The organism is Bacillus tequilensis (assembly GCF_012225885.1).
Taxonomy (GTDB): domain Bacteria; phylum Bacillota; class Bacilli; order Bacillales; family Bacillaceae; genus Bacillus; species Bacillus tequilensis.
The window spans coordinates 2,731,862-2,789,532 of record NZ_CP048852.1 but is presented as its reverse complement, the minus strand read 5'-3'; the positions used below and the strand labels follow the sequence as shown (position 1 = coordinate 2,789,532).

At 46.1% G+C, this 57,671-nt stretch carries 57 protein-coding genes, 2 pseudogenes and 1 other annotated feature (2 of these 60 running past the window's edge); of the genes and pseudogenes, 48 read left to right on the top strand and 11 right to left on the bottom strand.

Annotation, left to right across the window (positions count from 1 at the left end):
* The 3 genes and pseudogenes from mutM to coaE all read left to right on the top strand — a co-directional run.
* Window positions 1-41, top strand: the end of a protein-coding gene (mutM, locus tag G4P54_RS14860; RefSeq protein WP_167873073.1) for a DNA-formamidopyrimidine glycosylase. The gene continues 793 nt to the left of window position 1, outside the view; 41 of the gene's 834 nt are visible here — the last part of the coding sequence; the start codon falls outside the window, past its left edge; the stop codon is at window positions 39-41.
* Window positions 42-183: 142 nt separating this feature from the next.
* Window positions 184-834, top strand: a pseudogene (gene ytaF / locus G4P54_RS14855) (sporulation membrane protein YtaF); the annotation flags it as partial.
* A 15-nt stretch (window positions 835-849) separates the two neighbouring features.
* A complete protein-coding gene (coaE, locus tag G4P54_RS14850) occupies window positions 850-1,443 on the top strand; it encodes a dephospho-CoA kinase (RefSeq protein WP_167873071.1) in 594 nt (197 codons plus the stop codon).
* Window positions 1,444-1,479: 36 nt separating this feature from the next.
* Here the strand turns inward: coaE and G4P54_RS14845 are convergent, their stop codons facing one another.
* The gene (locus tag G4P54_RS14845; protein WP_167873070.1) at window positions 1,480-2,322 is read right to left on the bottom strand and encodes an aldo/keto reductase; all 843 of its coding nucleotides are present in this window, start codon (window positions 2,320-2,322) and stop codon (window positions 1,480-1,482) included.
* Between the two features lie 23 nt (window positions 2,323-2,345).
* Complete coding sequence (locus tag G4P54_RS14840; RefSeq protein WP_024714555.1) at window positions 2,346-3,539, bottom strand: MFS transporter; 1,194 nt, start codon at window positions 3,537-3,539, stop codon at window positions 2,346-2,348.
* 179 nt (window positions 3,540-3,718) lie between these two features.
* Between G4P54_RS14840 and G4P54_RS14835 the strand changes: the two genes are divergently transcribed.
* The 9 genes from G4P54_RS14835 to thrS all read left to right on the top strand — a co-directional run bounded on the left by G4P54_RS14835 (window position 3,719) and on the right by thrS (window position 13,103).
* A complete protein-coding gene (locus G4P54_RS14835; RefSeq protein ID WP_024714554.1) occupies window positions 3,719-4,099 on the top strand; it encodes a winged helix-turn-helix transcriptional regulator in 381 nt (126 codons plus the stop codon).
* A gap of 203 nt (window positions 4,100-4,302) precedes the next feature.
* The gene (locus tag G4P54_RS14830) at window positions 4,303-5,325 is read left to right on the top strand and encodes a glyceraldehyde-3-phosphate dehydrogenase (RefSeq protein ID WP_024714553.1); all 1,023 of its coding nucleotides are present in this window, start codon (window positions 4,303-4,305) and stop codon (window positions 5,323-5,325) included.
* Window positions 5,326-5,563: 238 nt separating this feature from the next.
* Window positions 5,564-5,944, top strand: a complete 381-nt coding sequence (gene speD / locus G4P54_RS14825; protein ID WP_003223584.1) for an adenosylmethionine decarboxylase — start codon at window positions 5,564-5,566, stop codon at window positions 5,942-5,944.
* 273 nt (window positions 5,945-6,217) lie between these two features.
* Window positions 6,218-6,676, top strand: coding sequence for a transcriptional regulator NrdR (nrdR, locus tag G4P54_RS14820; RefSeq protein WP_003223586.1), 459 nt, complete (start codon window positions 6,218-6,220; stop codon window positions 6,674-6,676).
* A gap of 114 nt (window positions 6,677-6,790) precedes the next feature.
* Window positions 6,791-8,212 (top strand): replicative helicase loading/DNA remodeling protein DnaB, encoded by a 1,422-nt coding sequence (dnaB, locus tag G4P54_RS14815; protein ID WP_024714551.1) that lies wholly within the window; start codon window positions 6,791-6,793, stop codon window positions 8,210-8,212.
* Between the two features lie 27 nt (window positions 8,213-8,239).
* Window positions 8,240-9,175: a primosomal protein DnaI gene (gene dnaI / locus G4P54_RS14810; RefSeq protein ID WP_167873069.1), complete on the top strand. Its 936-nt coding sequence runs from the start codon at window positions 8,240-8,242 to the stop codon at window positions 9,173-9,175.
* 33 nt (window positions 9,176-9,208) lie between these two features.
* On the top strand, window positions 9,209-9,850 hold the full coding sequence (locus tag G4P54_RS14805; RefSeq protein ID WP_167873068.1) for a TVP38/TMEM64 family protein: 642 nt from the start codon (window positions 9,209-9,211) through the stop codon (window positions 9,848-9,850).
* 77 nt (window positions 9,851-9,927) lie between these two features.
* On the top strand, window positions 9,928-10,773 hold the full coding sequence (gene ytxC, locus G4P54_RS14800; protein ID WP_167873067.1) for a putative sporulation protein YtxC: 846 nt from the start codon (window positions 9,928-9,930) through the stop codon (window positions 10,771-10,773).
* 398 nt (window positions 10,774-11,171) lie between these two features.
* Window positions 11,172-13,103, top strand: coding sequence for a threonine--tRNA ligase (thrS, locus tag G4P54_RS14795; protein WP_024714547.1), 1,932 nt, complete (start codon window positions 11,172-11,174; stop codon window positions 13,101-13,103).
* 39 nt (window positions 13,104-13,142) lie between these two features.
* Here the strand turns inward: thrS and G4P54_RS14790 are convergent, their stop codons facing one another.
* Window positions 13,143-13,925, bottom strand: coding sequence for an HAD family hydrolase (locus tag G4P54_RS14790; protein WP_024714546.1), 783 nt, complete (start codon window positions 13,923-13,925; stop codon window positions 13,143-13,145).
* 163 nt (window positions 13,926-14,088) lie between these two features.
* On the opposite strand from G4P54_RS14790, the gene lytS reads away from it, so the two are divergent.
* The 4 genes from lytS (at window position 14,089) to lrgB (ending at window position 17,863) form a co-directional block, all read left to right on the top strand.
* Window positions 14,089-15,870, top strand: a complete 1,782-nt coding sequence (gene lytS / locus G4P54_RS14785; RefSeq protein WP_167873066.1) for a two-component system sensor histidine kinase LytS — start codon at window positions 14,089-14,091, stop codon at window positions 15,868-15,870.
* The gene (lytT, locus tag G4P54_RS14780; protein ID WP_167873065.1) at window positions 15,848-16,573 is read left to right on the top strand and encodes a two-component system response regulator LytT; all 726 of its coding nucleotides are present in this window, start codon (window positions 15,848-15,850) and stop codon (window positions 16,571-16,573) included. Before lytS ends, lytT begins: the two co-directional genes overlap by 23 nt.
* A 133-nt stretch (window positions 16,574-16,706) precedes the next feature.
* Window positions 16,707-17,147 carry an antiholin-like murein hydrolase modulator LrgA gene (gene lrgA / locus G4P54_RS14775; RefSeq protein WP_024714543.1) on the top strand — a complete coding sequence of 147 codons (441 nt, stop codon included), beginning with the start codon at window positions 16,707-16,709 and terminating at the stop codon, window positions 17,145-17,147.
* A 20-nt stretch (window positions 17,148-17,167) separates the two neighbouring features.
* On the top strand, window positions 17,168-17,863 hold the full coding sequence (lrgB, locus tag G4P54_RS14770; protein WP_167873064.1) for an antiholin-like protein LrgB: 696 nt from the start codon (window positions 17,168-17,170) through the stop codon (window positions 17,861-17,863).
* Window positions 17,864-17,896: 33 nt separating this feature from the next.
* Here lrgB and G4P54_RS14765 read toward each other — a convergent pair whose 3' ends face one another.
* Window positions 17,897-18,559 carry a hypothetical protein gene (locus G4P54_RS14765; protein ID WP_167873063.1) on the bottom strand — a complete coding sequence of 221 codons (663 nt, stop codon included), beginning with the start codon at window positions 18,557-18,559 and terminating at the stop codon, window positions 17,897-17,899.
* 447 nt (window positions 18,560-19,006) lie between these two features.
* Window positions 19,007-19,137: a sequence feature (ribosomal protein L20 leader region), on the top strand.
* 57 nt (window positions 19,138-19,194) lie between these two features.
* On the opposite strand from G4P54_RS14765, the gene infC reads away from it, so the two are divergent.
* From infC to G4P54_RS14745, 4 genes are read left to right on the top strand one after another with little or no spacing between them, the layout of a single operon-like run.
* Window positions 19,195-19,716: a translation initiation factor IF-3 gene (gene infC / locus G4P54_RS14760; RefSeq protein ID WP_071543361.1), complete on the top strand. Its 522-nt coding sequence runs from the start codon at window positions 19,195-19,197 to the stop codon at window positions 19,714-19,716.
* Between the two features lie 12 nt (window positions 19,717-19,728).
* A complete protein-coding gene (rpmI, locus tag G4P54_RS14755) occupies window positions 19,729-19,929 on the top strand; it encodes a 50S ribosomal protein L35 (RefSeq protein WP_003184267.1) in 201 nt (66 codons plus the stop codon).
* A gap of 31 nt (window positions 19,930-19,960) precedes the next feature.
* Complete coding sequence (rplT, locus tag G4P54_RS14750) at window positions 19,961-20,320, top strand: 50S ribosomal protein L20 (protein ID WP_162101060.1); 360 nt, start codon at window positions 19,961-19,963, stop codon at window positions 20,318-20,320.
* 55 nt (window positions 20,321-20,375) lie between these two features.
* Window positions 20,376-20,645 carry a DUF1294 domain-containing protein gene (locus G4P54_RS14745; RefSeq protein WP_167873062.1) on the top strand — a complete coding sequence of 90 codons (270 nt, stop codon included), beginning with the start codon at window positions 20,376-20,378 and terminating at the stop codon, window positions 20,643-20,645.
* A gap of 16 nt (window positions 20,646-20,661) precedes the next feature.
* On the opposite strand, the gene ysdB is transcribed toward G4P54_RS14745, so the two are convergent.
* Entirely contained in the window at window positions 20,662-21,054 is a 393-nt protein-coding gene (ysdB, locus tag G4P54_RS14740; RefSeq protein WP_024714779.1) for a sigma W pathway protein YsdB, read from the bottom strand.
* A gap of 183 nt (window positions 21,055-21,237) precedes the next feature.
* Between ysdB and G4P54_RS14735 the strand changes: the two genes are divergently transcribed.
* The 14 genes and pseudogenes from G4P54_RS14735 to G4P54_RS14670 all read left to right on the top strand — a co-directional run bounded on the left by G4P54_RS14735 (window position 21,238) and on the right by G4P54_RS14670 (window position 36,579).
* A complete protein-coding gene (locus G4P54_RS14735) occupies window positions 21,238-22,323 on the top strand; it encodes a M42 family metallopeptidase (protein WP_167873061.1) in 1,086 nt (361 codons plus the stop codon).
* 195 nt (window positions 22,324-22,518) lie between these two features.
* Window positions 22,519-23,490, top strand: coding sequence for an arabinan endo-1,5-alpha-L-arabinosidase AbnA (gene abnA, locus G4P54_RS14730; protein WP_167873060.1), 972 nt, complete (start codon window positions 22,519-22,521; stop codon window positions 23,488-23,490).
* Window positions 23,491-23,669: 179 nt separating this feature from the next.
* Entirely contained in the window at window positions 23,670-25,160 is a 1,491-nt protein-coding gene (gene araA / locus G4P54_RS14725) for an L-arabinose isomerase (RefSeq protein ID WP_167873059.1), read from the top strand.
* A gap of 15 nt (window positions 25,161-25,175) precedes the next feature.
* Window positions 25,176-26,855 carry a ribulokinase gene (gene araB, locus G4P54_RS14720; protein ID WP_167873058.1) on the top strand — a complete coding sequence of 560 codons (1,680 nt, stop codon included), beginning with the start codon at window positions 25,176-25,178 and terminating at the stop codon, window positions 26,853-26,855.
* 16 nt (window positions 26,856-26,871) lie between these two features.
* Entirely contained in the window at window positions 26,872-27,561 is a 690-nt protein-coding gene (gene araD / locus G4P54_RS14715; RefSeq protein ID WP_167873057.1) for an L-ribulose-5-phosphate 4-epimerase, read from the top strand.
* Window positions 27,539-28,357, top strand: coding sequence for a sugar-phosphatase AraL (gene araL, locus G4P54_RS14710; RefSeq protein WP_167873056.1), 819 nt, complete (start codon window positions 27,539-27,541; stop codon window positions 28,355-28,357). Before araD ends, araL begins: the two co-directional genes overlap by 23 nt.
* Window positions 28,354-29,538, top strand: a complete 1,185-nt coding sequence (egsA, locus tag G4P54_RS14705; protein ID WP_167873055.1) for a sn-glycerol-1-phosphate dehydrogenase — start codon at window positions 28,354-28,356, stop codon at window positions 29,536-29,538. Before araL ends, egsA begins: the two co-directional genes overlap by 4 nt.
* A gap of 30 nt (window positions 29,539-29,568) precedes the next feature.
* Window positions 29,569-30,870: an arabinooligosaccharides ABC transporter substrate-binding protein AraN gene (gene araN / locus G4P54_RS14700; RefSeq protein WP_024714787.1), complete on the top strand. Its 1,302-nt coding sequence runs from the start codon at window positions 29,569-29,571 to the stop codon at window positions 30,868-30,870.
* 35 nt (window positions 30,871-30,905) lie between these two features.
* Entirely contained in the window at window positions 30,906-31,847 is a 942-nt protein-coding gene (gene araP, locus G4P54_RS14695; RefSeq protein ID WP_024714788.1) for an arabinooligosaccharides ABC transporter permease AraP, read from the top strand.
* Window positions 31,848-32,693 (top strand): arabinooligosaccharides ABC transporter permease AraQ, encoded by an 846-nt coding sequence (gene araQ, locus G4P54_RS14690; RefSeq protein ID WP_167873054.1) that lies wholly within the window; start codon window positions 31,848-31,850, stop codon window positions 32,691-32,693.
* An 18-nt stretch (window positions 32,694-32,711) separates the two neighbouring features.
* Window positions 32,712-34,214, top strand: a complete 1,503-nt coding sequence (abfA, locus tag G4P54_RS14685) for an alpha-L-arabinofuranosidase AbfA (protein WP_167873888.1) — start codon at window positions 32,712-32,714, stop codon at window positions 34,212-34,214.
* A 154-nt stretch (window positions 34,215-34,368) separates the two neighbouring features.
* Window positions 34,369-36,165, top strand: a complete 1,797-nt coding sequence (gene cstA, locus G4P54_RS14680) for a carbon starvation protein CstA (RefSeq protein ID WP_167873053.1) — start codon at window positions 34,369-34,371, stop codon at window positions 36,163-36,165.
* A pseudogene (locus G4P54_RS14675) lies at window positions 36,108-36,269 on the top strand (hypothetical protein); the annotation flags it as partial. The gene cstA and the pseudogene G4P54_RS14675, both read left to right, overlap by 58 nt.
* The gene (locus G4P54_RS14670; RefSeq protein ID WP_167873052.1) at window positions 36,199-36,579 is read left to right on the top strand and encodes a VOC family protein; all 381 of its coding nucleotides are present in this window, start codon (window positions 36,199-36,201) and stop codon (window positions 36,577-36,579) included. The pseudogene G4P54_RS14675 and the gene G4P54_RS14670, both read left to right, overlap by 71 nt.
* A 38-nt stretch (window positions 36,580-36,617) precedes the next feature.
* Here the strand turns inward: G4P54_RS14670 and G4P54_RS14665 are convergent, their stop codons facing one another.
* The 4 genes from G4P54_RS14665 to sspI form a co-directional block, all read right to left on the bottom strand.
* Window positions 36,618-37,952, bottom strand: coding sequence for a (Fe-S)-binding protein (locus G4P54_RS14665; RefSeq protein ID WP_167873051.1), 1,335 nt, complete (start codon window positions 37,950-37,952; stop codon window positions 36,618-36,620).
* Window positions 37,949-39,361 (bottom strand): glycolate oxidase subunit GlcD, encoded by a 1,413-nt coding sequence (gene glcD, locus G4P54_RS14660; protein ID WP_167873050.1) that lies wholly within the window; start codon window positions 39,359-39,361, stop codon window positions 37,949-37,951. Before glcD ends, G4P54_RS14665 begins: the two co-directional genes overlap by 4 nt.
* 102 nt (window positions 39,362-39,463) lie before the next feature.
* On the bottom strand, window positions 39,464-40,570 hold the full coding sequence (locus tag G4P54_RS14655) for a CdaR family transcriptional regulator (protein ID WP_167873049.1): 1,107 nt from the start codon (window positions 40,568-40,570) through the stop codon (window positions 39,464-39,466).
* Window positions 40,571-40,638: 68 nt separating this feature from the next.
* Window positions 40,639-40,854, bottom strand: a complete 216-nt coding sequence (sspI, locus tag G4P54_RS14650; protein ID WP_024714796.1) for a small acid-soluble spore protein SspI — start codon at window positions 40,852-40,854, stop codon at window positions 40,639-40,641.
* Between the two features lie 118 nt (window positions 40,855-40,972).
* On the opposite strand from sspI, the gene G4P54_RS14645 reads away from it, so the two are divergent.
* The gene (locus G4P54_RS14645; RefSeq protein ID WP_167873048.1) at window positions 40,973-41,719 is read left to right on the top strand and encodes a TrmH family RNA methyltransferase; all 747 of its coding nucleotides are present in this window, start codon (window positions 40,973-40,975) and stop codon (window positions 41,717-41,719) included.
* Between the two features lie 66 nt (window positions 41,720-41,785).
* Here G4P54_RS14645 and G4P54_RS14640 read toward each other — a convergent pair whose 3' ends face one another.
* Complete coding sequence (locus G4P54_RS14640) at window positions 41,786-41,992, bottom strand: hypothetical protein (RefSeq protein ID WP_081719849.1); 207 nt, start codon at window positions 41,990-41,992, stop codon at window positions 41,786-41,788.
* 82 nt (window positions 41,993-42,074) lie between these two features.
* Between G4P54_RS14640 and pheS the strand changes: the two genes are divergently transcribed.
* On the top strand, window positions 42,075-43,109 hold the full coding sequence (gene pheS, locus G4P54_RS14635; RefSeq protein ID WP_024714798.1) for a phenylalanine--tRNA ligase subunit alpha: 1,035 nt from the start codon (window positions 42,075-42,077) through the stop codon (window positions 43,107-43,109).
* Window positions 43,110-43,124: 15 nt separating this feature from the next.
* The gene (gene pheT / locus G4P54_RS14630; protein WP_167873047.1) at window positions 43,125-45,539 is read left to right on the top strand and encodes a phenylalanine--tRNA ligase subunit beta; all 2,415 of its coding nucleotides are present in this window, start codon (window positions 43,125-43,127) and stop codon (window positions 45,537-45,539) included.
* Between the two features lie 35 nt (window positions 45,540-45,574).
* Here pheT and rnhC read toward each other — a convergent pair whose 3' ends face one another.
* Complete coding sequence (gene rnhC / locus G4P54_RS14625) at window positions 45,575-46,516, bottom strand: ribonuclease HIII (RefSeq protein ID WP_167873046.1); 942 nt, start codon at window positions 46,514-46,516, stop codon at window positions 45,575-45,577.
* A 133-nt stretch (window positions 46,517-46,649) separates the two neighbouring features.
* Between rnhC and zapA the strand changes: the two genes are divergently transcribed.
* The 11 genes from zapA to abfB form a co-directional block, all read left to right on the top strand.
* A complete protein-coding gene (gene zapA, locus G4P54_RS14620) occupies window positions 46,650-46,907 on the top strand; it encodes a cell division protein ZapA (RefSeq protein ID WP_024714801.1) in 258 nt (85 codons plus the stop codon).
* A gap of 6 nt (window positions 46,908-46,913) precedes the next feature.
* Window positions 46,914-47,447, top strand: a complete 534-nt coding sequence (locus tag G4P54_RS14615) for a CvpA family protein (RefSeq protein WP_167873045.1) — start codon at window positions 46,914-46,916, stop codon at window positions 47,445-47,447.
* A gap of 72 nt (window positions 47,448-47,519) precedes the next feature.
* Window positions 47,520-49,232, top strand: a complete 1,713-nt coding sequence (gene polX / locus G4P54_RS14610) for a DNA polymerase/3'-5' exonuclease PolX (protein WP_167873044.1) — start codon at window positions 47,520-47,522, stop codon at window positions 49,230-49,232.
* Between the two features lie 20 nt (window positions 49,233-49,252).
* Entirely contained in the window at window positions 49,253-51,610 is a 2,358-nt protein-coding gene (locus G4P54_RS14605) for an endonuclease MutS2 (protein ID WP_167873043.1), read from the top strand.
* 14 nt (window positions 51,611-51,624) lie between these two features.
* Window positions 51,625-52,029 carry a DUF350 domain-containing protein gene (locus G4P54_RS14600; RefSeq protein ID WP_003237674.1) on the top strand — a complete coding sequence of 135 codons (405 nt, stop codon included), beginning with the start codon at window positions 51,625-51,627 and terminating at the stop codon, window positions 52,027-52,029.
* Between the two features lie 188 nt (window positions 52,030-52,217).
* Window positions 52,218-53,900 carry a long-chain-fatty-acid--CoA ligase LcfA gene (gene lcfA, locus G4P54_RS14595; RefSeq protein ID WP_167873042.1) on the top strand — a complete coding sequence of 561 codons (1,683 nt, stop codon included), beginning with the start codon at window positions 52,218-52,220 and terminating at the stop codon, window positions 53,898-53,900.
* Window positions 53,901-54,017: 117 nt separating this feature from the next.
* Complete coding sequence (gene fadR, locus G4P54_RS14590) at window positions 54,018-54,602, top strand: fatty acid metabolism transcriptional regulator FadR (protein ID WP_167873041.1); 585 nt, start codon at window positions 54,018-54,020, stop codon at window positions 54,600-54,602.
* Window positions 54,603-54,616: 14 nt separating this feature from the next.
* Window positions 54,617-55,393 carry an enoyl-CoA hydratase gene (locus G4P54_RS14585; protein WP_024714807.1) on the top strand — a complete coding sequence of 259 codons (777 nt, stop codon included), beginning with the start codon at window positions 54,617-54,619 and terminating at the stop codon, window positions 55,391-55,393.
* Between the two features lie 14 nt (window positions 55,394-55,407).
* Window positions 55,408-56,181: an electron transfer flavoprotein subunit beta gene (etfB, locus tag G4P54_RS14580; RefSeq protein WP_167873040.1), complete on the top strand. Its 774-nt coding sequence runs from the start codon at window positions 55,408-55,410 to the stop codon at window positions 56,179-56,181.
* A gap of 35 nt (window positions 56,182-56,216) precedes the next feature.
* The gene (gene etfA, locus G4P54_RS14575; RefSeq protein WP_167873039.1) at window positions 56,217-57,194 is read left to right on the top strand and encodes an electron transfer flavoprotein subunit alpha; all 978 of its coding nucleotides are present in this window, start codon (window positions 56,217-56,219) and stop codon (window positions 57,192-57,194) included.
* Window positions 57,195-57,409: 215 nt separating this feature from the next.
* A protein-coding gene (gene abfB, locus G4P54_RS14570) for an alpha-L-arabinofuranosidase AbfB (RefSeq protein ID WP_167873038.1) crosses the window boundary here: on the top strand, window positions 57,410-57,671 show its start. 1,226 nt of this gene lie beyond the right edge of the window; the window shows 262 of its 1,488 coding nt (coding positions 1-262); the start codon lies at window positions 57,410-57,412; its stop codon lies beyond the right edge, outside the window.

Sequence of the window (57,671 nt, the reverse complement as noted above, 5' to 3'; positions counted from 1 at the left end):
GCACGCATTTTTGCGCCAAATGCCAGAAAAAAAGCAGCTAAAGCTTCATCGTCCAAGCTGTCGGTGCATATATCAGTAACTCTGTAATAGAGAATGCCATTTTCGAAACACGGATTTTTCACTTTTCCATATATATGATGGTGAAGAACCCGGGCATTTTACATCTGATACAAGAGCACCAACAGAAAGGAAGAAACGGATATGCAAATGGTTTCTATACTGCTGCTGGCGTTGGCTGTCAGCTTGGACAGTTTTTCAGTCGGATTTACGTACGGATTGAGAAAAATGAAAATACCGTTTAAAGCGATTTTGGTTATCGCCTGCTGTTCCGGTGCTGTCATGTTTATCTCCATGCTGATCGGAAGCTTTCTCACAAAATTTTTTCCTGTATATGTGACAGAGAAGCTTGGCGGTTTGATATTGGTCGGAATCGGAGCGTGGGTTCTGTATCAGTTTTTTAAACCGGCAAAAGACAAAGAATACTTATTACATGAAAAAACGCTGCTTAATTTGGAGGTCCGGTCATTAGGGATTGTGATTCATATTTTGAGAAAACCCATGAGTGCGGATATCGACAAATCGGGTGTGATCAACGGGATTGAGGCGGTCTTATTGGGATTTGCCTTATCAATTGACGCCTTCGGAGCAGGGATAGGCGCAGCCATTCTCGGTTTTTCACCGATTGTGATGAGCATTGCCGTGGCCGTCATGAGTTCATTATTTGTATCAATCGGAATCAATGCCGGCCATTTTCTGTCTAAGTGGAAATGGATTGATAAAATGGCGTTTTTGCCAGGGCTTCTGCTGATCACGATTGGTCTCTGGAAATTGTAAAAAGGAGTGGATCTCTTGACCTTTGTCATTGGTTTAACGGGAGGAATAGCAAGCGGCAAAAGCACTGTCGCCAATATGCTGATTGAAAAAGGAATAACAGTTATAGATGCAGATACAATAGCCAAACAAGCGGTGGAAAAAGGGATGCCGGCCTACCGGCAAATCATTGACGAATTCGGTGAAGACATTCTGCTTCCAAACGGTGATATAGATCGAAAAAAGCTTGGGGCACTGGTATTTACAAATGAACAAAAGCGTCTTGCTTTAAATGCAATTGTACATCCCGCAGTCAGGCAGGAAATGCTTAAGCGCCGTGACGAAGCCATTGCAAATCGGGAGACGCTTGTTGTATTGGATATCCCGCTATTATTCGAAAGTAAATTGGAATCTTTGGTTGATAAAATTATTGTGGTCAGTGTGACAAAGGAGCTTCAGCTGGAACGTCTGATGAAGCGCAACCAGCTGACGGAAGAAGAAGCAGTCAGCCGTATCCGCGCTCAAATGCCTTTGAAGGAAAAAACAGAAAAAGCAGATCAGGTCATCGACAATAGCGGCACGCTTGAAGAGACCAAGCAGCAGCTTGATGACATCATCAGCCGCTGGGCATAATACAAAACACCGTTCAATATGAACGGTGTTTTGTCATTAAAAATCAAAGTTGTCCGGATCAGGACCGACGCGCAGGTTTTCATTTAGCGCATCGATTCGATTCATCTCATCCTGTGTCAACTCAAAGTCAAATACGCTGGCATTTTCTTTAATGCGGTGTTCCTTCGTTGATTTAGGAATCGTAATCACGCCATGCTGCAGATCCCAGCGTAAAATAATCTGTGCTGCGGATTTGTTATAGGTTTGAGCGATCTCAGCCAGTACAGGGTGATCCAGCAGCTGACCTTGCATTAAAGGTGACCAAGCTTCCATCTGGATGCCTTGTTTTTTGCAGTATGCTCTCAGCTCTTTTTGTGTAAGGCGAGGGTGAAATTCCACTTGGTTGATCATAGGCTTCATTTCAGCCGCAGCCATCAGGTCTTCAAGATGATGGATTTGGAAGTTGCTCACGCCGATCGCTTTGACGCGGCCTTCTTTATACAGCGTTTCAAGCGCTCTCCAGGCTTCTTTATATTTTCCTTCTACAGGCCAGTGGATAAGATATAGGTCTAAATAGTCCAAACCGAGTTTTGACAGGCTTGTTTCAAATGCGGCGAGTGTTTCCTCGTAGCCTAAATCCGCATTCCACACTTTTGATGTAATAAACAGATCCTCTCTTGAGATGCCTGCTTCTTCAATGCCTTGCTGAAGCCCTTCTCCGACGCCAGCTTCATTTCCATAGATAGCGGCAGTATCGATACTGCGATATCCGTGAACAATTGCAGTTTTCACTGCGTTTACCAGTTCTGATCCTTCTTCCACCTGGAAGACGCCAAGGCCGAACCAAGGCATTTTTACTCCGTTATAAAGTGTTGATGTTGCTTGTAAATGTGTTGTCATGTTGATTTCCTCCTTTGAAATGATCAGGCTTCCTGCAGATCCCGTTTTTCCATCATGCGGCTCCAGCCTGTTAAGATAACTGCGCCGGCTACCATTAATCCGCCTATCCAAGCAGTGTGAATCAGCCCGATTGAATCGGTGATCACACCTCCAAGATATGAGCCAAGCGCAATCCCTGCATTAAAGGCAGCGATATTTATTGCGGATGCGACGTCAACTGCACTCGGGACAAAGCGCTCAGCCAGCATGACGACATACACTTGAAGGCCGGGCACATTCATAAAGGCCAGCAAGCCCATACAGAGAATGGTGATGAGTCCTGCTGTTTGATATGGAGCGGTAAATGTGAGTACAAACAGAACAATTGCCTGTATGATAAACATATAGAATAAAGCTGCAAGCTGATTTCGGTTTGACAGCTTTCCGCCAATCATATTGCCGATTGCGATAGCGATTCCGTATCCGAGCAGGATCACTGCTACAGTTCCGGATTTGAAACCTGTTACTTCCTGAAGCAGGGGAGACAGGTACGTGAATACAACGAATGTTCCTCCGTATCCAAGCGCTGTAATGACAAATAAAAGCAATAACCGGCCGTTTGTCACTAGCTTCAATTGATCCCGCATCGTTGTTTTCGTCCCTTTTCGTAATTTGGACGGGACAAGAATGCCATTTGTAATGAAAGCAATGACTCCGACTGCGACAATGACCATAAAGGCAAAACGCCAGCCGAATTGCTGGCCGATGAACGTGCCGAAAGGAACTCCAGTTACAGTTGCCACAGTGAGGCCCGTAAACATAATGGAAATCGCGCTGGCCCTTTTATCCTCAGGGACAATATCCGCTGCGATCGTCGAACCGATCGACATAAACACACCGTGTGAAAGAGCGGATATCACACGTGCTGCTAATAAAATCCCGATGCTTGAGGCGGTAGCGGCCATTGTATTCCCGGCAATAAAAATGAACATGATCCAAAGCAATAACGTCTTGCGTGACATGCTTGAGGTCAATGAAGTTAAGATAGGCGCTCCGACCGTAACGCCAAGCGCGTAAAGGGAAACGGTCAATCCCGCTGTTGTGACCGGAATATGCATGTCATCAGATATCAGCGGCAAAAGGCCAACGCTGATAAACTCTGTTGTCCCGATGGCAAATGCACTTACGGCCAAAGCCAGGAGAGCAGGAATGCTGCTTTTTTTATTGGCTGAAGTCATCATGGTCCTCCTTTTTGATGTGTTGTATGATTGAAATTCTGCCGAGTAAGCTATATAAATAAAGAGCAGATTCAAATCAGCCGGCAAATGTGATTATGAAAGATATCATCAAGAAAGAAAAGTACGTACTTTTAAGTGCTATAGTCACTTTTTAGTGCCTGTAAGGAGAATGAACTGTAATGGAGAAGAAAAAATATAACATTTCTGTTGAAGCGACTCTGGAAGTGATCGGCGGAAAATGGAAATGCGTCATTTTATGCCATCTGACGCACGGAAAAAAACGCACGAGTGAATTAAAACGCTTGATGCCCAACATTACGCAAAAAATGCTGACGCAGCAGCTTCGTGAGCTGGAAGCGGACGGTGTCATTAACCGGATCGTGTACAATCAAGTTCCTCCCAAAGTGGAATACGAGCTCAGCGAATACGGCCGCAGCTTAGAAGGGATTTTAGATATGCTGTGTGATTGGGGAGCGAATCATATTAACAGAGTGTACGGGGATACATTTTCTGTTCTTGAAGAAAGTGTGCTCAATGATAAGTTAAAACAGGAGTCATAAACATGGGGGCAGTCAGTGCGGAGCGCTGGCTGCTTTTTGGTTCTTACGCCTGATTTTGTGTGCTAGAAAACATATCATGCATCATAAATTAGCATTGTAATCGTTGTTTTTATCAATATGTACTGGCGAATTTGTTTTAATGTGTTATACTAATTTCAGATTACAACAAATTAGAATGACATAATTGATAAGGGGTGTCCAACATGAAGGTAAAAGTAGCGATAAACGGGTTTGGAAGAATCGGAAGAATGGTTTTTAGAAAAGCAATGTTAGACGAACAAATTCAAGTAGTGGCTATTAACGCCAGCTATTCCGCAGAAACGCTGGCTCATTTAATAAAGTATGACACAATTCACGGCAGGTACGACAAAGAGGTTGTGGCTGGTGAAGACAGCCTGATCGTGAACGGAAAGAAAGTGCTTTTATTAAACAGCCGTGATCCAAAACAGCTCCCATGGCGGGAATTTGATATTGACATTGTTGTTGAAGCAACAGGGAAATTTAATTCAAAAGATAAAGCGATGGGCCATATAGAAGCAGGTGCGAAAAAAGTCATTCTGACTGCCCCGGGGAAAAATGAAGACGTTACCATTGTGATGGGAGTAAACGAGGATCAATTCGACGCTGAACGCCATGCCATTATTTCAAATGCGTCGTGTACGACTAATTGCCTTGCGCCTGTTGTCAAAGTGCTGGATGAAGAATTTGGCATTGAGAGCGGGCTAATGACCACAGTCCATGCGTATACGAATGACCAGAAAAATATTGATAACCCTCACAAAGACTTGCGCCGGGCACGGGCATGCGGTGAATCGATTATTCCGACGACAACAGGAGCGGCAAAGGCGCTCTCGCTCGTGCTGCCGCATCTGAAAGGAAAGCTTCACGGCCTCGCCTTGCGTGTCCCTGTTCCGAACGTCTCATTGGTTGATCTCGTTGTCGATTTGAAGACAGATGTAACGGCTGAAGAAGTCAACGAGGCATTTAAACGGGCTGCCAAAACGTCGATGTACGGCATTCTTGATTATTCAGATGAGCCCCTCGTTTCAACTGACTACAATACGAACCCGCATTCAGCGGTCATTGACGGGCTTACGACAATGGTAATGGAAGACAAAAAAGTAAAGGTGCTCGCATGGTATGACAACGAATGGGGCTACTCGTGCAGAGTTGTTGATTTGATTCGCCATGTAGCGGCAAGAATGAAACATCCGTCTGCTGTATAAAATAAGGTCATGGACGCACTTTGAAGAAAAATCCCTTAACAGCCTATTTCTGAAAAAACGCACCTTGCAAATTAGACTTAAACACAGTATACTATTTTTCGTGAACTTCTTGCTTGAGACTGTTTCGGAATTACTTAAAGGGTTAGGACCTCTCCGGACTAACTTTCCCCCGTGGTAAATGGCCGACCCAGTTGTTGGAATTTCACTTTTTAATTCTTGTTAAGGGGGGTCCATGACTATGGAAACAATGGGGCGTCACGTTATCTCCGAGCTATGGGGATGCGATTTTGATAAGCTGAATGACATGGATTTTATTGAAAAAACGTTTGTAAATGCTGCTCTAAAATCAGGTGCTGAGGTGCGCGAGGTTGCATTTCACAAATTTGCACCGCAAGGCGTAAGCGGAGTTGTGATTATTTCTGAATCACACTTAACAATTCACAGTTTTCCTGAGCACGGATATGCGAGCATTGATGTTTATACTTGTGGAGACTTAGATCCTAATGTCGCTGCTGACTACATCGCAGAGGCATTACATGCTGATACAAGAGAAAACATTGAAATACCAAGAGGAATGGGGCCTGTGCAAATTAAACAGGCGCAAGCGAAAGTACTATAGTAAACACGAACACAAAGGGAGCTGAAGCTAGAAAGCCGTTATGCGCTTTTTAGCTTATGCTCCTTTTATTTTTATAAAGAAACAAGGGCGGCCAGCTTTTTCTTTTTTCATTTTTTTTGTAAAATAAGAAAGAGATTCTCATAAACCACCTGATGCTGTAACCACAGCCTTACACAACGGCTCTCCCGACAGATGGCTGTCACATTTATTTTGAAAAGGCGGAGGCTGCCGAACATACATTGCAGGGAACGAAATAGTTGGGAGCTGATTTTATTGAAATGTCCTTCATGCCAGCATAACGGAACGCGAGTCCTTGATTCACGGCCTGTGGATGACGGAAAATCGATTCGCCGAAGACGCGAGTGCGAATCCTGCCACTACCGGTTTACGACCTTTGAAAAAGTGGAGGAAACCCCGCTCATCGTCGTGAAAAAGGAAGGAGTACGTGAGGAATTCAGCAGAGAAAAAATGCTGCGCGGCCTCATAAAAGCATGCGAAAAAAGACCTGTTTCACTCAAAACGCTTGAAGACATGTGTTTTGATATTGAAAAAGAACTTCGCAATCAAGGCTGCTCCGAGGTAAAAAGCGAGCTCGTTGGAGAAATGGTCATGGACCGGCTGGCTAAGATTGATGAGGTCGCATATGTGCGGTTCGCGTCCGTCTATCGGCAGTTTAAAGATATAAACGTCTTTATCGACGAGTTAAAAGACTTAATAAAGAAAGAACGATAAAAGAGCTAAGAGGATTCTTCTAGCTCTTTTCTCATGTGCAAAATTGGCATTTGATAGATAGAAGAAACGGTGTAAAATGAAAGATAGAAACAAATTCGGAAGGTTTGAGAATGTATGGCTGACTATTGGAAAGATGTACTGCCTGTAGATCCGTATGTGGTCAAAAGCAGATCGATGCTGCAGGATATAGACAGACAAATTATCACACAACTGTATCAGCCCTTAATCGGCCCTGTTGCATTCTCTCTTTATATGACATTGTGGGGAGAGCTTGAACAAAACCGTCTGTGGGGCGGAGAGTCCACACATCGGCAGCTGATGGGGATGACACAGTCCAACTTAAAGACGATCCATCAGGAACAAGGAAAGCTCGAGGGCATCGGATTGCTGAAAGTATATATGAAAGAATCCGAGCGGCAGGAGCGCCTCTTTATATATGAACTCCTTCCGCCGCTCAGGCCAAATGAATTTTTTGAAGACGGAATGCTGAATGTTTTCCTGTACAATAGGGTTGGAAAAACAAAATATCAGCAATTAAAACAATTTTTCACGCACCCGGCCATTTCCGAAGATGCGAAGGACATTACGCGGCCGTTTAATCATGCGTTTGAATCGCTGCAGCCGAGTGAATGGAATCTCACATCTGATATGGCAGAAACGGTGAGGCTTGCGCAAGGCACAGAATACACTTCTGTCGGACAAGCTCCTTCTTACACCATAACGGAGGAAGTGTTTGATTTTGATTTGTTTTTAGCGGGACTTTCTGAGACGATGATTCCGAGAAAAGCGATGACCCAGCAGGTGCGCGACACGATCAAAAAGCTTTCTTATTTGTATGGAATAGACCCCTTGCAGATGCAAAGTGTCGTGATGAGCGCAATTGATGAGCGTGACGTCATTACGACGGAGGCTTTAAGAAAAGCGGCAAGCGACTGGTACCAAATCGAACGAAACGGACAGCTGCCTGACTTAGTGGAAAAAACACAGCCGGTGCACCTGCGTGAAGGCGAAAAACCGGCGGAAGAGGATTCTCTGGACGGAAAGCTGATCGCATTGCTGGAGGCGATTTCTCCGAAGAAGCTTTTGCAGGACATTGCCGACGGAACAGAGCCATCAAAAGCTGATTTGAAAATCATAGAAGAAATTATGTTTGAACAGAAGCTCGAGCCAGGCGTGACAAATGTGTTAATTTATTACGTCATGCTGAAAACCGACATGAAGCTGTCGAAAAACTATATCCAAAAAATTGCCTCACATTGGGCGCGCAAAAAGGTAAAAACGGTCAGAGAAGCGATGAAGCTCGCGATAGAAGAAAACCGCCAATACCTTGAATGGGCGGAAGGAAAAGCAAATCAGCCTTCGAAACGAAATCAAAAAGTGATTCGGGAAGAAAAGCTTCCTGACTGGATGAAAGAAAAGGAGAAAGCGTCCGATTCAGAATCCGGACAGCAGAAGCTGCAGCCGCAGGATTTGGAAGAACAGAAGAAAAAGATGATGGAAGAGATGCAAAAACTGAAAAAATACTCTGCCTATTAAAGACAGAGATGCGGGGTGAAGGAATAAATGGAACCAATCGGCCGTTCCCTGCAGGGCGTAACTGGCAGACCGGATTTCCAAAAACGTCTTGAACAAATGAAAGAAAAAGTCATGAACGATCAAGATGTTCAGGTGTTTTTGAAGGAAAACGAAGAAATCATTGACCAAAAAATGATCGAAAAGAGCTTAAATAAGCTTTATGAATATATCGGGCAAAGCAAGAATTGCTCCTATTGTTCGGAAGATGAAAATTGCAACAATCTGCTCGAGGGCTATCATCCTAAGCTTGTTGTCAATGGCCGCGCTATTGATATTGAGTATTTTGAATGTCCGGTCAAACGGAAGCTCGACCAGCAGAAAAAGCAAAAATCTCTTATGAAAAGCATGTATATCCAAAAGGACCTTCTCGGAGCGACATTTCAGCAGGTTGATATCAGTGACCCGAGCAGGCTCGCGATGTTCCAGCATGTTACAGATTTTCTGAAAAGCTATAATGAGACGGGAAAAGGGAAAGGTCTTTATTTATACGGGAAGTTCGGGGTAGGAAAAACGTTTATGCTCGCTGCGATTGCCAATGAGCTGGCGGAAAAAGAGTATTCCTCCATGATCGTCTATGTGCCCGAATTTGTGAGAGAGCTTAAGAACTCCCTGCAAGACCATTCATTGGAAGAGAAGCTCAATATGGTCAAAACAACACCTGTATTGATGCTTGATGACATCGGAGCGGAATCAATGACGAGCTGGGTAAGGGATGAAGTCATCGGGACGGTGCTTCAGCACAGAATGTCCCAGCAGCTGCCGACGTTCTTTTCTTCTAATTTCTCACCTGACGAGCTGAAGCATCATTTTACGTATTCGCAAAGGGGAGAAAAGGAAGAAGTAAAAGCGGCAAGATTAATGGAGCGGATATTATATTTGGCTGCTCCGATCCGCCTTGACGGAGAAAACCGCCGCCATTCGTAATCGCTGCGGTTCAAAGGGGAAGGAACTGAGGGTATGAAACGAAAAACCGCTCTTAAATGGCTGGCAGTGCTGGCCGTTGCAGGTTTACTCTTTTGGGGGAATAAAAGGTATTTGAATGTATCGCCGAAAGAGGTCAGGGTGTGGGTCTTGTCATTTGGGGTCTTTGCACCGCTGATATTTATCGGGATATCCATTGTCAGGCCTCTTGTGTTATTTCCGGTGTCTGTTATTTCTATAGCGGGCGGACTTGCGTTTGGCCCGCTTTTCGGCACACTTTACACGTTATTCGGTTCGATGTGCGCTTCTGCTGTATCATTTTTTGCGGCAGGTTTGTTTGCGGCGAAAAAGAACGGCCATTATGAAAAGCTGGAAGCCATTCAGAAGCAGATGGAGGATAACGGATTTTTTTATATCTTTCTTTTAAGAATCCTGCCGATCAATTTTGATTTCGTCAGCTATGCGGCAGGCCTTTCCAATGTCAAAGCGCTGCCGTATTTTGCGGCGACGGCAGCGGGAATCATCCCTGGAACCATTGCGCTTAATGTTCTGGGTGCGAGCTTTTTGGCTGGCAATCTGCCCGCTTTCTTTTTGGTCCTCGCTTTGTATATCGTGTTTATCTCGCTGCCGATTATCTTCAGAAAGAGAATGCGAAACTTGTTCCAGGAATCAAATTAGATTTGCCAATGACCTTTACGTCTATTTTAAAAACATCCCCCATATACTTGTAACAGATGCCGTAAGGGGGGACAAACATGCTTGAAATAATCTTTGAAGACGACCATGATGCAACCGCTTTTTTACATCTGATTCAGCATTCGGACGATCGGGACAATATCATTGTCTGTGAAGGCATACGAAAAATCGGGATTAAAAAAGCGAAGCCGGCTCTCTCTATTCAGCGTTTTATGGAGCCGATTCTGGTCAAATTTTTTTTAGAATGCAAAGAAGACGAGTATATGCTGTCGTTGATTGAGAGAACATACTGCTTTACCGATCATGATGAACAGCAGCAAATCCTTCAGCTCGCACATAGTATTATTGAAGGAGAAGCGGAAGATCTTCCGTTTGAGCCGCTGAAGCTTTCACGGAAACAATCTATTTTGGATGAACTCAAAACGATCTGTTTAGAGGAAGGGGTTTTTTCCATTCGCTCCTTTCAGACCTTCCGGCTTGGACAATACTACAAGCAGCTGAGAGACATTACGGAAGCGGCGGTAGATGAATATAAGATGGAACAGGAATATCAAAACTTTATCCAAACGCTCAGAGACTATGTAACAGCCAAACAGCCGCGAATCAAAAAGGTTCATATTGTCCATGATGGTTCATTTACGTTATGGGAGCTGCGCTATGTGCCGGAACGGGAAAAGATGAAATACATAGACAGGCGGTTTCTCCGGGATCATCCTATGTACATTGATTCTCATTTGCTGGCGCCGCTCATTTCCATCGCGCCTGATCAAGTGGTGCTTTATACCGACCAGCCGGAGCATATGATGGCAAGAACCATTCAAAACGTATTTCAAGAGCGAATGGAACTGCTTCCGCTGCACGCTTTTTCAGACGCGGAAATACAGGTAAAGCACTCGGAAGGATAAAGGCCGGCAGCCTCCATATGTAAGGCTGTCGGTTTGAAAAAAGGAAATGCGAGCGTGTTGATTTTTTAGATTGAACAATTTATAATACATAGGAGATTAAGAAAGACACACGTATTGATAAGGACACGAAGGAATGATACCGGCTCAAAGAGAGGGAAGCCACGGCTGCAAGCTTCCTAGCTAAGGACCATTCGCTTTACCGCCTTTGAACTTCAGCTGTGAACCCCTTTGATAAGGAGCAGTAATGGCTGACGGGAACTCCCGTTACAGAGCTTAGAGCCGCAGATGCCGGAGTATTGGCTTTGCGGAAAAAAGGGTGGAACCACGATTCCGTTTATTCAACCTCGTCCCTTTCATAGGGGGCGGGGTTTTTATATGTGAAAAAAGGAGTGACATAGATGTCAGATATGGTGAAAATCACATTCCCTGATGGAGCAGTCAAGGAGTTTGCGAAAGGAACAACAACAGAAGATATCGCGGCATCCATCAGTCCGGGATTAAAGAAGAAATCATTAGCCGGAAAACTGAACGGAAAAGAAATCGATCTGAAAACGCCGATCAATGAAGACGGTACAGTGGAAATCATTACAGAAGGCTCCGAAGAAGGTCTTCAGATTATGCGCCACAGTACGGCTCACTTGCTGGCTCAAGCGATTAAACGCATCTACAAAGATGTCAAATTCGGTGTCGGTCCGGTCATCGAAAACGGTTTTTACTACGATGTAGAAATGGAAGAAGCGATTACGCCTGAGGATCTGCCGAAGATCGAGAAAGAAATGAAAAAAATCGTCAATGCGAACCTTCCGATCGTCCGGAAAGAAGTCAGCCGTGAAGAAGCGAAAGCCCGTTTTGCCGAAATCGGCGACGACTTGAAGCTGGAGCTATTGGATGCGATACCTGAAGGAGAAACCGTTTCGATTTATGAGCAAGGCGAATTCTTTGACCTGTGCCGCGGTGTGCATGTTCCTTCAACAGGAAAAATCAAAGAGTTTAAGCTGTTAAGCCTTGCAGGTGCATACTGGCGCGGTGACAGCAAAAACCAAATGCTTCAGCGCGTATACGGCACAGCTTTCTTCAAAAAAGCTGATCTTGAAGAGCATCTGCGCATGCTTGAAGAAGCGAAAGAGCGTGACCATAGAAAGCTCGGTAAAGAATTAAAGCTGTTTGCGAATTCTCAAAAAGTCGGACAAGGCCTGCCGCTTTGGCTGCCAAAAGGCGCGACAATTCGCCGTGTCATCGAGCGCTACATTGTCGATAAAGAAATCAGCCTCGGCTATGAGCACGTGTATACACCAGTGCTTGGCAGCAAAGAGCTGTATGAAACATCTGGACACTGGGAGCATTATCAAGAAGGCATGTTCCCTCCGATGGAAATGGACAATGAAACACTTGTTTTGCGTCCGATGAACTGCCCGCACCATATGATGATTTACAAACAAGACATTCACAGCTACCGCGAGCTTCCAATCCGTATTGCGGAGCTGGGAACGATGCACCGCTATGAAATGTCAGGTGCGCTGTCAGGCCTGCAGCGCGTGCGCGGCATGACCTTAAACGATGCGCACATCTTTGTGCGTCCGGATCAAATTAAGGATGAGTTTATCCGTACGGTCCGTTTAATTCAGGACGTATATGAAGACTTCGGTTTAAGTGATTACACATTCCGCCTGTCTTACCGTGATCCTGAAGACACAGAGAAATATTTTGATGACGATGAAATGTGGAACAAAGCGCAATCCATGCTGAAAGCAGCAATGGACGAAATCGGCCATGACTACTACGAAGCAGAAGGTGAAGCGGCATTCTACGGCCCTAAACTTGATGTTCAGGTGAAAACAGCCATCGGCAAGGAAGAAACCTTGTCTACAGTTCAGCTTGACTTCTTATTGCCTGAACGTTTCGATCTGACTTATATCGGCGAAGACGGCAAACAGCACCGCCCGGTTGTCATTCACAGAGGTGTCGTATCAACAATGGAACGCTTTGTTGCCTTCTTAATCGAAGAACATAAAGGCGCGCTGCCAACATGGCTTGCACCGGTTCAATTCCAAGTCATCCCGGTTTCTCCGGCTGTGCATTTAGACTATGCGAAAAAAGTGCAGGAACGCCTGCAGCGTGAAGGATTGCGTGTTGAAGTCGACAGCCGCGATGAAAAAATCGGCTACAAAATCCGTGAAGCGCAAATGCAAAAAATCCCGTACATGCTTGTGGTCGGTGACCAAGAAGCAGAAAACGGAGCGGTAAACGTCCGTAAGTATGGAGAGCAGAATTCTGAAACCATCTCACTTGATGAGTTTGTGAAAAAGGCAGTAGCCGAAGCGAAAAAATAACATAAAAAGCATGATCTCATTAAAGAGATCATGCTTTTTTTATTTCTCTAACAAAGGAAACAAATCATGAAGGCTGCTGATGATGTAATCAGGCGTCACATCGGTTTCGTTTTTCTTATCCGTCCGGTTGATCCAAACGGTTTTGATTCCGGCTCTTGAAGCGCCTAAAATATCTGTATTCAAATTATCGCCGACCATGATCGCATCGTCTTTATCAATATTCATCAGCTTAAGGCAGTGTTCAAAAATGGAAACATCGGGTTTCCCTTTTCCGAAAGCGCCGGAGATGACGATTTCATTGAAATAAGGGGCGAGCTCAGGCACGCCGGCGAGCTTCTCCTTTTGCAGACTCGGATCGCCGTTTGTCAAAAGCAGCAATTCATACTTGCCTTTTAATTGATCGAGCACAGCAAATGTTTCATCATATACAAACGGGCGTTTTCTGCGTTCTGCCGCAAAAAACTCTCCCAAGTATTCGCCATATGCCGGATCATCGATGCCAAGCGTTTTCAGTCCGTTGGTCCATGCGTCTCTTCTGTACTCCGGCACAATTTTGTTCAGCTTCTGAAATCCTTCACTGATCGGTTCTGAGAAATTAGACCACAGTCCTTCAAACGGGTTTATGCCGATCATCACTGTATATGGATACGTCTCATATGACATGTACAATTCTCTCGCCGCTTCACGAACAGCTGCCTCGAATGCCTGCGGGTCAAGGCCATATTTTTTCTCTGCCTGTAAACAAGTTTCTGCAAATGTTGTTCTGACGCTTTTCTCGTCCCAAAGTAGTGTATCGTCTAAATCAAAAAATACGGCTTTCATGATCTTCTCCTCTGCTTCAGATTCAAATCTTTCTGCCAAAAGGCTCATGTTTTATTTTACAATAGATAAAAGTCTTGTGAAATATGTTTTCAGATGATTTTAAAAAAACAGTCATATAGATGAAAACATGCTAGAATGAAAATGGAAAGAACAGGTGACGTGCATGATCCATTTAATGATTATGATGCTTGAGAGGGTAGGGATTATCGTTATATTGGGCTTCATTCTCGCCCATACGAAGCTTTTCAGACAGGCGCTGCAAAATCAGGACGGCTATAAAGGAAAAGCGGTTTTAATTTCTATTTTTTCTCTTTTCAGCATCATCAGCAATTATACAGGCATTGAAATTCAAAAAAATATGATAGTAAACAATGACTGGGTGTTTGCAATAGATCCATCGGGCTCTATTGCGAATACCCGTATTTTGGGCGTGGAAATCGGAGGCCTTCTCGGAGGTCCGTTTGTAGGGGCTGGAATCGGCATACTAGCGGGACTGCATCGCTTTTCGCTCGGCGGCAGCACGGCCTTAAGCTGTGCGGTATCGTCCGTTTTAGCGGGTGTTCTTGCAGGCTTGATCGGCAGGTATTTTACAAAGCGCTACCGAATGCCGACACCGCGTATCGCCGCTCTTGTGGGAATCGGCATGGAGTCCCTGCAGATGGTGATCATTTTATTGATGGCAAAGCCATTCAGTAACGCTTGGGAGCTTGTCAGCATGATCGGGATACCGATGATACTCATCAACGGAACAGGCAGTTTTATTTTTCTGTCGATCATTCAGGCGATCATTCGCAAGGAAGAGCAGGCGAGGGCGCTTGAAACGCATAGAGTGCTGACGATCGCTGACCAGACGCTCCCATTTTTCCGCCAAGGACTCAATGAAAACTCCTGTAAAAGTGTGGCGGCCATTATCCATAAGCTGACGGGAACAGATGCGGTGTCTCTCACTGACAAAGAGAAGATCCTTGCGCATGTCGGCGCGGGAATGGATCACCATATCCCATCAAAAAGCTTGATCACCGGCTTGTCCAAAAAAGTAATTAAAACAGGAGAAATCATGAAGGCCATTTCTCAGGAAGAGATTGAATGTACGCATTCTGAATGTCCGTTGCATGCGGCGATTGTATTGCCGCTGACATCAAACGGCAATACAATCGGAACCTTAAAAATGTATTTTAAAAATCCAGCGGGATTAAACCAGGTTGAGGAGGAGCTTGCTGAGGGGCTCGCCATGCTGTTTTCGACACAGCTTGAGCTTGGGGAAGCAGAGCTCCAAAGCAAACTTCTCAAGGATGCTGAAATCAAAGCGCTTCAGGCACAGGTGAATCCGCATTTTTTATTTAATGCGATCAACACAATTTCTGCATTATGCCGCACGGATGTTGAAAAAACCCGTAAGCTCTTATTGCAGCTCAGTGTTTATTTTCGTTCAAACCTTCAGGGAGCCAGACAGCTCCTCATACCGCTTTCAAAGGAGCTGAACCACCTGCACGCCTATTTGTCATTAGAACAGGCGCGTTTTCCCGGGAAATATAAGATTGAGCTCAATATCGACAGCGGGCTGGAGCAAATTAAAATCCCTCCATTTGTCTTACAGGTGCTTGTGGAGAATGCGCTTCGGCATGCGTTTTCGAAAAAACAAGACATGTGTAAGGTTACGGTCTGTGTCTTATCTGATGATACATCGGTTTATATGAAAGTGACTGATAATGGACGGGGAATTCCGCCAGACGTCCTGTCGGAATTGGGACAGAGACCATTCCCATCTAAGGAGGGAACCGGTACAGCGCTTTATAACCTGAATCAGCGGCTGATCGGTTTATTCGGACAGCAGGCCGCACTGAATATCAGGAGTGAGGTTCATAAAGGGACAGAGTTTTCCTTTCAAGTGCCAATGCAACAGATGAAAGAGGGAGAAGAATATGCTCAAGGTGTTAATAGTTGATGATGAGATGCTGGCAAGGGATGAGCTGGCTTACTTGCTCAAGCGGACCAATGAGGATATGGAAATCAATGAAGCGGAAAATATTGAATCTGCTTTTGACCAAATGATGGATCAAAAACCCGATTTGCTGTTTTTAGATGTTGATTTATCTGGAGAAAATGGTTTTGATATCGCAAAGCGGTTGAAGAAAATGAAGCATCCTCCTGCTGTTGTGTTTGCGACAGCATATGATCAATATGCGCTCAAAGCGTTTGAGGTGGACGCCCTTGACTATTTAACCAAGCCTTTTGATGAGGAAAGAATTCAGCAAACGCTGAAAAAATATAAAAAAGGTAATCGGGATATTGCGGAAACAGATCTGAGCAGCCATGCCGGCCCGCACAAACTTGCGCTATCTGTAGGAGAATCGATAGTGATCGTAGATACGAAGGACATTATCTATGCCGGAACGGAAGATCGTCATGTGAATGTAAAAACCTTTGATACATCTTACAAGGTCAGCGATACACTCGTTGTCATTGAGAAAAAGCTGCCTGATCCTGATTTCATCCGCGTCCACCGGAGCTTTGTCGTCAATACTGAATATATTAAAGAAATCCAGCCATGGTTTAATTCAACGTATAACTTGATTATGAAAGACGGCTCGAAAATACCGGTCAGCCGGACATATGCGAAGGAATTGAAAAAGCTGCTCCATATTTGACGGGCGGCTTTTTGCATTTCAGCCATTTGATTCTGCAACTCAGTTCCGTTAATCGACATGTTATCTTGTAAGCGCTTCATGAGAGGCGGTTCTTATTTATAATGAGGGTACCAAAGAGAAAGAGGTGAAGAAAATGAGTGCTAAAAAAGTGTACGGGTTTTTAACACAAGCATTTATTTTTGCCGTCATTATGCTGGTCTCAAACATGATTGCAGCTATTGTCCCAATACCTATCCCCGCATCGGTTGTAGGGTTGGTCTTATTATTTCTCCTATTATGTTTGAAAGTCATTAAACTGGAACAAGTAGAAACGCTTGGAACATCTTTAACCTCATTGATCGGATTTTTATTTGTCCCGTCAGGTATATCTGTTATGAATTCGCTTGGTGTGATGCAGCAATACGGTCTGCAAATCGTTCTTGTCATTCTGCTTGCAACGATCATTTTGCTGGGAGCTACGGGATTATTTTCTCAGCTGATTCTTTCGCTGAGCGGAAAGCACAAAACGGAAGCGGACATGAAAACAAAAACAGTGCAAAACCAGCAGAACAATAAAGAGCTCGTTCACCATTAAGGAAACAGGAGGTTCATCACATGGAAAGCACAATGAGTCCTTATTTCGGAATTGTCGTATCACTTGCTGCATTCGGCATCGGCACCTTTTTATTTAAAAAAACGAAAGGATTCTTCCTTTTCACTCCTTTGTTTGTGGCCATGGTGCTTGGGATCGCATTTTTAAAAATCGGCGGTTTTTCCTACGCGGACTATAATAACGGGGGAGAAATCATTAAGTTTTTCCTTGAACCTGCGACGATCGCATTTGCCATTCCTTTGTACAAACAAAGAGACAAGCTGAAAAAATACTGGTGGCAAATCATGGCCTCCATTATTGTCGGCTCTATCTGCTCTGTCACGATTGTTTATTTGCTTGCAAAAGGCATTCACCTCGATGCGGCCGTGATGAAAAGCATGCTTCCGCAAGCGGCTACAACTGCGATTGCGCTTCCTTTATCAAAAGACATCGGAGGCATCAGCGACATCACAGCCTTTGCAGTCATCTTTAACGCTGTCATTGTCTATGCACTCGGAGCACTGTTCTTGAAGGTGTTTAAAGTGAAGAATCCGATTTCTAAAGGATTGGCTCTCGGTACGTCCGGACACGCACTCGGTGTAGCGGTCGGGATCGAGATGGGAGAAGTCGAAGCTGCGATGGCGAGTATTGCGGTTGTCGTAGTAGGAGTGGTCACGGTTCTGGTCATCCCTGTATTCGTGCAGATGATCGGAGGATAAGCCAAGCCAAGGCATTCAGCCTTCTTTTTTCTTTTATGGTGCGTCTTCGGGATCGATATACCCTTGCTTAATGCCCCATTCCACTTGATCGTCATGCCACTTTTTTCGTTCTTCATAGCCATAACCATCGTTATCAGGAAGCTCTGAAGCTGGCTGCTGAATGGTTTTATCGGACTGGCTCGAGGAAGAAGGTGGATCCTGACTTTTAGATGAGGGTGTCTTGGTCTGCTGCCGTTCTGCCTGCGATTGCCGCTTTTTTTCAGCGTTCGCTTTCTGCTCTTTTTGGATTGCTGCCTGCCGCTGTCTTTCAAGCTCAGCTTGTCTTTCCGCTTCCGCTAATCGCTGTCTCTCTGCAGCCTGCTGCTCTGCCAATCGCTGCCTCTCCGCCGCTTCCTCCTGCTGTTTCTTTCGTTTCGCCTCCCGCTCTTTTTCACGTTTTTTCTCGGCGGCGATCTGTCTTTGCTTCTCGGCTTCTTCTTTTGCCTTCAGCTTTCCTAACTTGGCAGCGAGTGGACTCTCGAAATTCCTGTCCGGTGAAACGGGTTTTAGTTTTTTCAGCTCTTTCTCTGGTTCCTTTTGATCAAATGCTGCGGCTGTCTTAACCGTTTCAGCTTTTGGTTCAGAAGATGTGCTGCTATTCGAGCAACCGGTTAATATCAATATGAAAAATAAAGCAAGCTGTATCAGTTTGTTCATGTGTCAGACTCCCTTCTGCTCCTTATATCGGTTATCAATTAACTTTACTTTACATTTTTTCCTGTCGGTGGTTTTATGAGAAGCTGTGAAATAAGGAAAAGGATGGGAGGCGACTATTGATTCTATATATAATAGAATCAGGTGTTTACTATTCTCGGCTTCATAATGGGGTGTCAGCGGCTGGATGTGGGAACAGCAAATCAGCTATTTTCAGCATTTCCGGGGATCGGTCATGAAGCACCGCAGGCTGAACCGAGCTTATTCGACAGAACACTTGATGCGTGGCTGAGCGGGGCAGAAACTTTACATTCTGGGTGCAGATGAAAGATTTTCTTTTTCGCTCTTGCACTTACAGAAAACCCATGTTACAATGAAAAAGTTGTTCCGGATAAGTCGTTCTTGACTAAAGATCCGGCATTGTGTAGAATAGTTATTGAATTGAATATAAATCACAAGCAGAAGCACCCGCTTCTCACCTGATTGACACATGCATGTAGTTGGCAGGTTGACCGTACATTTTTATTGATACAGATGTTCGTAGTGTGGGTGTTTTATAATGCCCGCACTTTTTGTTTGCCTGCAAATGCAGTCAAAATGAGTTGTGAATCAATTCGAAGAAACTATGGAGGTGGCTCATTATTAGCAAAGATCAATTGGTTAATGAGGGTATCCGTGCACGTGAAGTTCGTCTGATCGGACAAAATGGCGATCAGCTCGGCATCAAGTCCCGTCAGGAGGCACTTGAAATCGCCGGCCGCGCAAATCTTGACCTTGTGTTAGTTGCAGCGAATGCAAAACCGCCTGTATGCCGCATTATGGACTACGGTAAGTTCAGATTCGAGCAGCAGAAAAAGGACAAAGAAGCACGAAAAAATCAAAAAATCATTAACTTAAAAGAAGTTAGATTAAGTCCGACAATCGATGAGCATGACTTTAACACGAAATTGCGAAATGCGATTAAATTCCTTGAAAAAGGCGATAAAGTGAAAGCTTCTATCCGCTTTAAAGGACGCGCAATCACTCATAAAGAAATCGGCCAGCGCGTATTGGACCGTTTTTCTGAAGCATGTGCGGAAGTTGCGACTGTCGAAACAAAACCAAAAATGGACGGCCGCAGCATGTTCTTAATGCTCGCGCCGAAAAACGAAAAGCAATAAGGAGGAAATCCCATGCCAAAAATGAAAACTCACCGCGGATCTGCTAAACGTTTTAAAAAGACAGGTTCTGGGAAGTTAAAACGTTCTCACGCATATACAAGTCACTTATTCGCCAACAAATCTCAAAAGCAAAAGCGTAAGCTTCGCAAGAGTGCCGTTGTAAGCGCAGGAGACTTCAAACGCATCAAACAGCAGCTTGCTAACATCAAGTAATCGGACAAGGAACAATTAGGAGGGAAATTTTATGCCAAGAGTAAAAGGCGGAACTGTGTCGCGTCAGCGTCGTAAAAAGGTTCTTAAATTAGCAAAAGGTTATTTCGGTTCAAAACATAGATTATACAAAGTAGCAAACCAGCAGGTCATGAAATCTGGAAACTATGCTTTCCGTGACCGTCGTCAGAAAAAACGTGATTTCCGTAAGCTTTGGATCACTCGTATCAACGCGGCTGCTCGCATGAACGGTCTTTCTTACAGCCGTTTAATGCACGGTCTTAAGCTTTCTGGTATCGAAGTAAACCGTAAAATGCTTGCTGATCTTGCTGTAAATGATCTTACTGCATTCAATCAGCTTGCTGATGCTGCTAAAGCTCAATTAAACAAGTAATTAGATAGAGCCGCTCTTCTGGAGAGCGGCTTTTTTCTATAAAGGATGAGGCAACATGGTGATTGCAGTCTATTTGGTGCTGATGAATCTGTGCGGTTTTTGGGTGATGGGTGTTGACAAACGCAAAGCGCAGCAGCACAAATGGAGAATTTCTGAAGACCGGCTGTGGCTGATAGCCATCGTGTTTGGAGCGCTTGGTGTCTGGCTTGGCATGCAAACCTTCAGACATAAAACGAAACACGCTTCTTTTAAGTACGGAGTACCGCTTCTTCTTGTAATTGAAGCGATCTTGGTCAGCATTTACTACAGCCCGTTTGATTTATAAAAAGCAGAAAAGCGTTTTAACGCTCTTCTGCTTTTTTTGCGAGTTTAATGGGCTGGTCCCAGTCAATCTTACAATTTGGATATCGTTCCAGCACTTTTTCTTCAATGTTTTCAAAATCATTTGCAGAGAAATGCCTTAGCTTCTCAGGAGATTCTGTCCAGACAAAGATCGTGTGGATAAATAGCGGATGATCCTTGGAAGGAATATGCTTTTCTCCTTCAAAAAGCACGCCTTTATACGTCAGCTGAAAGTTCTTCCGAGCATTGTTCTGTTCATCGACAATATAAAAATGTTCTTTTGATTGGGCCAGCTTAAGCCTTCTCTTTGGATTCGCGACATATTTGACCACGGCATAAATACAATAAGCAAAAAGTGCAAGCAATAAAATCCTTAAAACCATGACAAACATTGTGTGAAGGCACCCCCTTATTGTGATGATCTGATGTAATACGAAGAGCATTGAAAAAGGTTTCACTTTTTCTAAAAGAAAGTTCTAAAAACATATACCCGATTTTCAAGTGATTTAGTCGTATGGTTAGCGCCAGGTTTTGTATAATAAGAATGCAGGACTGATGAAGGAGGTTTTTGGAACATGGCAAAATTAGATGAAACATTGACCATGCTGAAAGATTTAACAGATGCAAAAGGCATTCCGGGAAATGAGAGAGAAGTAAGGCAAGTGATGAAATCATACATAGAGCCATTTGCTGATGAGGTCACAACAGATCGGCTGGGCAGTTTAATCGCCAAAAAAACAGGTGCGGAAAACGGCCCGAAAATTATGATCGCCGGACATTTGGACGAAGTCGGCTTTATGGTGACACAAATCACCGATAAAGGCTTTATCCGTTTTCAAACTGTTGGCGGCTGGTGGGCTCAGGTAATGCTGGCCCAGCGTGTCACCATCGTGACAAAAAAAGGCGAAATCACAGGAGTTATCGGCTCTAAGCCGCCGCATATTTTATCTCCTGAAGCGAGAAAAAAATCAGTGGAAATCAAAGATATGTTTATTGATATCGGAGCGTCAAGTCGGGAAGAAGCCTTGGAATGGGGTGTGCTTCCGGGAGATATGATTGTTCCGCATTTTGAATTTACGGTCATGAACAATGAAAAATTCTTATTGGCGAAGGCATGGGACAACCGCATCGGCTGTGCGATTGCGATCGATGTGTTAAGAAATTTACAAAACACAGATCATCCAAATATTGTGTATGGTGTCGGAACCGTGCAGGAGGAAGTCGGTCTGAGGGGAGCGAAAACGGCTGCACACACCATTCAGCCTGATATCGCGTTCGGTGTCGATGTAGGAATAGCAGGAGACACACCTGGCATTTCGGAGAAGGAAGCGCAAAGCAAAATGGGCAAAGGCCCGCAGATTATCGTCTACGATGCATCCATGGTTTCTCACAAAGGTTTGCGCGACGCAGTTGTCGCTACCGCAGAGGAAGCGGGCATTCCATACCAATTTGATGCCATCGCCGGGGGCGGAACGGACTCGGGATCTATCCATTTGACGGCAAACGGAGTTCCTGCGCTGTCCATCACCATTGCAACCCGCTATATTCATACGCACGCGGCTATGCTGCATCGTGACGATTATGAAAACGCGGTCAAATTAATTACAGAAGTCATTAAGAAATTAGATCGGAAAACGGTTGATGAAATTACGTACCAGTAAAGATACGGAGGAATCCGCCTGTTGAGGCGGATTCTTATTTTTTATCTGTACAAATTATGACGGAGTGACTACAATAAAGAAGATACCGAAAATTTTCTGCACATGATGATATATGATATGCGGCTCATTTGTAAGGAAGGGAGGAATAAACACCATTATTGTAAGCGCTTTCTATTCTGAGGGGAGGTGGACATATTGAAAAAGAAAAAAACATGGAACCGTTTCTTTCACCTATTTAGTGCCGCTCTGGCTGCAGGTTTGCTATTCACTTCCGCAGCCCCCGCAGAAGCCGCATTTTGGGGGGCATCCAATGAGCTGCTTCACGACCCGACTATGATTAAAGAGGGGAGCTCGTGGTATGCGTTTGGAACAGGGCTTACTGAAGAACGAGGTCTCCGGGTTCTGAAATCGTCGGACGCTAAAAACTGGACCGTACAAAAATCCATTTTCAGTACACCGCTATCGTGGTGGTCGAATTATGTGCCGAATTACGGTCAAAACCAGTGGGCCCCGGACATCCAATACTATAACGGGAAGTACTGGCTGTATTATTCCGTTTCTTCCTTTGGCAGCAATACATCTGCCATCGGACTGGCATCTTCACCGAGTATCAGTTCGGGAAGCTGGAAGGACGAGGGCTTAGTGATCCGTTCGACAAGCTCTAATCATTACAACGCCATTGATCCGGAGCTGACATTTGATAAGGATGGCAGCCCGTGGCTTGCATTCGGCTCATTTTGGAGCGGCATTAAGCTGACCAAGCTTGATAAGAATACGATGAAGCCAGCAGGCTCGCTCTATTCAATTGCAGCAAGACCTAATAATGGCGGGGCGCTGGAAGCTCCTACCCTAACGTATCAGAATGGCTACTACTATTTAATGGTTTCATTTGATAAATGCTGTGACGGGGTAAACAGCACGTACAAAATTGCTTACGGAAGATCTAAAAGCATTACAGGCCCTTATCTTGATAAAAGCGGCAAAAGCATGCTGGAAGGCGGGGGCACCATTTTGGATGCCGGCAATGATCAATGGAAGGGCCCTGGCGGCCAGGATATTGTAAATGGAAATATTCTTGTTCGTCATGCCTATGACGCCAAGGACAACGGTATTCCGAAGCTTCTCATCAATGATTTGAACTGGAGCTCGGGCTGGCCGTCCTATTGAACGAAAAGCCGGGCGCTGCCCCGGCTTTTTTAAAAAGAAAAGATTGACAGTATAATAGTCAATTACTATAATGTAGTTGTTCGTACAAATTAATGTTTAAAGGTCATTTTCTCATTATTAGTACGTATCTTTATATTGTGTTTGTAAGCGTTTTATTTTATAGGGAAGGGGCAGTTTACATGCTTCAGACAAAGGATTATGAATTCTGGTTTGTAACAGGAAGCCAGCACCTATACGGGGAAGAGACGCTGGAACTGGTGGACCAGCATGCGAAAAGCATTTGTGAGGGGCTCAGCGGGATTTCTTCCAGATATAAAATCACGCATAAGCCCGTCGTTACCTCATCGGAAACCATCAGACAGCTGTTAAGAGATGCGGAGTACAGTGAGACATGCGCCGGGATCATCACATGGATGCACACATTTTCTCCCGCAAAAATGTGGATAGAAGGCCTTTCTTCTTATCAAAAACCGCTTATGCATCTGCATACTCAATATAATCGCGATATCCCGTGGGGTACGATTGACATGGATTTTATGAACAGCAACCAATCCGCACACGGAGACCGTGAGTACGGTTATATCAACTCGCGAATGGGGCTGAACCGGAAAGTCATTGCCGGTTATTGGGATGATGAAGAAGTGAAGAAAGAGATTTCTCGATGGATGGATACGGCAGCTGCATTAAATGAAAGCAGACATATTAAGGTTGCCAGATTCGGAGATAACATGCGCCACGTCGCGGTAACGGACGGAGACAAGGTAGGGGCGCATATTCAATTTGGCTGGCAGGTTGACGGATATGGCATCGGAGACCTTGTTGACGTAATGAACCGCATTACGGATGACGAGGTTGACACGCTTTATGCCGAGTATGACAGGCTATATGTGATCAGCGAGGAAACAAAACGTGACGAAGCAAAAGCAGCGTCCATTAAAGAACAGGCGAAAATTGAACTAGGCTTAACCGCTTTTCTTGAACAAGGAGGCTATACAGCTTTTACGACATCGTTTGAAGTGCTGCACGGAATGAAACAGCTGCCGGGACTTGCGGTTCAGCGCCTGATGGAGAAGGGCTACGGGTTTGCCGGTGAGGGAGATTGGAAGACAGCGGCTCTTGTACGGATGATGAAAATCATGGCTGAAGGAAAAAGAACTTCCTTCATGGAAGATTATACGTATCATTTTGAACCGGGAAATGAAATGGTTCTGGGCTCGCACATGCTGGAAGTGTGTCCGACGGTCGCTTTGGATCAGCCGAAAATCGAGGTTCATCCGCTTTCGATCGGAGGCAAGGAGGACCCTGCGCGTTTCGTATTTAACGGCATCAGCGGTTCAGCCATTCAGGCAAGCCTTGTTGATATTGGGGGACGTTTTCGCCTTGTTTTGAATGAGGTCAACGGACAGGAAATTGATAAAGACATGCCGAATCTGCCTGTGGCCCGTGTTCTCTGGAAGCCGGAGCCGTCATTGAAAACAGCGGCGGAGGCATGGATTCTAGCCGGCGGCGCACACCATACCTGCTTGTCTTATGAACTGACAGCGGAGCAAATGCTCGATTGGGCGGAAATGGCGGGGATCGAAAGTGTTCTCATTTCCCGTGATACGACAATTCACAAGCTGAAACACGAATTAAAATGGAACGAGGCGCTTTACCGGCTTCAAAAGTAGAGAGGGGGATGTCACTTGGCTTACACAATAGGAGTTGATTTCGGAACGTTATCAGGAAGAGCGGTGCTCGTTCATGTCCGAACGGGGGAGGAACTTGCGTCTGCTGTAAAAGAATACAGGCACGCTGTCATCGATACCGTCCTCCCCAAAACGGGTCAAAAGCTGCCGCGCGACTGGGCGCTGCAGCATCCTGCTGATTACCTCGAAGTCTTGGAAACAACCATTCCGTCTTTACTCGAACAGACGGGGGTTGAACCGAAAGATGTTATCGGGATCGGAATTGATTTTACGGCATGTACGATCCTGCCTGTTGACAGTACAGGACAGCCGTTATGCATGCTGCCGGAATATGAAGAGGAACCGCATAGCTACGTGAAGCTCTGGAAGCATCATGCGGCCCAAAAACATGCTGACAGGCTCAATCAAATCGCGGAAGAAGAAGGAGAAGCTTTTTTACAGCGGTACGGAGGAAAAATTTCTTCTGAGTGGATGATTCCGAAGGTCATGCAGATTGCCGAAGAAGCGCCTCATATTTATGAAGCGGCTGACCGGATCATCGAGGCCGCAGACTGGATCGTGTACCAGCTGTGCGGCTCACTCAAGCGAAGCAACTGTACCGCAGGGTATAAAGCGATTTGGAGTGAAAAATCGGGATATCCGTCAGCTGATTTCTTTGACAAATTACATCCATTAATGAAAACGATTACAAAGGATAAGTTATCAGGATCCATTCATTCAGTAGGGGAAAAAGCCGGTGGGCTGACTGAAAAAATGGCACGGCTGACAGGCCTTCTTCCGGGCACGGCTGTTGCAGTTGCCAATGTGGACGCTCATGTCTCCATGCCGGCGGTCGGCATTACAGAGCCGGGGAAAATGCTGATGATTATGGGAACCTCCACGTGCCATGTTCTTCTGGGCGAAGAGGTGCGTATCGTGCCTGGTATGTGCGGGGTCGTGAACAACGGAATTCTCCCGGGCTATGCGGGATACGAAGCCGGGCAGTCCTGTGTTGGCGATCATTTTGACTGGTTTGTAAAAACATGTGTCCCGCAAGCTTATCAAGAGGAAGCAGCGGAAAAAAACATTGGCGTTCATGAGCTGCTGAGTGAGAAGGCAAACCTTCAAGTGCCGGGTGAAAGCGGCCTGCTTGCTTTAGATTGGTGGAATGGAAACCGTTCAACCCTTGTTGATGCGGATTTAACAGGGATGCTGCTCGGCATGACACTGCTGACGAAGCCTGAAGAGATTTATAGAGCGTTAATTGAAGCGACGGCTTACGGAACCCGGATGATTATCGAAACGTTCAAAGATAGCGGAGTTCCGATTGAGGAGCTGTACGCAGCCGGCGGAATTGCTGAGAAAAACCCGTTTGTCATGCAGATTTATGCGGATGTGACAAACATGGACATTAAGATCTCTGGCTCTCCGCAAGCCCCTGCCTTAGGAGCGGCGATTTTCGGCGCGCTTGCCGCAGGTAAAGAAGACGGCGGATATGACGACATCAAAGAGGCAGCGGCGAACATGGGAAAACTGAAAGATATATCTTATACGCCAAACGCCGAAAACGCCGCAGTGTATGAAAAACTGTACGCTGAGTATAAAGAGCTTGTTCACTATTTCGGAAAAGAAAACCATGTCATGAAGCGTCTGAAAACAATTAAAAATCTTCAATTTTCATCTGCCAAAAAGAATTGATAAAGGATGATGATGCATGCTTGAAACATTAAAAAAAGAAGTGCTGGCCGCCAACCTGAAGCTGCAAGAGCATCAGCTGGTAACCTTTACGTGGGGAAACGTCAGCGGCATTGACCGTGAAAAAGAAAGAATTGTTATTAAACCAAGCGGAGTTGAATACAGCGATTTGACAGCTGATGACCTGGTTGTTTTGAACCTTGATGGAGAGGTCGTCGAAGGATCGCTCAAGCCTTCTTCAGATACACCTACCCATGTTTATTTATACAAAGCCTTTCCGAATATCGGGGGGATTGTCCATACTCATTCTCAATGGGCGACAAGCTGGGCGCAATCGGGGAGAGACATTCCGCCTTTAGGAACGACCCATGCTGATTATTTTGACAGTGCGATTCCGTGTACTAGAGAAATGTACGATGAAGAAATCATTCATGACTACGAGCTGAATACAGGTAAAGTCATTGCGGAAACCTTTCAGCAGTCTAACTACGAACAGGTCCCGGGTGTGCTCGTGAACAATCACGGCCCATTCTGCTGGGGCAAGAACGCCTTAAATGCCATTCATAACGCAGTTGTATTAGAAACGGTTGCCGAAATGGCTTATCACTCCATTATGCTGAACAAGAATGTAAACCCCATCAATACCGTCCTGCATGAAAAGCATTTTTATCGAAAACACGGGGCAAATGCGTATTATGGCCAGTCATGATTCCGTTGTGTCACCGGCCGGCATTCTGATTGACTTGGACGGTACTGTATTCAGAGGAAATGAATTGATTGAAGGGGCAAGAAAAGCGATCCATACACTTCGGGGAATGGGGAAGAAAATCGTCTTTTTGAGCAATCGGGGGAATATCTCCCGTGCCATGTGCCGAAAAAAACTGCTCGGCGCGGGGATTGAAGCGGACGTTAATGACATTGTTCTGTCGTCAAGCGTGACAGCGGCTTTTCTGAAAAACCATTATCGTTTTTCAAAGGTGTGGGTGCTTGGAGAACAAGGCTTGGCTGACGAGCTGAGACTGGCTGGCGTGCAGCATGCGAACGAACCGAAGCATGCGGATTGGCTCGTGATCTCCCTTCATGAAACGCTCACGTACGAAGATTTAAATCAAGCCTTTCAAGCGGCCGCCGGCGGCGCTCGTATCATTGCAACCAATAAAGACCGTTCTTTTCCGAATGAACACGGCAATGCCATTGATGTGGCCGGAATGATTGGGGCGATAGAGGCTTCCGCTCAAGCCAAGACGGAGCTTGTTGTCGGAAAGCCGTCATGGCTGATGGCGGAGGCTGCCTGTACGGCAATGGGTCTGTCCGCACATGAATGCATGATTATCGGAGACAGCATTGAATCAGACATTGCGATGGGAAAGCTTTATGGCATGAAAAGCGCTTTAGTGCTGACGGGTTCTGCGAAACCGGATGACAAGCGTTTGTACATGCCGGATTATGTGCTGGAGTCTATTAAGGATGTAACCAAATTGGCTGAGGAGGGGATTCTGCTATGAATCGTATCGCAGCTGACGTTCAGCGTGCTTTTGAACACGCCGGAGAAAAGACGTTGCCTATAAAAGTTGAAGAAATTGTTCTCGGTAAACAAGCAGCTGATTCGCTTTTGGATTATGTAAAACGAAAAAATAACAAACATATTGTCCTAGTCTGTGACTCGAATACACACCGCATTGCAGGCATTGATTTGGAAAACCGCTTGAATCAAGAAGGGTTTCAGGCCGAATGCCTGATCATTCCGGAAAATGAAGCCGGAGATGTAACGGCTGATGAACGGTCGCTCATTCATGTGCTGATCCATACGAAGCAAACAGCGGATGTCATGATTGCAGTCGGTTCAGGTACGATTCATGATATCGTCCGCTTTGCGGCCTTTCAGAGGGATTTGCCGTTTATTTCTTATCCGACTGCTCCATCTGTAGACGGATTTACATCAGCCGGGGCGCCGCTGATTTTATACGGGACGAAAACAACCATTCAAACGAAGGCTCCATCCGCGCTGTTCGCTGATCTGGATTTATTAAAAGCGGCACCCCAGTCAATGGTGGCGGCAGGGTTTGGCGACATGCTCGGTAAAATCACGTCTTTAGCTGATTGGGAAATTTCCCGCCATCTTGCCGGCGAGCCTTATTCGCCAACAGGGGCTAAGATCGTTCAGGAGGCGCTTGACGCCTGTATCGCACATACGGAAGACATTGCGATGAAAACGGAAACAGGCATACAGGTTTTAATGCAGTCTTTAATCGTATCAGGGCTTGTCATGCTGGCCTTAGATCATTCCCGCCCGGCATCAGGCGGAGAGCATCATATTTCACACTGGATTGAGATGGAATTAATGGAGAAAAACCGGCCTCAGATTCTTCATGGGGCAAAGGTCGGCTGTGCCGCTGTTTTATTAACTGACACATACAGAAAGCTCGCTAAGGATGACGGACTGAACGAATTTTCACCGAGCCGGCGGCAAGCCATCCAATCGGCTTATCAAACTCTCCCGGAAGGAGAAGTGCTCGCTGATTGGCTGAGATCAGCCGGAGGCCCTGCGTCTTTTGACGAAATCGGTGTCGGACAGAATTCCGTCAAGAATGCCTTCAGACACGCGCACACCTTAAGAGACCGGTGCACCGGATTAAGAATCATTAATGAAAACAAAACGCTGGTCAATCATGGTCTATATGAATAGCCCGCACCTCGAAGGGAAGGGGTAACGTAAATGAAAAGAATGACTGCCTGCTTTCTTGTGCTTCTGATGCTGTTGACATTAGTCATTGCCGGGTGTTCAGCTGATAGTTCATCAGGGAAACCGGCGGAAACCGAGCTGACCTTTTGGACATTTAACGGCCTTCATGAGCAGTTTTATGCGGAAATGGTGAAAGAATGGAACAAAACATATCCTGACCGCAAAATGAAGCTGAATACGGTTGTTTATCCGTATGGGCAAATGCACGATAACTTGTCAATCTCTTTAATCGCGGGAGAGGGCGTCCCTGATATGGCCGATGTCGAATTGGCCCGTTTTTCAAACTTTTTGAAGGGCTCCGACATACCGCTTGCCGACCTGACTCCGCTGATTGAAAAGGACCGCGATAAATTCGTTGAAGCGCGGCTCACCCTGTACAGCAAAAACGGCAAGATTTACGGACTCGATACACATGTAGGGACGACAGTCATGTTTTATAACATGGAGGTGATGAAAAAGGCCGAAGTCAATCCCGATGAGATTAAAACATGGGATGATTACCGTAAAGCCGGGCAGAAAGTGCGCAAAGTGACCGGTAAGCCGATGGGAACGGCGGAGACAAATGATTCGGGAACGTTCCTATCCATGATTTCACAGCAAAACTCAGGTTATTTTGATAAAAACGGCAAGCTAATCCTCAATAACGACACCAACATAAAAACACTCCAATATTTAAAAGACATGATCAATGACAAAACGATGATTCCAGCACCGGGCGGCGGGCATCACAGTGAAGAATACTATGGCTTTATGAACCAAGGCGGAGCCGCATCAGTTCTGATGCCGATTTGGTATATGGGAAGATTCATAGATTATATGCCTGATCTCAAAGGGAAGATTGCCATCAGGCCGCTTCCGGCATGGCAAAAGGGAGGCGACCGTTCGGCAGGTTTGGGCGGTACGGCAACTGTTGTGCCGAAGCAATCTAAGCATGTCGAATTAGCAAAAGAGTTTTTGGCCTTTGCGAAGGGCTCTACAGAAGGAAACAAAAAGCTCTGGAGCGTGCTCGGATTTGACCCGCTTCGCTGGGATGTCTGGAGCTCTAAGGAATTGAAAGAGAAAAACAAATACACGGACTACTTCCAAAACGGAACAGGCATTTTCTCAGTGCTGCTCGATATCAAGGATGAAATTAATCCGATTTATTTACATGAGGATTTTGCCAAGGCGTCAGACCTTGTCAACAGAAGCGTATTGTTCGACGCACTTAAATCTCAGCAAAAAACGCCTAAACAAGCCTTGGACAGAGCGGCAGGTGAACTGAAACAGAAATAGAATCCCATTCAAAAAGTGAAAGCGGGGAGGTTCTCATGAAACCTGTGAAAACGGGAACGGTTCATCCCGTTCCTTCAGCTGGGAAACAATCAGGCTGGCGAGATCTATTTTATTCAAAAAAAGCGGCGCCCTATTTGTTTACAGCGCCATTCGTTTTATCCTTTCTCGTATTTTTTCTATACCCTATCATTACCGTCTTCATCATGAGCTTTCAACGAATATTGCCTGGAGAGGTGACGTTTGTCGGAGTGTCCAATTATACTGCGCTAAACAATCCGACGTTCTATACCGCCCTTTGGAATACGCTGGAGTACACCTTTTGGACGCTGATCGTACTGATTCCGGTTCCATTGCTTCTGGCCATATTCTTGAATTCAAAGCTGGTCACATTCAGAAATATATTCAAATCAGCGTTATTTATCCCGGCATTGACTTCCACCATAGTTGCGGGGATTATTTTTCGGCTGATCTTCGGAGAAATGGAAACGTCTCTGGCCAATTCCATCTTACTCAAACTCGGTTTTTCCCCTCAGAATTGGATGAACAATGAACATACAGGCATGTTTTTGATGGTGCTGCTTGCTTCATGGAGATGGATGGGAATCAACATCCTTTACTTTTTGGCCGGTTTGCAAAACGTGCCGAAAGAGCTGTACGAAGCCGCTGATATTGACGGCGCCAATACGATGAAAAAATTTATGCACATCACGCTGCCGTTTCTCAAGCCTGTAACCGTATATGTGCTGACCATCAGCATTATCGGCGGTTTTAGGATGTTTGAGGAAAGCTACGTCCTTTGGCAAAATAATTCCCCGGGTAATATCGGTCTGACACTTGTCGGATATTTGTATCAGCAGGGTCTTGCTTACAATGAAATGGGATACGGAGCAGCCATAGGGATCGTGCTTTTGATTGTGATCCTTGTTGTCAGCCTGATTTCATTAAAGTTGTCAGGCTCGTTTAAGGGGGAAGGATAAATGCTGCGGCACAGTCCTCATATTAGCGTTTACAGAATCGCGCTGACCCTGTTTTTTATGATGCTGAGCCTGTTGTATATTTTTCCGATTTTTTGTTTGCTTTTAGGATCATTAAAGCCGTCAGCTGAACTTTTGCGTGCGGGTCTGAATCTTGACATTGATGCTAATGTGATGAGTCTTGATAATTATACGTTCCTGTTTAACGGCGGCAGCATTTATTTCAAATGGTTCTTTAACAGCCTTGTGCTTGGGTTTTTCACTACTGTGCTCACGCTGTTTTTTTCTTCGATGATCGGGTACGGGCTTGCGGTTTATGATTTTAAGGGCAGAAATATCATCTTTGTGCTTGTACTGATTATTATGATGGTTCCGCTGGAAGTGATGATGCTTCCGTTGTTTAAGCTTACCGTCGGGCTGCACTTGATTGATTCGTATACGGGGGTTATATTGCCGTTCATCGTTTCGCCTGTAGCAATATTCTTTTTCAGGCAATACGCGCTTGGGCTGCCAAGAGATCTGCTGGACGCTGCAAGGATGGACGGCTGTACGGAATTCGGCATCTTTTTCAGAATTATGGCGCCGCTGATGAAACCGGCTTTCGGCGCGATGATTATTCTCCAGTCCTTAAACAGCTGGAACAACTTCTTATGGCCGCTGATTGTGCTTCGCTCGAAAGAAATGTTTACGCTTCCAATTGGGCTTTCCAGCTTGCTGAGCCCTTATGGAAACAACTATGACATGCTCATATCCGGCTCGGTATTTGCGATTTTGCCGGTCATTATCATTTTCTTGTTTTTCCAAAAATACTTTATCTCCGGCCTGACGGTAGGGGGAGTCAAAGGCTAATAAAGGAGGAAACGTGTGATGAAAAAAGCGCGAATGATAGTAGACAAAGAATATACAATCGGTGAAGTGGACAAACGGATTTACGGCTCGTTTATCGAACATATGGGGCGCGCGGTATACGAGGGCATATATGAGCCTGATCATCCTGAAGCGGACGAGGACGGGTTTAGAAAGGATGTCCAGGCGCTGATCAAAGAATTGCAGGTGCCGATCATCCGCTATCCGGGCGGAAATTTTTTATCCGGATATAACTGGGAGGACGGGGTCGGGCCTGTCGAAAATCGCCCGAGAAGGCTTGATTTGGCATGGCAAACGACAGAAACCAATGAAGTGGGAACAAATGAATTTTTATCCTGGGCAAAAAAGGTGAACACTGAGGTCAACATGGCTGTCAACCTCGGCACTAGAGGCATAGATGACGCCCGCAATCTCGTTGAATACTGCAACCATCCGAAAGGCTCTTACTGGAGTGATTTGAGAAGATCGCATGGCTATGAACAGCCGTACGGCATCAAGACATGGTGCTTAGGAAACGAAATGGATGGCCCGTGGCAGATCGGCCACAAAACAGCTGACGAATACGGACGGCTTGCCGCCGAGACGGCAAAGGTCATGAAGTGGGTGGATCCATCAATTGAACTCGTTGCCTGCGGCAGCTCAAACAGCGGCATGCCGACCTTTATTGATTGGGAAGCGAAGGTACTGGAGCATACGTACGAGCATGTCGACTATATCTCTCTCCACACGTATTACGGAAACCGGGATAACAATCTGCCAAACTACTTGGCCCGTTCCATGGATCTGGATCATTTTATTACATCTGTCGCTGCAACCTGTGACTATGTAAAAGCAAAAACACGCAGCAAGAAAACCATCAATCTCTCTCTGGATGAATGGAACGTCTGGTATCACTCAAATGAGGCTGATAAGAAAGTCGAGCCGTGGATTACTGCGCGTCCGATTTTAGAGGATATTTATAATTTTGAAGATGCTTTGTTAGTCGGCTCTCTGCTCATAACGATGCTGCAGCACGCAGACCGTGTGAAAATCGCGTGTCTTGCGCAGCTTGTAAATGTCATCGCGCCGATTATGACGGAAAAAGGGGGAGAAGCATGGAGACAGCCGATTTTCTATCCGTACATGCATGCGTCTGTTTACGGACGAGGCGAGTCACTGAAACCGCTTATTTCTTCTCCGAAGTACGACTGCTTAGATTTTACCGATGTGCCATATGTTGATGCCGCTGTTGTGTACGCGGAAGAGGAAGAAACACTCACCATTTTTGCGGTAAACAAAGCTGAGGATCAGATGGAGACAGAGATATCGCTCAGAGGCTTTGAATCCTACCAAATCATAGAGCACATCGTACTCGAGCATCGGGATATCAAAGCGACAAACCAGCATAACAGAAAAAATGTCGTTCCGCATTCCAACGGCACATCGTCTGTCAGCGAAAACGGCTTAACCGCGCATTTCACACCGCTTTCCTGGAATGTGATCCGTCTGAAAAAACAGTCATAGAAGAAGCAAAGCCCGAGATTCCTTTCTTCGGCATGTTTTTTAATTACCTCAAGCCGGCCCATTCCAGCCGGCTTTTTTGTATAGGGAAAAATGACCGCTTTTCAAGATGAAATTGTGATATATTTATGAAAACAGCAAAGGGGGATGGGATAAAATGAATGCGGTTACAATTGTGATAGCGTCAATGTGTATTTTGGCTATCGCCTATCGTTTATACGGAACATTTATGATGGTGAAGGTTCTTAAAGTAACTGATGACAAGCCGACGCCTGCTCACGTGCTTGAGGATGGAAAAGACTATGTGCCTACAAATAAATGGGTTTCGTTCGGCCATCATTTTGCAGCCATCGCAGCGGCCGGGCCGCTGGTCGGGCCCATTCTGGCTGCGCAGTTCGGCTATTTGCCGGGGTTGTTATGGCTGTTAATCGGGGCGGTGATAGGGGGAGCCGTCCATGATATTGTTGTGCTGTTTGCATCGATGCGAAAAAACGGCAAGTCGCTGTCGGAAGTGGCGAAGGATGAGCTCGGCCCTGTTGCCGGCTTTTGCACGGGACTTTCCATGCTGTTTATTATCACGATTACGATGGCGGGTCTCTCGATGGTCGTGCTGCATGCGCTTGAACGCAATCCATGGGGAACATTTGCAGTAGGGATTACGATTCCGATTGCGATGGGTGTGGGCTTATTTTATAAGAAAACGGGTAATTTAAAACTCGCGTCAACGATCGGCTTTCTCTTTTTAATGGCAGGCGTCTTTAGCGGCCCATGGGTGCAAACTACCGCACTTGGTGATTTTTTGACGCTGGATACGAAAACGCTTGCAATCGCGCTTCCTGTTTATGCGTTCTTTGCAGCGGCGCTACCCGTTTGGCTGCTTCTCGCACCTCGTGATTATTTAAGCAGCTTTATGAAAATCGGTGTTTTTATTGCTTTGATTGCCGGGGTGTTTGTCGTCAATCCGTCCATCCCGTTTCCTGCATTTACAGAATTCGTAAAAGGGGGCGGGCCGGTGCTGGCAGGACCTGTCTGGCCGTTCATTTCAATAACCATCGCCTGCGGTGCGATCTCGGGGTTTCATGCCTTTGTCGGTTCAGGCACGACGCCGAAAATGCTGAATAAATGGAGTGATATGAAGCCGGTTGCGTTTGGTGCGATGCTTGTCGAGTGTCTTGTCGGCATCATGGCGCTGATTGCGGCAACCGCCTTGCAGCCTGCTGATTACTTTGCAATTAACAGCACGCCTGAGGTTTTCCGTACACTTGGCATGAATGTCGTCCATCTGCCTGAATTGAGCAGGGAAATCGGCTTGGACTTAGAAGGAAGAACAGGAGGAGCCGTCACGCTTGCGGTGGGAATGACTTATATTTTTACCGGAATGCCGTTTTTCAGCCATTTGGCCTCATACTTTTTCCAATTTGTCATTATGTTTGAAGCCGTATTTATTTTAACAGCGATTGACGCCGGCACACGCGTTGCCCGTTATTTGATCCAGGATTTCTTCGGAGAGGTGTATAAACCGCTGAAGAAAACGGACTGGATTCCGGGCTCTGTATTTGCCAGCGCGCTTGCCTGCTTGATGTGGGGCTATTTGCTGTATTCAGGGGATATCGGTTCGATTTGGGCGCTGTTTGGCGTATCCAACCAGCTGATGGCTTCAGTTGGGCTGATTATCGGAGCGACCATCGTGCTGAAAATCGCCGATAAACGCAGATACATTCTGACCTGCCTTATCCCGCTTGCCTATTTATATGTCACTGTCAACTATGCGGGCTATTGGATGGTGCGCCATGTGTATCTCAATCCTGAAGCAGCAGGTTATAGTGTATTGAATGGCGTATTATCTATCATCATGCTGGTATTAGGCTTCATCATTATCGTGGCGGCCGTGAAAAAATGGGCGCAGATGTGGAAAGATCCGAATTTAAGGATGGAAGCATCTATACCGGGATAGAAAGGCTATTGAAAATGCTGAGGGGGCGTGGCGATGAATCTATCAATGAAATATCTGATTCTTTACGTATCGGACAGCAAGCGGGCTATTCATTTTTATCGGGATATGTTAGGACTGCCGATTCGTGCGGAACATGGCACATATGTCGAATTTGAAACAGGATCGACGATATTGGCGCTTAATACGCGGGAAAGCGCCAGAGACATCACAGCGCTGGACATTCCGGAAACATCTGCTTCAAACACATTTGAAATCGGCTTTGTCACTGAAAATGTAGAAGCTGTCATCAAAAGGATGAGAGAACAAGGCGTCTCGATTATCGGGGAGCCAAAAGTGAAGCCATGGGGCCAGACGGTCGCCTATATCGCAGATCCGGATGGACATTATATCGAAATTTGCAGTCCGATGGAATAATGCACAAAAGCCCAAAACAATGTCTGTTTTGGGCTTTCTCAAGTTGTTTTATGCCCGGCTGCTTCCAATAGCAAATCTGCCAGGTGAACGGCTCTGACTTTACCGTTTAGTCCTTCGCGTTCAATCCCGAGCTTCATCTGCAGCAGGCAGCCGGGATTTGCTGTTACTATGAGGATCGCTTCGGTTGCTTTGACGGCAGCCATTTTACTGTCCAGTATTTTCATAGACATCTCAGCTTCCACGATGTTATAAATTCCCGCTGATCCGCAGCAGCTGTCCGCTTTATCCATTTCTCTGAAATCGGCTCCCTTGATGCTTTGAAGGAGCTGGCGGGGCTCAAGCGACGTATGCATCACATTTCTTAGGTGGCATGAATCTTGATAGGTAATGACCTGAGGCGCCTTGAGCGCTAAGTCCATTTGCTGAAAATCGAGTTCAACCAATACGGACGAAAAATCCTTCAGCTTCTGAACAAAAGCGGCGGCCCGCTCGGACCACTCGGGATCATCCTTTAGCAAATGATCATATTCAGTGAGAAAGGCTCCGCATCCTCCCGCGTTTGTAATGACAGCATCCACGTCTAACGCTTCAAAAGCAGCGATATTTTGTTTCGCGAGCTCTTTGCCCGCGTTTTTTTCACCGCTGTGTCCATGCAGCGCCCCGCAGCAAACCTGTTCAGAAGGGATGACAATATCGCAGCCTGCCAGCTGCAAAAGCTTCAATGTGGCATTGTTGGTCGGTAAAAACATGGTATCCATTAAGCAGCCAGAAAAAAAGGCGACCCGTTTTTTTCTGGGGCCAATGGACGGCAGCAAACGCGGCCGATGTTTCATGTCTTTGCTTTTGGGAACATCGGGAAGAACAGCTTCCATCGTCCGCAAATGCTCAGGCAGGACGCGAAGCATACCGGTTTTACGAATAGCGGATTGCAGTCCTGAGCGCTGATACAAACCGATAAGGCTAACAGCTGAGCGCATGCGGTTTTGATGCGGAAACAGCTCGTGGAAAGCCGCCTTTCGCATGACGCGCGCCCCGATCGAGTGTTTTTTATTTTGGTGGATAATATCTCTCGCTTCCTCAAGGAGCTGTCCGTATTTCACGCCTGACGGGCATACGGGCTCACAGGCGCGGCAGCCGAGGCAAAGTGACAGCGAACGTTCGACGTCTTCATCCGGTTCAATCTGACCGTCTGTTACGGCTTTCATTAAGGCGATGCGCCCGCGCGGAGAGTGAGTTTCCTGAAAACCTGATTCAATATAGGTCGGACAGGAAGGAAGGCAGAAGCCGCAGCGCATACAATTCAACAGCTCGCCTTCATCCATGCGCTCTTTAAACCCATCTTGGATCTGTTTCATTTCTTTTTCTCTTGTCATCTTTCCGTCACCACACGTTTTCTCGCATCTTTCGCAAATACTTTGCCCGGATTTAATATGTTTCGGGGATCAAATGCAGCCTTCAACGCTTTCATCGCATCAATGCCTTCTTTTTTCAGCTTCATTTCCAAGTAAGGCGCTTTCATGGCCCCGACTCCGTGCTCTCCAGTTATCGTGCCGCCAAGTTCAATCGCTTTCTCAAAAATCTCGGCAAAAGCCTGTTCGACACGCTCCATTTCATCCTTATTTCTAATGTCTGTCGTGCATGTCGGGTGAAGGTTTCCGTCTCCCGCGTGGCCGAAGGTGCAGATGGAAATATCGTATTTAGCGGCAATATCATTAATGGCTTTTACCATATTGGCGATTTCTGAGCGAGGAACAGTGGCATCCTCTAAAATGGTTGTCGGCTTGAGGCGGGCGAGAGCAGAAAGTGCAGAACGCCGGGCTTCAGTCAGGGCAAACGCTTCCGCTTCTGTTTGTGCGGTCTGAACGGAGACGGCGTCGCCTTTTTTGCAAAGCGCCTCAATCTTTTCCATATCCCGTGCAACGGTTTCAAGCGGTCCGTCCTGCTCAATTAATAGAACCGCCTTTGCGTTTGTCGGAAGGCCGATTTTGGCATAATCCTCAATCACCAAAAGCGTGGGCTGGTCGAGAAATTCGAGCGTGGCGGGTATGATTTTAGCGGCAATGATGTCTGACACCGTTTGAGCAGCGGCGTCGATATTTTCATAAAGAGCAAGCAGCGTCTTCTTAGTTTCCGGCTTTGGAACAAGTTTGACGATGGCTTCTGTCACAATACCGAGTGTTCCTTCTGAGCCGACAAAAAGGCGTGTGAGATCGTATCCGGCCACATCTTTTGCGAGCTTTCCGCCGGTGCGGATGACGTCTCCGTTTGCGAGGACAACCTCCAGGCCCATGACATAGTCGCGGGTGACGCCATATTTTAAGCCGCGGAGCCCGCCGGAATTTTCATTGATGTTTCCGCCTATGGTTGATATTTTCATAGAACTCGGATCAGGCGGATAAAATAACCCTTTGCTTTCAACCGCACGGATCATATCCAGCGTAATGACGCCCGGCTGGACTGTCGCGGTCAAATTTTCTTCATCAATCTCAAGAATCCGGTTCATATGCTTAAAGAGAAGCACAAGCCCGCCTTCAGTCGGGCACGTGCCGCCGCACAGGTTTGTCCCTGATCCTCTTGGAACGATCGGAACTTGATGTTCGCTGCAAATCGTTAACACTCGCGATACTTCATCGGTATTCCGCGGTGCAATCACGGCATCAGGCATTGATTGAAACTGCGGTGTCGCATCATATGAATAGACGAGGCGGCCGGCATTGGAGTCATCAAAGTTTTCCGGTCCGACGATTTGGATCAGCTGTTCTTTTATATCTTTTGTGATCATTACACCCATCCCCCTGTCAAAAAACGCTTTCAATCTATTGTAAAAGAAAAAAAGCAAACTCTTCCATGGAGGAATACACAAAAAATGAAACTGTAAATCTCTCTATTTTGTGTTTTGATCTAAAAAATAGAGTGCGACATACATCGCGGCAATATCCTCTGTACGGCCAAAACGCAAACCTGTCAGCTGTTCAGCTTTAGACAGGCGATAACGCAATGTATTGATGTGAATATGCATGTCTGCTGCGGTTTGTTTCAAAGACAAATCGAGATGAAAAAAAGTCCGTATCGTATTCATAAGCTCTTGATGCTCTAGCGCCTCACGGAATACTCTTTGCGGAAATTCATTTCTGGTTCCCTGGCTGATCTCCTCCAGGCACATATCAAGCTTCAGGTCCTCCTCGAATATGGGCGTTTTTCGCTTAAGGCTGACAGCCAGCGCTTTTTCCGCTTGCTCGTATGAGTCTGCCAGGCTGGAGCCTGCGACAGCCCTCCCGGCGCCAGCGGCTACTAATCGGCTGTTCGTGGTATGAGCGATCGAACAAATGTGAGAGAGCTGCTGCAAAAGCCGATCTCTATGTTCATGCTTTGGCACTTCATGATTAATCAGAATCCGTTCATTTCCCCATCTGATGAACAAATCTGAAGGGTGCGCGGATTTCCAAATATGTGTCATTTGCTCGATATCATGAGGCGACCATTCATACCCTTGAATCAGAATCATTCGTCGCCGGGAGGAAAGGTCAATTCCAAGAAGCTGGGCTTTCTCAAGAAAACCGGGAGACCATTCTTTTAATTGCAGCCAATCGATCATAAAGGACTCCAGCATTCTCTCACGCCATTGAGACTGCTCCAAATGCCACGATTCCTTAATGAACAGCTCTGTCATTTTCCGAAGCAGTTCCCCGTAAGGCCGAATCTCAGCGGGCTCACCTGTCAGCCCGAAGACGGCGATCACATCACGGTCAGAAAAAACAGGAAGATTCAGCCCTGCCTTCACTCCTTTTAATCTCTTTTCATCTTCTTTTGTGATAATGACATTGCGTTTTTCATTTGCGCAGATGAGCGCTCCTTCATGAAATTGTCCGACCCGCTCATCATCTGTGCTTGCCATAATAAGACCGTCTGTGTTCACAATAATGACTTCGCGTTGGTACATTTTTTTGACTTCAGCAATGATTTTTTTCGCTAATAACGGCTGTAAAAACATGGCGATCCCCCTCATCATGCTTTTATTATATAAGAAAAAAACCGGGCGCTGTCACCCGGTTTCCTGTCTTACTGGACGGGTTTTAATCCGCCTTCAAGCGTTTTTAGCATTTCGTTTTTCTCACTATCAGACGCGTGCTGCCAAATGACTTCGAATAAAACGCCGAGTCCCGGAAGCATTTTTTCTTCACCGCTTTGAATTGCATCCACAATGGTATGCTCAAGCTGCTCCTGATTATTGCCGGTTACATTGCTAATGACGGCATGACGTAAATTAAGATCCATGTCAAACGCTCCTTTTTCTAAAATGTGATACGTATATTCTAGCCCTCCACCTGGTTTATTATGTGCCGTTCTTGCGATATAATAACAGCATGTTAAAAAAAGGAGAGCCACACAGACAGTGAAACAAATAGAATCTGCAAAAAACCAAAAAGTGAAGGATTGGAAAAAGCTTCACACAAAAAAAGAACGGATAAAAACGAATACATTCCTGATAGAGGGAGAACATCTTGTTGAAGAGGCGCTTAAGAGCCCGGGAATGGTGAAGGAAATCCTTGTAAAGGATGAAACGAAAATCCCGGGAGATCTTGATGTAAGCATCGAGTGCTGCGTGCTGAGTGAAGATGCGTTTTCAGCTGTTACAGAAACTGAAACGCCGCAGCAGATTGCCGCTGTGTGCCATATGCCTGAAGAAAAACTGGCGTCACCACGGCGGGTGCTGCTGATTGACGCTGTTCAAGACCCGGGAAACCTCGGCACAATGATTCGAACGGCAGATGCGGCCGGTTTAGATGCGGTTGTGCTCGGTGACGGCACAGCGGACGCTTATAACGGAAAAACGCTGCGATCCGCGCAAGGTTCTCACTTTCATATTCCCGTGGTGAGAAAAAACCTGCATACCTATGTGGATGAATTAAAAGCGGAGGGCGTAAAAGTGTACGGTACTGCGCTGCAAAACGGAGCACCTTACCGGGATATGTCTCAGGCTGAATCCTTTGCGCTCATTGTCGGAAATGAAGGCGCGGGGGTGGATGCTGGATTGCTGGAAAAAACGGATTTGAACTTGTATGTGCCGCTTTACGGACAGGCTGAATCACTGAACGTTGCGATTGCGGCCGCCATCCTCGTATACCACTTGCGAGGATAGTATTGCGTCAAGCAGTGGATTTCTCTATAATAGAACATAATATTTCAAAAACCGTGACAGAGGACCTCAATTTCTGATCAACTGCTTTCCAGGGAGAAAATGCCGCTGACTGAGAGCATTTTTAATGCAGCCGGAAATTGGTTTCACCTCTTGAGTTGTCACCGGGACCGCGCACCTTGCGCGTAAAGGTGAACCGGAATCTGATTCCGTTATGTCAATGAAGCTGACGACAGCATCAGTCTGTCTGAAATAAGGGTGGTACCGCGGCCACAACTCGTCCCTTGTATAAGGGGCGGGTTTTTTTTGTTTTCAAAAAGACATATGACGGTTTGTTTACATAAAAGGAGGATGCAAAATGGAAGAAAAGCTAAAACAGCTGGAACAAGAAGCTTTAGAACAAGTAGAAGCGGCAAGCTCACTAAAGGTTGTCAATGATATTCGGGTGCAGTATCTCGGTAAAAAAGGGCCGATTACAGAAGTGCTTCGCGGTATGGGCAAACTTTCTGCTGAGGAACGTCCGAAAATGGGCGCGCTCGCGAACGAGGTAAGAGAGCGTATCGCCAATGCGATTGCTGTCAAAAACGAAAAGCTTGAAGAAGAGGAAATGAAGCAGAAGCTTGCGGGACAGACAATCGACGTCACGCTGCCCGGGAACCCTGTCGCAGTCGGCAGCCGCCATCCGCTCACTGTTGTCATTGAAGAAATTGAAGATTTATTTATCGGCATGGGCTACACAGTTGAGGAAGGACCTGAAGTTGAAACGGATTACTACAATTTCGAATCGCTCAACCTGCCGAAAGAACACCCTGCGCGCGATATGCAGGACAGCTTTTACATCACAGAGGAGACTTTGATGAGAACGCAAACCTCTCCTGTGCAGACACGGACGATGGAAAAGCACAAAGGAAAAGGGCCGGTAAAAATCATTTGTCCGGGTAAAGTGTATCGCCGCGATAACGATGATGCGACGCACTCTCACCAATTTATGCAAATTGAAGGGCTTGTCGTAGACAAAAACATCAGCATGAGTGATTTAAAAGGAACGCTTGAACTCGTTGCGAAAAAAATGTTCGGGCAAGACCGTGAAATCAGACTCCGCCCAAGCTTCTTCCCGTTTACTGAGCCTTCAGTAGAAGTGGACGTGACATGCTTTAAATGCGGAGGAAACGGCTGCTCAGTATGTAAAGGAACAGGCTGGATCGAAATTCTCGGCGCCGGCATGGTTCACCCGAACGTACTTACAATGGCTGGCTTTGATCCGAAGGAATATCAAGGTTTCGCATTCGGAATGGGTGTTGAGCGCATCGCGATGCTGAAATACGGCATTGATGATATCCGCCACTTCTATACAAACGATGTCAGATTTATTTCGCAGTTTAAACAGGCGTAAGAGGAGGATGCTAGGATGTTTGTTTCTTATAAATGGTTAGAGGATTATGTTGATCTAAAAGGCATGGACCCGGCTGTTCTTGCTGAGAAAATTACAAGAGCCGGCATTGAGGTTGAAGGAATTGAATACAAAGGAGAAGGCATGAAAGGCGTTGTTATCGGACATGTGCTGGAACGTGAGCAGCATCCGAATGCTGATAAGCTGAATAAGTGCCTTGTGGATATCGGAGCGGAAGCCCCTGTGCAAATCATTTGCGGCGCGCCGAATGTGGATAAAGGACAAAAAGTCGCGGTGGCAACAGTCGGAGCGGTGCTGCCGGGCAATTTCAAAATCAAAAAAGCAAAGCTTCGCGGTGAAGAATCAAACGGCATGATCTGTTCTTTACAGGAGCTTGGCATTGAAAGCAAGCTTGTGGCAAAAGAGTATGCGGAAGGCATTTTCGTATTCCCGAATGACGCTGAAACAGGAAGCGATGCCTTAGCTGCTTTACAGCTTGACGATGCGATCCTTGAGCTTGGTTTAACGCCAAACCGCGCGGATGCCATGAACATGCTTGGTGTTGCTTACGAGGTTGCGGCGATTTTAGACACAGAGGTAAAACTTCCGCAAACGGATTATCCGGCTGCGTCTGAACAAGCATCTGACTACATCACTGTTAAAATTGAAGATCAGGAAGCAAACCCGCTGTATGCGGCAAAAATCATTAAAAATGTCACGATTGCGCCGTCACCGCTTTGGATGCAGACGAAGCTGATGAATGCAGGCATTCGCCCGCACAACAACGTCGTCGACATCACAAACTTTGTCCTATTGGAATACGGCCAGCCGCTTCACGCGTTTGATTATGACAAATTCGGCTCCAAAGAAGTCGTCGTAAGAAAAGCAGCTGAAAATGAAATGATCGTAACTCTTGATGATCAAGAACGTAAGCTGTCTGCCGATCACCTTGTCATTACAAACGGAACGAAAGCGCAAGCTGTTGCCGGTGTCATGGGAGGAGCAGAGTCAGAAGTTCAGGAAGATACGAAAACGATTTTGCTTGAGGCTGCGTACTTCAACGGACAGACAGTTCGTAAGGCTTCCAAAGACCTTGGCTTGAGAAGTGAATCAAGTGTAAGATTTGAAAAAGGCATTGACCCGGCACGTGTACGTCTTGCGGCAGAACGGGCTGCACAGCTGATCCATCTGTATGCCGGCGGTGAAGTGCTCACTGGAACAGTTGAAGAAGATCACCTGACAATCGAAGCGAATCACATTCACGTTTCTGCTGACAAAGTGAGCAGCGTTCTCGGCATGACAATCAGCAAAGAAGAACTGATCAGCATTTATAAGCGTCTCGGTTTTACGGTCGGTGAAGCGGCAGATCTTCTCGTAGTGACCGTTCCATCACGCCGCGGTGACATTACAATCGAAGAGGACTTAATAGAAGAAGCGGCAAGGCTGTACGGCTATGATAACATTCCGTCTACGCTTCCTGAGACAGCGGGAACAACAGGCGGGTTAACGCCATATCAGGCAAAACGCCGTAAAGTCAGACGCTTCCTAGAAGGTGCGGGCTTGTCACAAGCCATCACTTACTCACTGACAAATGAGAAAAAAGCGGCCGCGTTTGCGATTGAAAAATCACTTAATACCGTGCTTGCGCTTCCGATGAGTGAAGAAAGAAGCATTCTCAGACACAGTCTTGTTCCGAATCTGCTTGATTCTGTTTCTTACAACCTCGCGAGACAGACTGACTCAGTCGCACTGTATGAAGTCGGCTCCGTTTTCCTGACGAAGGAAGAGGACACAAAACCTGTTGAAACAGAGCGCGTGGCAGGAGCTGTTACAGGATTATGGCGCAAGCAGCTGTGGCAGGGTGAGAAAAAAACGGTTGATTTCTTTGTCGCCAAAGGAATTGTAGAAGGGCTGTTAGACAAACTAAACGTACTCGACAGCATTGAATTTGTTCAATCTGAACGCAAACAGCTGCACCCGGGCAGAACAGCGAACATTCTATTGAATGGTTCTCTTATCGGCTTCATCGGCCAAGTCCATCCTTCATTGGAAAAAGAACTCGATATAAAAGAGACATACGTGTTTGAACTTGATCTTCATACGTTGCTCGCAGCGGATACAGCGCCGCTTGTTTACACGGCGATTCCAAAATATCCGTCTGTGACACGTGATATCGCGCTTGTCACAGATAAATCCGTCACAAGCGGCCAGCTTGAGAGAGTCATTAAAGAGGCTGGGGGCAAGCTCCTGAAAGAAGTATCCGTCTTTGACGTATACGAAGGCGAGCATATGGAGGAAGGCAAAAAGTCAGTCGCTTTCTCACTCCAGTATGTCAACCCTGAACAAACACTGACTGAAGAAGAAGTGACAAAGGCGCACAGCAAAGTGCTGAAAGCGCTAGAAGACACATATCAGGCTGTTTTGAGAGGCTGATAAAAAAGCTTGCAGATTTCTCTGCAAGCTTTTTTCTATGAACGTTTTTTTTCAGCAAGGCGCAGCGCTTTCTGCGTATTGGCAAAATGGAATTTTGTAAAGGTTCTGAGAGCGGATGCCCCTTTTTTGAGGATCAGCTTGGCAGCCGCTTCGTCCACGTGCGGACCGGCTCCTTTCGGAAGTGTCATTCCTGCCTCGCGCGACAGTTTATCCATTTCCATTAAAAACGAATATCTCGCTATGATGGAAGCAGCGGCGACAGACAGGTGAATGCCTTCAGCCTTTGTGCTGAAATAGGTCCGCTCCTTCACAATGTCCCTGCCCTTTAAATGATTGAAGTAAATGCCTGGCTCAGCGAATTGGTCAATCAAAATGGCCTCAGGCTTTACTCCATCCATTTTTCTTAACAAATGGGTGATGGCTTGATTGTGCAGCAAAGCTTTCATTTTCCCTTGGCTCATGCCCTTTTCCTGCATGCTGTTGTACTTTTCGTTCTTTAACACCAGCAGGCTGTACGGAATGGTTTTGATCAGATTTCGGGCGATCTCAATGATTTGCGGATCCTTTAAGTCTTTAGAATCCTTCACACCGAGTTCCTTCATTAAAGGAAGCATCGTTTTGTCAACGTACGCGCATACAACTGTCATCGGTCCAAAGTAATCTCCGGTTCCAACCTCGTCAGAGCCGATAACAGACATTCCGGCGATACCTGCCGGAGGGGCATAGCGGGGATCAGCCGGCTTTTTGGCTGTTTTCTTCTTTTCTTGAGGCACTGCTGTTCCCCAGCGCGCGGATTCTGCCGCTGCGTTTTTTCCTTGAAACAAGACCTTGCCGGATTGATATGCTGTAATGGTACAGCCTGACGGTTTCGCTTGAAAAACAGCTCCCTGCGGAGCAGAGGCGGTAAGCGAACCACTGTAAGCCGTTTTCATTTGGTCGATAGCAGACAACGATACTTTTATCACAGAATGGGACACGTAATAATCTCCTTTTTTTACACTTTTCGCTTTATATACCAGTGTATCATAACAGCTGGAGGCTCGTCTTTCCATTCATTTAATAAACGTGTTATGATAAGAACTAGGATTCTCGCGGAATGGAGGAGAAACGTTGTCTGACGGCAAAAAAACAAAAACAACCGTTGACATTTACGGCCAGCACTTCACGATTATCGGTGAAGAAAGCAAAGCCCATATGAGGTATGTCGCCGGAATTGTTGATGATAAAATGAGAGAAATTAATGAAAAAAACCCATACCTTGATATAAATAAACTTGCAGTGCTGACAGCTGTAAATGTGGTACACGATTATGTCAAATTACAAGAGAAATATGAGAAACTGGAGCGTCAGCTTAAAGAAAAGGATTGAACAACTATGCTGGATATCATCATCATCATCTTGCTCCTGATGGGGACTTTACTGGGGTTAAAACGCGGTTTTATCCTGCAGTTTATCCGCTTGACGAGCTTTATTTTATCAATTGCCTTTGCGGCTTTATTCTATAAAAATGTGGCACCGCATGTAAAGTGGATTCCCGCGCCCGACTTTTCAGCGGGGCAGCCGGCCCTTTCTTTTTTTACGGGGAATTTAGAAGTTGCCTATTATAATGCGATTGCGTTTATCGTTTTATTTATTATCGCTAAAATCTTACTGAGAATCATCGGTTCATTTCTGAGTATTGTAGCCGGCATTCCTGTCATTAAACAAATCAATCAGGTGCTGGGCGCAGTTCTCGGTTTTCTGGAAGTCTATTTATTTACATTTGTGCTGCTGTATGTCGCATCCGTGCTTCCTGTAGATGCGTTGCAGCAAATGATGGGGCAATCGTCTCTCGCAAATGTAATCATTAACTATACACCGTATTTGTCAGGGCTTATAGAAGAGCTTTGGACACAGTACGGGGCATAAAAAACTTCTCTTGTGCAGAGAAGTTTTTTTCAAGTATGATGGAAACATATGTGAACGTCTGGGGGTTATGATATGCATAAAAAAGATATTATCCGGCTGCTTGAAACCATTGCAGTCTACATGGAGCTCAAAGGGGACAACCCTTTTAAAGTATCCGCCTTCCGAAAAGCAGCGGCAGCCCTGGAACAGGACGACCGCAGTTTATCAGAAATGGACGATATGATGTCGCTGTCCGGCATTGGAAAAGGAACGTACAGCGTGATTAAAGAGTATATAGATGAAGGAAAGTCAAGCACGCTCGAATCGCTGCAAAAAGAAGTGCCTGAAGGTCTCGTGCCTTTATTGAAGCTGCCGGGGCTCGGCGGCAAAAAAATCGCAAAGCTGTATAAAGAGCTGGGCGTACATGATGCAGAATCTCTGAAGGAAGCCTGTGAGCAGCAAAAAGTACAAGGTCTTGCGGGCTTTGGCAAAAAATCAGAAGAGAAAATATTACAGGCGCTCGGAGAAGCGGGAAAACAGCCTGACCGGTTCCCGATCGGCTACGCCCTCCGGATCGCCCGGGACATTGAAGAGCACCTTTCTCAATTCACGGATATCATCAAATTTTCCCGTGCCGGAAGCCTTCGCAGAGCACGGGAAACAGTGAAGGACTTGGATTATATCATTGCCACAGATCATCCGGCTGAAGTAAGAGAACAGCTTCTTGCGCTTCCAAATATCAAAAGCGTAATCGCGAGCGGAGATACGAAGGTATCTGTCATCCTTTCCTTTGAATATGAAACAAGCGTCGATTTCCGTCTTGTGACGGAAGAGCAGTTTCCGACAACGCTTCATCATTTTACGGGATCAAAGGATCACAATATTAAGATGCGCCAAATCGCGAAAGAACGCGGCGAGCGGATCAGTGAATACGGGGTCGAGACAGTTGAAACCGGAGACATCAAAACATTCCCGAGCGAACGTGAATTTTATGCGCACTTCGGACTGCCGCTGATTCCGCCGGAGCTCCGTGAAAGCGGGCAAGAAGTGGAAACCTACAGCGACAGCATTGAACTGATAGAGCCGGGACAAATCAAAGGCGATCTCCACATGCACTCAACGTGGAGCGATGGCGCGTTTTCGATCAGAGAGATGGCTGAAGCCTGCATGGAAAAAGGCTATCAATACATGGCCATCACCGATCACTCGCAATATTTAAAGGTCGCCAACGGGCTGACTGCTGAAAGACTCAAGCAGCAGGCAAAAGAAATTGACGCGCTGAATGCCGAGTTCGAGAATTTCCGGATCTTGAAAGGCGTCGAGATGGACATCCTGCCTGATGGCACACTCGATTATGATGACGACGTGCTCGCTGAAATGGATATCGTGATTGCATCGATTCATTCCAGCTTTAATCAGCCGGAACACGTCATTATGAAACGGCTTGAAACGGCACTGACCAGCAAGCATGTTGATATTATCGCACATCCGACCGGTCGCCTGATCGGCAGACGGGCCGGTTACGAAATCGATATTGATAAGCTGATTGAGCTTGCGAAGAAAACAAATACGGCGCTTGAACTCAACGCCAACCCTGCGCGCCTCGATCTGCGCACAGAACATGTAATGAAAGCAAACGAACAAGGGGTTACATTGGTGATCAATACCGATGCCCATAATATTGAAATGTTAGACGATATGAAAACCGGTGTTACTGCCGCGCGCAAAGGATGGACGGAGATGAAAAACGTCCTGAATGCCCGGTCGCTTGAAGACGTAGAGGCATTCCTCAAGCGCAACGATTAAGTAAGGAGGCTCACACAATCGTGCAGCAAAAAGTATTATCAGCTCTTGAATTTCATAAAGTGAAAGAACAGGTTATTAAGCACGCCGCTTCATCGCTCGGAAAAGAAATGCTTCTCGAGCTTAAGCCTTCTGTTTCTATAGATGAAATTAAAAAACAGCTGGATGAAGTAGACGAAGCTTCTGCTATTATCCGACTGAGAGGCCAGGCGCCATTTGGCGGCCTTACGGATATTAGAGGAGCGTTAAGGCGGGCGGAAATCGGCAGTGTTCTCAGTCCCTCAGAATTCACTGAAATCTCAGGCCTGCTTTATGCAGTCAAACAAATGAAACATTTTATCAGCCAAATGGCAGAAGACGGTGTCGACATTCCCCTGATTCATCAGCGTTCGGAACAGCTTATCACGCTGACCGATTTAGAGCGGGACATTAATGCCTGCATTGATGATCACGGAGAAGTGCTTGATCATGCGTCGGAAACGTTAAGAGGAATCCGCACACAGCTCAGAACACTCGAATCGAGAATCAGAGACCGGTTAGAGTCAATGCTGCGCTCCTCCTCTGCTTCAAAAATGCTGTCTGATACGATCGTTACGATTCGGAATGACCGCTTTGTGATTCCGGTCAAACAAGAGTACAGATCAAGCTACGGAGGAATTGTGCACGACACTTCTTCCTCAGGTGCAACACTGTTCATAGAACCGCAGGCAATTGTAGATATGAACAACTCGCTTCAGCAGGCGAAAGTGAAAGAAAAACAAGAAATTGAACGGATTTTACGCATGCTGACAGAGAAAACGGCAGAGCACACAGAGGAGCTATTTCAAGATTTGCACGTACTGCAGACGCTTGACTTTATTTTTGCAAAAGCTAGATACGCCAAAGCAGTCAAAGCAACAAAACCGATCATGAACGACATCGGCTTTGTCCGTTTGAAAAAAGCCCGCCACCCATTGCTTCCGCCTGATCAGGTGGTTGCCAATGACATCGAGCTTGGCGGCGATTTTTCAACCATAGTCATTACAGGGCCAAACACCGGGGGGAAAACAGTCACCCTTAAAACGTTAGGACTGTTAACCTTGATGGCACAAGCAGGCCTCCATATTCCTGCAGACGAAGGGTCAGAAGCAGCGGTATTTGAGCATGTGTTCGCTGATATCGGCGATGAACAGTCGATTGAGCAAAGCTTAAGTACGTTTTCATCCCATATGGTGAACATTGTCGGCATTTTAGAACAGGTCAATGAAAACAGCCTTGTGCTTTTCGATGAGCTGGGCGCAGGGACAGACCCGCAGGAGGGGGCGGCCCTCGCCATGAGCATTTTGGATGACGTGCACCGCACCAATGCAAGAGTGTTAGCTACGACGCATTATCCTGAATTAAAGGCATACGGCTATAACAGAGAAGGCGTTATGAATGCCAGCGTCGAATTTGACATCGAAACACTGTCGCCGACCTATAAACTTTTAATTGGTGTACCGGGACGAAGCAACGCCTTCGAAATTTCAAAACGCCTTGGGCTCCCTGACCATATCATCGGGCAGGCGAAGTCAGAAATGACGGCAGAGCATAACGAAGTCGATACGATGATCGCGTCGCTGGAACAAAGCAAAAAACGTGCGGAAGAAGAGCTTTCTGAGACAGAATCAATCAGAAAAGAAGCAGAAAAGCTGCATAAAGAGCTCCAGCAGCAAATCATTGAGCTTAACAGCAAAAAAGACAAAATGCTTGAAGAGGCAGAACAGCAGGCTGCTGAAAAAGTAAAAGCGGCAACGAAAGAAGCCGAGGACATTATTCATGAATTGCGATCCATAAAAGAAGAGCACAAATCCTTTAAGGACCACGAGCTGATCAACGCGAAGAAACGGTTAGAAGGCGCAATGCCGGCTTTTGAAAAGTCCAAGAAACCGGAAAAACCGAAAACGCAAAAACGCGAGCTGAAGCCAGGTGATGAGGTGAAAGTTCTCACCTTCGGGCAGAAAGGAACGCTGCTCGAAAAAACCGGCGGCAATGAATGGAATGTTCAGATCGGCATTTTAAAAATGAAAGTCAAAGAAAAAGATTTGGAGTTTATGAAATCAGCTCCGGAACCAAAAAAAGAAAAAATCATTACGGCGGTCAAGGGAAAGGACTACCATGTATCGCTTGAACTTGACCTTCGCGGCGAACGCTATGAAAATGCCCTAAGCCGTGTTGAAAAATACTTGGATGATGCAGTGTTAGCCGGATATCCAAGAGTGTCAATCATCCACGGAAAAGGAACCGGCGCTTTACGAAAAGGCGTACAGGATCTTCTGAAAAACCACCGCAGCGTCAAAAGCTCCCGTTTCGGTGAAGCGGGCGAGGGAGGATCAGGCGTTACGGTTGTTGAACTAAAATAAAAGGGAGTATGACCATGAGTGATTTTTGGGAAAACGAGCTTGTGGAAATCGCGGCATACTACAGTGTCGCGGTTCTCTGCCTCGTCCTCTTTTTGACAGTGTTTGAGCTGGTGACGGCATATAAAAACTGGGAAGAGATTCAAAAAGGAAATCTTGCGGTGGCAATGGCGACCGGCGGAAAAATTTTAGGAATCGCAAACGTATTTCAGCATTCCATCTCCCAGCACAATTCTCTGCTGCAAATGATTGGCTGGGGCGTTTATGGGTTTGTCATGCTTCTGATCAGCTACTTTATTTTTGAGTTTTTGACTCCGCGGTTTAAAATTGATCAGGAAATCGAGAATGATAACCGGGCTGTCGGCTTTATTTCATTTGTCATTTCTGTCGGGCTTTCATTTGTGGTGGCAGCCGGAATATAAGGGGACGGAGAATAGATGGAAAAGCTTGCAAAAGTTCTGCTCGCCGCGGCGGGAATCTTTTTGTTAATTGGTCTTATATATCTGTTCGTATCATGAGAAAAAGAAAGATTTACCTTTCTTTTTCTTTTTTTTGCCGTCTATCTGCTATAATGATAGGGTGAAACTCTAAAATCGAAAGGGGAGGTTTTATGCAGTCTCAAAAACCGTGGCTTGCCGAGTATCCCGACGATATCCCGCATGAGCTTCCGTTGCCGAACAAAACCCTGCACTCCATCCTGACAGACTCCGCCGCACGATTCCCTGACAAAACCGCAATATCTTTTTATGGAAAAAAACTCACCTTTCATGACATTCTGACGGACGCTCTTAAACTCGCAGCTTTTTTGCAATCTAATGGCCTGCAAAAAGGAGACAGAGTGGCTGTTATGCTGCCCAATTGCCCGCAATCGGTCATTTCTTATTATGGCGTCTTGTTTGCCGGCGGCATCGTGGTGCAGACGAATCCGCTTTATACCGAGCGTGAGCTAGAATACCAGCTGAGAGATGCCGAGGCTAGCGTGATCATCACTTTAGATTTGCTTTTCCCGAAAGCAATAAAAATGAAAACGTTATCAATTGTTGATCAGGTTTTGATAACCAGTGTAAAAGACTATTTGCCTTTTCCGAAGAATATTCTCTACCCGCTGACGCAAAAACAAAACGTGCACATTGATTTTGAAAAAAAAGATCATATCCATACGTTCGCCTCCAGCATCAAGCAGGAAAAAATAGAACTGCTGACAATCCCGAAGATCGATTCTGAACATGATATTGCTGTTCTCCAGTATACCGGAGGAACGACAGGGGACCCAAAAGGAGTGATGCTCACGCACCAAAATATTTTAGCGAATACTGAAATGTGCGCCGCTTGGATGTACGATGTGAAGGAAGGCGCTGAAAAGGTGCTGGGGATCGTCCCGTTTTTTCATGTCTACGGACTGACGGCAGTGATGAATTATTCGATTAAACTAGGCTTCGAAATGATTCTTCTTCCTAAGTTTGATCCGCTCGAAACGCTCAAAATCATCGACAAACAAAAACCGACGCTCTTTCCGGGCGCACCAACAATATATATCGGCCTTTTGCATCATCCCGAACTGCAGCATTATGATCTGTCATCCATTAAAAGCTGTCTGAGCGGATCAGCCGCGCTGCCTGTGGAGGTAAAGCAGAAATTTGAAAAGGTGACCGGCGGAAAGCTTGTGGAAGGCTACGGCTTGTCTGAGGCATCTCCAGTGACACACGCCAATTTTATCTGGGGGAAAAACAAGCCGGGCAGTATCGGCTGTCCTTGGCCGGGTACTGACGCAGCGATTTATTCTGAAGAGACGGGTGAGCTTGCCGCCCCGTATGAGCATGGAGAAATCATTGTAAAAGGTCCGCAAGTCATGAAAGGGTATTGGAACAAACCGGAGGAAACCGCCGCTGTACTGAGAGAAGGCTGGCTGTTCACTGGAGATATGGGCTATATGGACAAAGAGGGATTTTTCTATATTGCCGACAGAAAGAAGGACATCATCATCGCCGGCGGCTATAATATTTACCCGCGTGAAGTAGAAGAGGTGCTTTATGAGCATGAAGCCGTTCAGGAAATTGTCGTTGCAGGTGTGCCCGATCCCTACAGAGGAGAAACAGTAAAAGCATTTATCGTGTTAAAGAAAGATGCAAAAGCCGATGCAGAGGAACTGGACGCTTTTGCGAGATCCCGCCTTGCTCCCTATAAAGTGCCGAAAGCCTATGAGTTCAGAAAAGAGCTGCCGAAAACGGCGGTCGGGAAAATTTTAAGAAGGCGTTTACTTGAAGAAAAAGCTGAAAATCACCCTATCAAATAACAAATGGCATAAGAAAAAGAGAACACTTGTGAATAAACTTGACAAAGCCGAAAATCCTTTTTATTATGAAAATATGAATGAATAGTCATTCATTTCTATGGGAAGGAACGATGAACATTGAAGCAAAAACGGCCAAAGTATATGCAGATTATTGATGCAGCAGTAGAAGTCATTGCGGAAAACGGCTACCACCAGTCACAGGTATCCAAAATCGCCAAACAAGCCGGAGTGGCGGACGGCACCATCTATCTTTATTTTAAGAACAAAGAAGACATCTTAATTTCTCTTTTTAAAGAAAAAATGGGTCAATTTATTGAGCGGATGGAAGAGGACATAAAAGAAAAGACAACAGCGAAAGAGAAACTAGCACTCGTGATTTCAAAGCATTTTTCCCTTTTAGCAGATGATCATAACCTTGCGATTGTCACTCAGCTTGAACTCCGCCAGTCAAATTTGGAGCTGCGCCAGAAAATCAATGAAGTATTAAAAGGCTATATGAATATTTTGGATAATATTTTGACAGAAGGCATACAATCAGGCGAATTAAAAGAAGGCCTTGATGTCCGCCTCGCCCGGCAGATGATTTTCGGCACGATTGATGAAACCGTGACAACTTGGGTGATGAATGACCAAAAGTACGATCTCGCTGCCTTGTCAGACAGCGTTTTAGAATTGTTGGTGTCCGGAATTCACAATAAGTAAAGGGGTTCTGTCCTATGAATGCAATATCTCTGGCAGTTGATCAATTTGTGGCAGTCTTGACGATTCACAATCCGCCGGCAAATGCGCTTTCCAGCCGGATATTAGAAGAGCTGTCCGCCTGTCTTGATCAATGTGAGACAGATGCAGGCGTACGAAGCATGATCATTCACGGTGAGGGAAGATTTTTCTCAGCCGGCGCTGATATTAAAGAATTTACTTCCCTTAAAGGCAATGAGGATTCCTCACTGCTGGCTGAGCGAGGCCAGCAGCTGATGGAAAGAATAGAAGGCTTCCCAAAACCGATTATCGCGGCGATACATGGTGCTGCTCTTGGCGGCGGATTGGAGCTTGCGATGGCTTGTCATATCAGAATCGCGGCAGAAGACGCCAAGCTGGGGCTCCCGGAGCTTAACCTCGGTATTATACCGGGTTTTGCGGGGACACAGCGTCTGCCAAGATATATCGGTACAGCCAAAGCGCTAGAGCTCATTGGCTCTGGAGAACCGATATCCGGAAAAGAAGCGCTTGATCTCGGACTTGTGTCCATTGGAGCAAAGGATGAAGCAGAAGTGCTTGAAAAAGCAAAAGCACTTGCCGCTAAGTTTGCGGAAAAAAGCCCGCAAACGCTGGCATCTCTGCTTGAGCTTCTTTATTCCAACAAGGTGTATTCCTATGAAGGCAGCTTAAAGCTTGAAGCAAAACGGTTTGGAGAAGCATTTGAGTCAGAGGACGCCAAAGAAGGCATCCAGGCATTTCTCGAAAAAAGAAAGCCTCAGTTCAAAGGCGAATAAAAGGGGATATGATCATGAATCTATTTGTACTGATGAAACGGACGTTTGACACAGAAGAAAAAATCGTCATTGAAGCAGGAAAGATTCAGGATGATGGAGCGGAATGGGTCATTAATCCATACGACGAGTACGCGATAGAAGAAGCCATCCAGCTGAAGGAAAAGCACGGCGGAACGATCACTGCCGTCACTGCCGGCGGCGAAGAAGCGGAGAAGGAATTGCGTACGGCGCTTGCCATGGGATGTGACCAAGCCGTTTTAATCAACATAGAAGATGATCTCGAAGAACCCGACCAATATTCCATTTCTCAAGTGTTATACCACTACATGAAGGATCAGGAGTTTGATTTGATTCTCGGCGGAAATGTAGCCATCGACGGAGGATCAGGACAAGTGGCCCCTCGGCTTGCCGAGCTTCTGGACATTCCGTGCATCACAACGATCACAAAACTCGAAATCAACGGCACTGATGCGGAAGCGGAAAGGGACGTCGAAGGGGATGTTGAAAAAATCAAAACGACACTCCCATTGCTTGTCACGGCTCAGCAGGGCTTGAACGAACCGCGCTATCCATCTCTTCCGGGAATTATGAAGGCCAAGAAAAAACCGCTTGAAGAGCTTGAGCTTGATGATCTCGGCCTTGACGAAGAGGATGCTGAGCCAAAGCTGAAAACTATTGAACGTTTTCTGCCGCCGAAAAAAGAGGCAGGGAAGCTTCTCAAAGGCGAACCTGCCGAACAGGCAAAAGAGCTCGTCTCATTGCTCCGCAGCGAAGCTAAAGTTATTTAAAGCTTGGACATTCAAAGAAACAGGGGGATGTTAGAATGGGAAAAAAAGTGATCGTACTCGGAGAAGTTCGCGACGGAGAATTGCGGAATGTCACCTTTGAAGCAATAGCTGCGGGAAGAACCATTTCAGACGATGGAGAAGTCGTCGGCGTTCTGATCGGAGAAAACGTACAAAACACCGCACAGGAGCTTATCCATTACGGAGCCGATAAAGTTCTCACAGCCGAGGATCCGAAGCTGAAAGCATACACCGCAGACGGATACAGCCAGGTTATGAGGGCCATTATTAACCAAGAAAAACCTGATTCGGTCATATGCGGGCACACGGCAATGGGCAAGGATCTTTCACCGAAGCTTGCCGCCCGGCTGCAAACAGGTTTAATTTCTGATGTTACCGATGTAAGCGTTACTGGAGAAAATGTCGTATTTACAAGACCGATTTACTCGGGAAAAGCGTTTGAACGTGTCATTTCAACCGATCCGATGATTTTTGCAACGATTCGCCCCAATAATATTCAGGCTTCAGAAAAAGATGCCGGCAGGTCGGGAAGTATCGAAAGCGTTGATGTTTCTCTTACTGACCTCCGCACCGTTGTTCAGGAGGTCGTGAAAAAAACAGCGGACGGCGTTGATCTCTCTGAAGCAAAAATTATCGTTGCGGGCGGCCGCGGAGTCAAAAGCAAGGAAGGATTTCAGCCGCTGCAGGAGCTTGCCGAGGTGCTGGGAGCCGCAGTCGGAGCTTCCCGCGGGGCGTGCGACGCCGACTATTGCGATTACGCTCTCCAAATCGGCCAGACCGGAAAAGTCGTCACCCCAGATTTGTACATTGCCTGCGGCATATCCGGCGCTATCCAGCATTTGGCCGGCATGTCAAACAGTAAGGTGATTGTCGCTATCAATAAAGATCCCGAAGCAGATATCTTTAAAATAGCGGATTACGGAATTGTAGGCGATTTATTTGAAGTCGTTCCGTTATTAAGTGAGGAATTCAAGCAATTAAATATACACTCATAGAGAAAACCCCGGACTGCTGAAGTTCGGGGTTTTTGTATGTGGAGATACATACGTACAAGTATAAAGTTCATGCAGGAAACGTCGTTGACATGTACGAACATATATAATAAAGTTTCTTTAAAAGCGCTTACATTCATGCTGACTCCTCAGGCAAAAGACAGATCGTAAATTTGACTGTGGTGCTTTTCATATCCGTATGAAAGGAATGGTCAGGCATGTCTGAACATCAAGCAGTAATCCAGACAGATATTGTAAAAGGAACCATTAACAAAAATATATACGGTCACTTTGCAGAGCATTTAGGAAGAGGGATTTATGAGGGCATCTGGGTTGGCGCGGATTCACACATTCCCAACATAAACGGCATACGAAAGGACGTGCTGGAAGCGCTCAAACAGCTGCATGTCCCCGTCCTCAGGTGGCCGGGCGGGTGCTTTGCGGACGAATACCATTGGGCAAACGGTGTCGGAGACCGTA

What these genes read in the sequence shown, in the direction of transcription:
- etfB (WP_167873040.1), top strand. Translation starts at nt 55,408, where the DNA reads ATGAATCTATTTGTACTGATGAAACGGACGTTTGACACAGAAGAAAAA.
- G4P54_RS14655 (WP_167873049.1), bottom strand. Translation starts at nt 40,570, where the DNA reads ATGTTTTTACAGCCGTTATTAGCGAAAAAAATCATTGCTGAAGTCAAA.
- dnaB (WP_024714551.1), top strand. Translation starts at nt 6,791, where the DNA reads ATGGCTGACTATTGGAAAGATGTACTGCCTGTAGATCCGTATGTGGTC.
- speD (WP_003223584.1), top strand. Translation starts at nt 5,564, where the DNA reads ATGGAAACAATGGGGCGTCACGTTATCTCCGAGCTATGGGGATGCGAT.
- G4P54_RS14745 (WP_167873062.1), top strand. Translation starts at nt 20,376, where the DNA reads ATGGTGATTGCAGTCTATTTGGTGCTGATGAATCTGTGCGGTTTTTGG.
- araQ (WP_167873054.1), top strand. Translation starts at nt 31,848, where the DNA reads ATGCTGCGGCACAGTCCTCATATTAGCGTTTACAGAATCGCGCTGACC.
- thrS (WP_024714547.1), top strand. Translation starts at nt 11,172, where the DNA reads ATGTCAGATATGGTGAAAATCACATTCCCTGATGGAGCAGTCAAGGAG.
- ysdB (WP_024714779.1), bottom strand. Translation starts at nt 21,054, where the DNA reads ATGTTTGTCATGGTTTTAAGGATTTTATTGCTTGCACTTTTTGCTTAT.
- G4P54_RS14805 (WP_167873068.1), top strand. Translation starts at nt 9,209, where the DNA reads ATGAAACGAAAAACCGCTCTTAAATGGCTGGCAGTGCTGGCCGTTGCA.
- ytxC (WP_167873067.1), top strand. Translation starts at nt 9,928, where the DNA reads ATGCTTGAAATAATCTTTGAAGACGACCATGATGCAACCGCTTTTTTA.
- lytT (WP_167873065.1), top strand. Translation starts at nt 15,848, where the DNA reads ATGCTCAAGGTGTTAATAGTTGATGATGAGATGCTGGCAAGGGATGAG.
- araL (WP_167873056.1), top strand. Translation starts at nt 27,539, where the DNA reads ATGCGTATTATGGCCAGTCATGATTCCGTTGTGTCACCGGCCGGCATT.
- araN (WP_024714787.1), top strand. Translation starts at nt 29,569, where the DNA reads ATGAAAAGAATGACTGCCTGCTTTCTTGTGCTTCTGATGCTGTTGACA.
- G4P54_RS14735 (WP_167873061.1), top strand. Translation starts at nt 21,238, where the DNA reads ATGGCAAAATTAGATGAAACATTGACCATGCTGAAAGATTTAACAGAT.
- G4P54_RS14615 (WP_167873045.1), top strand. Translation starts at nt 46,914, where the DNA reads ATGCTGGATATCATCATCATCATCTTGCTCCTGATGGGGACTTTACTG.
- rplT (WP_162101060.1), top strand. Translation starts at nt 19,961, where the DNA reads ATGCCAAGAGTAAAAGGCGGAACTGTGTCGCGTCAGCGTCGTAAAAAG.
- polX (WP_167873044.1), top strand. Translation starts at nt 47,520, where the DNA reads ATGCATAAAAAAGATATTATCCGGCTGCTTGAAACCATTGCAGTCTAC.
- araP (WP_024714788.1), top strand. Translation starts at nt 30,906, where the DNA reads ATGAAACCTGTGAAAACGGGAACGGTTCATCCCGTTCCTTCAGCTGGG.
- glcD (WP_167873050.1), bottom strand. Translation starts at nt 39,361, where the DNA reads ATGATCACAAAAGATATAAAAGAACAGCTGATCCAAATCGTCGGACCG.
- G4P54_RS14670 (WP_167873052.1), top strand. Translation starts at nt 36,199, where the DNA reads ATGAATCTATCAATGAAATATCTGATTCTTTACGTATCGGACAGCAAG.
- G4P54_RS14765 (WP_167873063.1), bottom strand. Translation starts at nt 18,559, where the DNA reads ATGAACAAACTGATACAGCTTGCTTTATTTTTCATATTGATATTAACC.
- G4P54_RS14585 (WP_024714807.1), top strand. Translation starts at nt 54,617, where the DNA reads ATGAATGCAATATCTCTGGCAGTTGATCAATTTGTGGCAGTCTTGACG.
- egsA (WP_167873055.1), top strand. Translation starts at nt 28,354, where the DNA reads ATGAATCGTATCGCAGCTGACGTTCAGCGTGCTTTTGAACACGCCGGA.
- G4P54_RS14840 (WP_024714555.1), bottom strand. Translation starts at nt 3,539, where the DNA reads ATGACTTCAGCCAATAAAAAAAGCAGCATTCCTGCTCTCCTGGCTTTG.
- araA (WP_167873059.1), top strand. Translation starts at nt 23,670, where the DNA reads ATGCTTCAGACAAAGGATTATGAATTCTGGTTTGTAACAGGAAGCCAG.
- lytS (WP_167873066.1), top strand. Translation starts at nt 14,089, where the DNA reads ATGATCCATTTAATGATTATGATGCTTGAGAGGGTAGGGATTATCGTT.
- lrgB (WP_167873064.1), top strand. Translation starts at nt 17,168, where the DNA reads ATGGAAAGCACAATGAGTCCTTATTTCGGAATTGTCGTATCACTTGCT.
- pheS (WP_024714798.1), top strand. Translation starts at nt 42,075, where the DNA reads ATGGAAGAAAAGCTAAAACAGCTGGAACAAGAAGCTTTAGAACAAGTA.
- rpmI (WP_003184267.1), top strand. Translation starts at nt 19,729, where the DNA reads ATGCCAAAAATGAAAACTCACCGCGGATCTGCTAAACGTTTTAAAAAG.
- G4P54_RS14790 (WP_024714546.1), bottom strand. Translation starts at nt 13,925, where the DNA reads ATGAAAGCCGTATTTTTTGATTTAGACGATACACTACTTTGGGACGAG.
- G4P54_RS14600 (WP_003237674.1), top strand. Translation starts at nt 51,625, where the DNA reads ATGAGTGATTTTTGGGAAAACGAGCTTGTGGAAATCGCGGCATACTAC.
- araD (WP_167873057.1), top strand. Translation starts at nt 26,872, where the DNA reads ATGCTTGAAACATTAAAAAAAGAAGTGCTGGCCGCCAACCTGAAGCTG.
- G4P54_RS14665 (WP_167873051.1), bottom strand. Translation starts at nt 37,952, where the DNA reads ATGACAAGAGAAAAAGAAATGAAACAGATCCAAGATGGGTTTAAAGAG.
- lcfA (WP_167873042.1), top strand. Translation starts at nt 52,218, where the DNA reads ATGCAGTCTCAAAAACCGTGGCTTGCCGAGTATCCCGACGATATCCCG.
- G4P54_RS14830 (WP_024714553.1), top strand. Translation starts at nt 4,303, where the DNA reads ATGAAGGTAAAAGTAGCGATAAACGGGTTTGGAAGAATCGGAAGAATG.
- G4P54_RS14835 (WP_024714554.1), top strand. Translation starts at nt 3,719, where the DNA reads ATGGAGAAGAAAAAATATAACATTTCTGTTGAAGCGACTCTGGAAGTG.
- G4P54_RS14845 (WP_167873070.1), bottom strand. Translation starts at nt 2,322, where the DNA reads ATGACAACACATTTACAAGCAACATCAACACTTTATAACGGAGTAAAA.
- etfA (WP_167873039.1), top strand. Translation starts at nt 56,217, where the DNA reads ATGGGAAAAAAAGTGATCGTACTCGGAGAAGTTCGCGACGGAGAATTG.
- sspI (WP_024714796.1), bottom strand. Translation starts at nt 40,854, where the DNA reads ATGGATCTTAATTTACGTCATGCCGTCATTAGCAATGTAACCGGCAAT.
- cstA (WP_167873053.1), top strand. Translation starts at nt 34,369, where the DNA reads ATGAATGCGGTTACAATTGTGATAGCGTCAATGTGTATTTTGGCTATC.
- pheT (WP_167873047.1), top strand. Translation starts at nt 43,125, where the DNA reads ATGTTTGTTTCTTATAAATGGTTAGAGGATTATGTTGATCTAAAAGGC.
- abfA (WP_167873888.1), top strand. Translation starts at nt 32,712, where the DNA reads ATGAAAAAAGCGCGAATGATAGTAGACAAAGAATATACAATCGGTGAA.
- lrgA (WP_024714543.1), top strand. Translation starts at nt 16,707, where the DNA reads ATGAGTGCTAAAAAAGTGTACGGGTTTTTAACACAAGCATTTATTTTT.
- dnaI (WP_167873069.1), top strand. Translation starts at nt 8,240, where the DNA reads ATGGAACCAATCGGCCGTTCCCTGCAGGGCGTAACTGGCAGACCGGAT.